Annotated in this window: 49 protein-coding genes, 1 pseudogene and 1 riboswitch (2 of these 51 cut by a window edge); of the genes and pseudogenes, 18 read left to right on the forward strand and 32 right to left on the reverse strand. The window is 60.2% G+C overall.

The genetic code is table 11. The features are described from left to right. From ACY8D3_RS09495 to nfuA, 3 genes are all read right to left on the reverse strand, one after another. A protein-coding gene (locus ACY8D3_RS09495; protein ID WP_462383670.1) for a GGDEF domain-containing protein crosses the window boundary here: on the reverse strand, nt 1-734 show its 5' portion. Its footprint begins 229 nt before the window's first position; only the first 734 of its 963 coding nucleotides appear in the window; its start codon is at nt 732-734; its stop codon lies beyond the left edge, outside the window. A 7-nt stretch (nt 735-741) separates the two neighbouring features. Next, on the reverse strand, nt 742-1,734 hold the full coding sequence (locus ACY8D3_RS09500) for a response regulator (protein ID WP_462383672.1): 993 nt from the start codon (nt 1,732-1,734) through the stop codon (nt 742-744). A 182-nt stretch (nt 1,735-1,916) separates the two neighbouring features. Next, nucleotides 1,917-2,501: a Fe-S biogenesis protein NfuA gene (nfuA, locus tag ACY8D3_RS09505; protein ID WP_462383674.1), complete on the reverse strand. Its 585-nt coding sequence runs from the start codon at nt 2,499-2,501 to the stop codon at nt 1,917-1,919. A 329-nt stretch (nt 2,502-2,830) separates the two neighbouring features. Here nfuA and metH point away from each other — a divergent pair, with 329 nt between their 5' ends. Continuing rightward, complete coding sequence (metH, locus tag ACY8D3_RS09510) at nt 2,831-6,541, forward strand: methionine synthase (protein ID WP_462383676.1); 3,711 nt, start codon at nt 2,831-2,833, stop codon at nt 6,539-6,541. Nucleotides 6,542-6,799: 258 nt separating this feature from the next. Continuing rightward, a complete protein-coding gene (locus tag ACY8D3_RS09515; RefSeq protein ID WP_462383678.1) occupies nt 6,800-7,123 on the forward strand; it encodes a DUF5629 family protein in 324 nt (107 codons plus the stop codon). A 298-nt stretch (nt 7,124-7,421) separates the two neighbouring features. On the opposite strand, the gene ACY8D3_RS09520 is transcribed toward ACY8D3_RS09515, so the two are convergent. Beyond that, on the reverse strand, nt 7,422-8,546 hold the full coding sequence (locus ACY8D3_RS09520; RefSeq protein WP_462383680.1) for an alkene reductase: 1,125 nt from the start codon (nt 8,544-8,546) through the stop codon (nt 7,422-7,424). 132 nt (nt 8,547-8,678) lie between these two features. Between ACY8D3_RS09520 and ACY8D3_RS09525 the strand changes: the two genes are divergently transcribed. Beyond that, nucleotides 8,679-9,575: a LysR substrate-binding domain-containing protein gene (locus ACY8D3_RS09525; RefSeq protein ID WP_462383682.1), complete on the forward strand. Its 897-nt coding sequence runs from the start codon at nt 8,679-8,681 to the stop codon at nt 9,573-9,575. An 83-nt stretch (nt 9,576-9,658) separates the two neighbouring features. On the opposite strand, the gene ACY8D3_RS09530 is transcribed toward ACY8D3_RS09525, so the two are convergent. After that, the gene (locus ACY8D3_RS09530) at nt 9,659-10,390 is read right to left on the reverse strand and encodes an SDR family oxidoreductase (RefSeq protein WP_462383684.1); all 732 of its coding nucleotides are present in this window, start codon (nt 10,388-10,390) and stop codon (nt 9,659-9,661) included. Nucleotides 10,391-10,647: 257 nt separating this feature from the next. On the opposite strand from ACY8D3_RS09530, the gene ACY8D3_RS09535 reads away from it, so the two are divergent. From ACY8D3_RS09535 to ACY8D3_RS09575, 9 genes are all read left to right on the forward strand, one after another. Further along, the gene (locus ACY8D3_RS09535) at nt 10,648-11,613 is read left to right on the forward strand and encodes an AraC family transcriptional regulator (RefSeq protein WP_462383686.1); all 966 of its coding nucleotides are present in this window, start codon (nt 10,648-10,650) and stop codon (nt 11,611-11,613) included. A 202-nt stretch (nt 11,614-11,815) separates the two neighbouring features. Continuing rightward, nucleotides 11,816-12,244, forward strand: coding sequence for a DUF2231 domain-containing protein (locus ACY8D3_RS09540; protein WP_462383688.1), 429 nt, complete (start codon nt 11,816-11,818; stop codon nt 12,242-12,244). Further along, on the forward strand, nt 12,241-13,539 hold the full coding sequence (locus tag ACY8D3_RS09545) for a PQQ-dependent sugar dehydrogenase (RefSeq protein ID WP_462383690.1): 1,299 nt from the start codon (nt 12,241-12,243) through the stop codon (nt 13,537-13,539). The genes ACY8D3_RS09540 and ACY8D3_RS09545 overlap by 4 nt, the downstream gene beginning before the upstream one ends. A gap of 273 nt (nt 13,540-13,812) precedes the next feature. Continuing rightward, nucleotides 13,813-14,520 carry a hypothetical protein gene (locus tag ACY8D3_RS09550; RefSeq protein WP_462383692.1) on the forward strand — a complete coding sequence of 236 codons (708 nt, stop codon included), beginning with the start codon at nt 13,813-13,815 and terminating at the stop codon, nt 14,518-14,520. 791 nt (nt 14,521-15,311) lie between these two features. After that, nucleotides 15,312-15,938 carry a trimeric intracellular cation channel family protein gene (locus tag ACY8D3_RS09555; protein WP_462384323.1) on the forward strand — a complete coding sequence of 209 codons (627 nt, stop codon included), beginning with the start codon at nt 15,312-15,314 and terminating at the stop codon, nt 15,936-15,938. A gap of 41 nt (nt 15,939-15,979) precedes the next feature. Further along, nucleotides 15,980-16,375 carry an SMU1112c/YaeR family gloxylase I-like metalloprotein gene (gene gloA2 / locus ACY8D3_RS09560; RefSeq protein WP_462383694.1) on the forward strand — a complete coding sequence of 132 codons (396 nt, stop codon included), beginning with the start codon at nt 15,980-15,982 and terminating at the stop codon, nt 16,373-16,375. A gap of 93 nt (nt 16,376-16,468) precedes the next feature. Next, entirely contained in the window at nt 16,469-17,599 is a 1,131-nt protein-coding gene (locus tag ACY8D3_RS09565) for a PQQ-dependent sugar dehydrogenase (protein WP_462383696.1), read from the forward strand. 98 nt (nt 17,600-17,697) lie between these two features. Continuing rightward, nucleotides 17,698-18,150 (forward strand): SRPBCC family protein, encoded by a 453-nt coding sequence (locus ACY8D3_RS09570; protein ID WP_462383698.1) that lies wholly within the window; start codon nt 17,698-17,700, stop codon nt 18,148-18,150. Between the two features lie 35 nt (nt 18,151-18,185). After that, the gene (locus tag ACY8D3_RS09575; RefSeq protein WP_462383700.1) at nt 18,186-18,761 is read left to right on the forward strand and encodes a GNAT family N-acetyltransferase; all 576 of its coding nucleotides are present in this window, start codon (nt 18,186-18,188) and stop codon (nt 18,759-18,761) included. A 16-nt stretch (nt 18,762-18,777) separates the two neighbouring features. Here ACY8D3_RS09575 and cobM read toward each other — a convergent pair whose 3' ends face one another. Both cobM and ACY8D3_RS09585 read right to left on the reverse strand, forming a co-directional pair. Then, on the reverse strand, nt 18,778-19,524 hold the full coding sequence (cobM, locus tag ACY8D3_RS09580) for a precorrin-4 C(11)-methyltransferase (RefSeq protein ID WP_462383702.1): 747 nt from the start codon (nt 19,522-19,524) through the stop codon (nt 18,778-18,780). Continuing rightward, a complete protein-coding gene (locus ACY8D3_RS09585; RefSeq protein ID WP_462383704.1) occupies nt 19,521-19,946 on the reverse strand; it encodes a cobalamin biosynthesis protein in 426 nt (141 codons plus the stop codon). Before ACY8D3_RS09585 ends, cobM begins: the two co-directional genes overlap by 4 nt. A 133-nt stretch (nt 19,947-20,079) precedes the next feature. Here ACY8D3_RS09585 and cobF point away from each other — a divergent pair, with 133 nt between their 5' ends. Next, entirely contained in the window at nt 20,080-20,841 is a 762-nt protein-coding gene (gene cobF / locus ACY8D3_RS09590) for a precorrin-6A synthase (deacetylating) (protein ID WP_462383706.1), read from the forward strand. Nucleotides 20,842-20,865: 24 nt separating this feature from the next. Here the strand turns inward: cobF and cobJ are convergent, their stop codons facing one another. Genes cobJ through cobG form a run of 4 tightly spaced genes read right to left on the reverse strand, consistent with a single transcriptional unit; the run spans nt 20,866 to nt 25,276 of the window. Then, nucleotides 20,866-22,530: a precorrin-3B C(17)-methyltransferase gene (gene cobJ, locus ACY8D3_RS09595; RefSeq protein ID WP_462383708.1), complete on the reverse strand. Its 1,665-nt coding sequence runs from the start codon at nt 22,528-22,530 to the stop codon at nt 20,866-20,868. Nucleotides 22,531-22,570: 40 nt separating this feature from the next. Next, nucleotides 22,571-23,314, reverse strand: a complete 744-nt coding sequence (locus tag ACY8D3_RS09600; RefSeq protein WP_462383710.1) for a precorrin-2 C(20)-methyltransferase — start codon at nt 23,312-23,314, stop codon at nt 22,571-22,573. Then, entirely contained in the window at nt 23,314-23,940 is a 627-nt protein-coding gene (locus ACY8D3_RS09605; protein ID WP_462383711.1) for a precorrin-8X methylmutase, read from the reverse strand. Before ACY8D3_RS09605 ends, ACY8D3_RS09600 begins: the two co-directional genes overlap by 1 nt. Then, on the reverse strand, nt 23,933-25,276 hold the full coding sequence (gene cobG / locus ACY8D3_RS09610) for a precorrin-3B synthase (RefSeq protein ID WP_462384325.1): 1,344 nt from the start codon (nt 25,274-25,276) through the stop codon (nt 23,933-23,935). The genes ACY8D3_RS09605 and cobG overlap by 8 nt, the downstream gene beginning before the upstream one ends. A 77-nt stretch (nt 25,277-25,353) precedes the next feature. Then, nucleotides 25,354-25,550: riboswitch (cobalamin riboswitch) on the reverse strand. 150 nt (nt 25,551-25,700) lie between these two features. Here cobG and cbiE point away from each other — a divergent pair. From cbiE to ACY8D3_RS09625, 3 genes are all read left to right on the forward strand, one after another. Then, nucleotides 25,701-26,903 (forward strand): precorrin-6y C5,15-methyltransferase (decarboxylating) subunit CbiE, encoded by a 1,203-nt coding sequence (gene cbiE, locus ACY8D3_RS09615; RefSeq protein WP_462383713.1) that lies wholly within the window; start codon nt 25,701-25,703, stop codon nt 26,901-26,903. Continuing rightward, on the forward strand, nt 26,900-27,628 hold the full coding sequence (locus ACY8D3_RS09620) for a cobalt-precorrin-6A reductase (protein WP_462383714.1): 729 nt from the start codon (nt 26,900-26,902) through the stop codon (nt 27,626-27,628). The genes cbiE and ACY8D3_RS09620 overlap by 4 nt, the downstream gene beginning before the upstream one ends. A 269-nt stretch (nt 27,629-27,897) precedes the next feature. Beyond that, nucleotides 27,898-29,136 carry an oligosaccharide flippase family protein gene (locus ACY8D3_RS09625; RefSeq protein ID WP_462383716.1) on the forward strand — a complete coding sequence of 413 codons (1,239 nt, stop codon included), beginning with the start codon at nt 27,898-27,900 and terminating at the stop codon, nt 29,134-29,136. 33 nt (nt 29,137-29,169) lie between these two features. Here the strand turns inward: ACY8D3_RS09625 and ACY8D3_RS09630 are convergent, their stop codons facing one another. The 19 genes and pseudogenes from ACY8D3_RS09630 to ACY8D3_RS09720 all read right to left on the reverse strand — a co-directional run bounded on the left by ACY8D3_RS09630 (nt 29,170) and on the right by ACY8D3_RS09720 (nt 53,954). Beyond that, a complete protein-coding gene (locus tag ACY8D3_RS09630; RefSeq protein WP_462383717.1) occupies nt 29,170-30,570 on the reverse strand; it encodes an amino acid permease in 1,401 nt (466 codons plus the stop codon). A gap of 95 nt (nt 30,571-30,665) precedes the next feature. Beyond that, nucleotides 30,666-30,968 (reverse strand): DUF1883 domain-containing protein, encoded by a 303-nt coding sequence (locus tag ACY8D3_RS09635; protein ID WP_462383719.1) that lies wholly within the window; start codon nt 30,966-30,968, stop codon nt 30,666-30,668. 997 nt (nt 30,969-31,965) lie between these two features. Next, nucleotides 31,966-33,174: a methyl-accepting chemotaxis protein gene (locus ACY8D3_RS09640; protein ID WP_462383721.1), complete on the reverse strand. Its 1,209-nt coding sequence runs from the start codon at nt 33,172-33,174 to the stop codon at nt 31,966-31,968. 10 nt (nt 33,175-33,184) lie between these two features. Then, nucleotides 33,185-33,559 (reverse strand): response regulator, encoded by a 375-nt coding sequence (locus ACY8D3_RS09645; RefSeq protein WP_462383723.1) that lies wholly within the window; start codon nt 33,557-33,559, stop codon nt 33,185-33,187. Continuing rightward, the gene (locus tag ACY8D3_RS09650) at nt 33,556-33,807 is read right to left on the reverse strand and encodes a hypothetical protein (protein WP_462383724.1); all 252 of its coding nucleotides are present in this window, start codon (nt 33,805-33,807) and stop codon (nt 33,556-33,558) included. Before ACY8D3_RS09650 ends, ACY8D3_RS09645 begins: the two co-directional genes overlap by 4 nt. Further along, nucleotides 33,804-36,200 carry a chemotaxis protein CheA gene (locus ACY8D3_RS09655; RefSeq protein WP_462383726.1) on the reverse strand — a complete coding sequence of 799 codons (2,397 nt, stop codon included), beginning with the start codon at nt 36,198-36,200 and terminating at the stop codon, nt 33,804-33,806. The genes ACY8D3_RS09650 and ACY8D3_RS09655 overlap by 4 nt, the downstream gene beginning before the upstream one ends. Next, a complete protein-coding gene (locus ACY8D3_RS09660) occupies nt 36,197-36,565 on the reverse strand; it encodes a response regulator (protein ID WP_462383728.1) in 369 nt (122 codons plus the stop codon). Before ACY8D3_RS09660 ends, ACY8D3_RS09655 begins: the two co-directional genes overlap by 4 nt. Beyond that, the gene (locus tag ACY8D3_RS09665) at nt 36,562-37,410 is read right to left on the reverse strand and encodes a CheR family methyltransferase (RefSeq protein ID WP_462383730.1); all 849 of its coding nucleotides are present in this window, start codon (nt 37,408-37,410) and stop codon (nt 36,562-36,564) included. Before ACY8D3_RS09665 ends, ACY8D3_RS09660 begins: the two co-directional genes overlap by 4 nt. Then, nucleotides 37,407-38,030, reverse strand: a complete 624-nt coding sequence (locus ACY8D3_RS09670) for a HEAT repeat domain-containing protein (RefSeq protein WP_462383731.1) — start codon at nt 38,028-38,030, stop codon at nt 37,407-37,409. The genes ACY8D3_RS09665 and ACY8D3_RS09670 overlap by 4 nt, the downstream gene beginning before the upstream one ends. Further along, nucleotides 38,021-39,121, reverse strand: a complete 1,101-nt coding sequence (cheB, locus tag ACY8D3_RS09675) for a chemotaxis-specific protein-glutamate methyltransferase CheB (protein WP_462383733.1) — start codon at nt 39,119-39,121, stop codon at nt 38,021-38,023. Before cheB ends, ACY8D3_RS09670 begins: the two co-directional genes overlap by 10 nt. A gap of 12 nt (nt 39,122-39,133) precedes the next feature. Then, nucleotides 39,134-40,639 (reverse strand): chemotaxis protein CheW, encoded by a 1,506-nt coding sequence (locus tag ACY8D3_RS09680; protein WP_462383735.1) that lies wholly within the window; start codon nt 40,637-40,639, stop codon nt 39,134-39,136. Between the two features lie 60 nt (nt 40,640-40,699). Continuing rightward, nucleotides 40,700-41,353: a methyl-accepting chemotaxis protein gene (locus tag ACY8D3_RS09685; protein ID WP_462384327.1), complete on the reverse strand. Its 654-nt coding sequence runs from the start codon at nt 41,351-41,353 to the stop codon at nt 40,700-40,702. A gap of 444 nt (nt 41,354-41,797) precedes the next feature. Beyond that, nucleotides 41,798-42,646, reverse strand: a pseudogene (locus tag ACY8D3_RS09690) (methyl-accepting chemotaxis protein); the annotation flags it as partial. Between the two features lie 297 nt (nt 42,647-42,943). Further along, nucleotides 42,944-46,921 (reverse strand): EAL domain-containing protein, encoded by a 3,978-nt coding sequence (locus ACY8D3_RS09695; RefSeq protein WP_462383737.1) that lies wholly within the window; start codon nt 46,919-46,921, stop codon nt 42,944-42,946. A 79-nt stretch (nt 46,922-47,000) separates the two neighbouring features. Then, entirely contained in the window at nt 47,001-47,666 is a 666-nt protein-coding gene (locus ACY8D3_RS09700) for a response regulator (RefSeq protein ID WP_462383739.1), read from the reverse strand. Beyond that, nucleotides 47,663-49,543 (reverse strand): ATP-binding protein, encoded by a 1,881-nt coding sequence (locus tag ACY8D3_RS09705; RefSeq protein ID WP_462383741.1) that lies wholly within the window; start codon nt 49,541-49,543, stop codon nt 47,663-47,665. The genes ACY8D3_RS09700 and ACY8D3_RS09705 overlap by 4 nt, the downstream gene beginning before the upstream one ends. 493 nt (nt 49,544-50,036) lie before the next feature. Continuing rightward, on the reverse strand, nt 50,037-51,470 hold the full coding sequence (locus tag ACY8D3_RS09710; RefSeq protein ID WP_462383743.1) for an NAD-dependent succinate-semialdehyde dehydrogenase: 1,434 nt from the start codon (nt 51,468-51,470) through the stop codon (nt 50,037-50,039). A gap of 162 nt (nt 51,471-51,632) precedes the next feature. Continuing rightward, nucleotides 51,633-53,039: an NAD(P)/FAD-dependent oxidoreductase gene (locus ACY8D3_RS09715; RefSeq protein ID WP_462383745.1), complete on the reverse strand. Its 1,407-nt coding sequence runs from the start codon at nt 53,037-53,039 to the stop codon at nt 51,633-51,635. 81 nt (nt 53,040-53,120) lie between these two features. After that, complete coding sequence (locus ACY8D3_RS09720; protein ID WP_462383747.1) at nt 53,121-53,954, reverse strand: helix-turn-helix domain-containing protein; 834 nt, start codon at nt 53,952-53,954, stop codon at nt 53,121-53,123. A 97-nt stretch (nt 53,955-54,051) separates the two neighbouring features. On the opposite strand from ACY8D3_RS09720, the gene ACY8D3_RS09725 reads away from it, so the two are divergent. Both ACY8D3_RS09725 and ACY8D3_RS09730 read left to right on the forward strand, forming a co-directional pair. Beyond that, on the forward strand, nt 54,052-55,086 hold the full coding sequence (locus ACY8D3_RS09725; RefSeq protein WP_462383748.1) for an RNA methyltransferase: 1,035 nt from the start codon (nt 54,052-54,054) through the stop codon (nt 55,084-55,086). A 45-nt stretch (nt 55,087-55,131) separates the two neighbouring features. Beyond that, nucleotides 55,132-56,457: a leucine-rich repeat-containing protein kinase family protein gene (locus tag ACY8D3_RS09730; RefSeq protein ID WP_462383750.1), complete on the forward strand. Its 1,326-nt coding sequence runs from the start codon at nt 55,132-55,134 to the stop codon at nt 56,455-56,457. Here ACY8D3_RS09730 and ACY8D3_RS09735 read toward each other — a convergent pair. Further along, entirely contained in the window at nt 56,446-57,036 is a 591-nt protein-coding gene (locus tag ACY8D3_RS09735; protein ID WP_462383752.1) for an exopolysaccharide biosynthesis protein, read from the reverse strand. The genes ACY8D3_RS09730 and ACY8D3_RS09735 overlap by 12 nt on opposite strands. A 101-nt stretch (nt 57,037-57,137) precedes the next feature. Next, nucleotides 57,138-57,671 carry the 3' portion of an ATP-dependent DNA helicase gene (locus tag ACY8D3_RS09740; RefSeq protein ID WP_462383753.1) on the reverse strand. The gene runs 1,818 nt beyond the window's last position, so 534 of the gene's 2,352 nt are visible here — the last part of the coding sequence; the start codon falls outside the window, past its right edge; its stop codon occupies nt 57,138-57,140.

Raw genomic sequence — 57,671 nt, forward strand, 5'->3', positions numbered from 1 at the left:
TCGGTATCCGGCAACAGCATCGCAAACTCTTCCCCGCCATAACGTCCCGCGATATCGGTATCCCGGATATGTCGACGGATGGTCTGAGCAACCTCCTTGATGACCCGGTCTCCCGCTTGGTGGCCGTAGGTGTCATTGATACGTTTGAAATGATCGATATCGAGCATCACCAGTGATGCGGAGGTGTCATAGCGGCGGTGACGTGCAAATTCATGCTGCAGGCATTCTTCCCAGTGGCCTCGGTTGTAGAGCCCCGAGAGGCGATCAGTACTCGACAGTGCCTGGAGCTGCTCGTTGACGGACTGCAACTGCTGGCGGTTCGTTGCGACACTGGTTACGTCATAGATGATGAGGCAGATATGCCCGATCTGACTGTTGATCGATCGGAGTGGAAGCAGCGTGGTGTTTTGGTACATGAACGCTTCCTGCCCGGTGATGGGCTGGTAGTTCTTGAAGTGAACCAGATAGGGTCGCTGTTCCCAGACCGTAAATCCAGGCGTCCCGAGCGTCGCCACGCTCTCCACCTTACGACGGAACCAGTCCTCATTGACTTCCGGGAAGACGTCGAAAAAGGAATGCTGATAGACCTCCCCAGGCATCTTGCCGGATCGGTTTTCCATGAACGTATTCCAGACTTCGATCCGATACTCCCGGTCGAAGACCACCACACCGACGTCGATACTCTGGACAATCGCGAGCAACCAGTGAAATTCATCGAGCTCTGGACTAGGCATGGCGGACTCAGTTCATCAGGTAGGCAAGTTTGCGAGACAAGAGCTCGACGGAATCTTCGGTGAAGAGCAGCAGCAGATCAAAATGGATATCGTGCCCTTCGAGGCTATAGCTGACCTCGACAGCGAGGGTTTTCTTCCAGCGTTGCTGATTCAATTGGATGAGGCTCTCTATCGGAGCGTGCTGTCCCAGCACCTGCGGATGGCCCTGCGAGAAGACCAAATCAATCTGCTCGGCAATGCCGGACAGGCACGCGCCAATCAGGACGCTCGAGAGGTCGAGCAGCATCTCCATTTCCGAGTAATCTTCCGACCGCCATTGCATCAGCTTGGCCATATCGGCGACCTCGGAATCATGGAAGATCAGAAGCGCTTCGCCAGCAATGCCACCACCGATGTAACCCTGGCAGACCGCTGTCATACGCTCGCCTCGACCGGCGTCGGCCAGCGCCATGTGCAACTCGCCCACTTCCAGGATGTTCACGTTGGGCACAGGCAGGTGCACAAACACGCCCAGCACCCGTGCGAGCAGCGCGGCCGCTCGGCCCATGGCCACGTTCACTGTCTCGCGGAACGCATCACGGAACGTCACGATAGGCTCGCCGAACTCAGGGTGGGCACCGCCCTCCCCGGATGACAGCAAGCCTAATTCCGCTAGGGTCTGGCGCAAGATGTCAGGCTCGGCCGGCTTCTTGATGAAGGCCAGTGCGCCCAACGCCTTCACACGCTTTACAGCCTCATCCTGGACGTCACCTGAAACGACGATGACCTGGCAATCCCGCGCCTCGGCCTGAAGTGCAGCAAGTACTTCGTAACCATCCATCACGGGCATTGTGAGATCGAGCAGGACGACCTCCCCATGGCCGGCGCGAATGGCTTCCAGCGCCTCACGGCCATTGGATGCCTGGGTGACCGTGACGGGCCACTCCTCCGGAAGCGACCGCATCAACTGCTTGCGGGCCATATTGGAGTCATCGCAAACCAGGAGAGGAATTGTTGTCATGAGGGCTCTTCGTTGACCAGTTAATACCACAATGCCACTACAACCTTCGGACGCCAAGTCTTTGTCTGGCGCCGCGCATTAGGACCAGCTAAGCATTTGCTGTGCCGTTATGCGACGTTGCCCGACGAACGAAGCGCGCCCATAAAAAAAGCGGCCTCAGGCCGCTTTTACCGAATCACCTACTAGTAGTAGGCATTCTCTTTGTTTGTGTGGTCAGTCACATCACGTACGCCCTTGAGTTCAGGGATACGTTCCATCAACGTCTTTTCGACGCCTTCCTTGAGCGTCAGATCAACCATCCCGCAGCCCTGGCAGCCGCCGCCAAACCGAAGGATCGCAATACCTTCATCGTCGATGTCGACGAGGCTGACCTGGCCGCCATGGCTGGCCAGACCGGGATTCACTTCGGTCTGCAGGTAATAGCTGACGCGCTCCGGAAGCGGGCTGTCTTCATTGACTTGCGGCACCTTCGCGTTCGGCGCCTTGATGGTCAGCTGCCCCCCCATGCGGTCAGTTGCATAGTCGACGACGGCGTCTTCCAGAAAGGGTTCGCTGATCGCATCGATCCAGGCCGTGAAGGAAGCAAGGCCCACCGGCGTATCTTCCGGCTTCTGCTCGCCTGGCTTGCAATAGGCAATACAGGTCTCGGCATACTGGGTGCCGGGCTGGGTGATGAACACACGGATGCCGATACCAGGCGTGTCCTGCTTGCTCAGCAGATCCGCCAGATAGCCTTCGGCAGCTTCGGTAATGGTGATTGCGCTCATGAGAACTCCTCGCAGACTTGCCGCTAGTGTACGCCACCCACGCCGACGGATAAAGACCGAGCATTCTTGTCAGACTTTCCATCGATGCCGCTACGCTTCCAATATGAAGTCGTCGTTCACCGCTCCGCGACCACAGAAGCGATGCCTAAGCTCGCTCTGCGATGTTTACGGTGCCACCAAAGCGCTTCCGCTTGACCTAGGCGGTTACGGAGGGGAGCTAACGCCGAGGCAGGACATGAGCCATATTCATGATGATTGCCGGCACCGTTCGGTAACGGTCACCTTTGGTATGATGCACAGCTTCACGTTCCTACGCCGTTGGTAGCCTCATGCCTGATCGCGCTGCACGCCTCGCCTCTCTCCGCCACGCTCTCCAGGAGCGCATCCTGATCCTGGACGGTGGCATGGGCACGATGATCCAGAGCTACAAGCTCGAAGAAGCCGACTATCGTGGGGAGCGGTTCGCCGACTGGCCAAGCGACGTCAAAGGCAACAACGATCTCCTCCTGCTGACCCAGCCTGGCATCATCGCCGAGATCGAGAAGGCGTATCTTGACGCAGGTGCCGACATTCTCGAGACGAACACCTTCAACGCAACGCAGGTGTCGCAAGCCGACTACGGCATGGAGTCGATCGTCTACGAGCTGAACGTCGCCGGGGCCCGGGTCGCCCGTGAAGTAGCTGACGCGAAAACCCGCGAAACACCGGATCGCCCTCGTTTTGTCGCAGGCGTACTTGGCCCAACGAGCCGTACCTGCTCGATTTCGCCAGACGTCAACAATCCGGGCTATCGAAACGTCACGTTTGATGAACTGGTCGAAAATTACACCGAAGCTACCCGCGGCCTCATCGAAGGCGGCGCGGACCTGATCCTGATCGAGACCATTTTCGACACGCTCAACGCCAAGGCTGCGATTTTCGCGGTGCAGGGAGTATTCGAAGAGGTCGGCATCGAGTTGCCGATCATGATTTCCGGCACGATCACTGACGCCTCCGGCCGTACGCTGTCTGGCCAGACCACCGAAGCCTTCTGGAACTCGGTCCGTCACGCCAACCCCATTTCCATCGGTCTTAACTGCGCCCTTGGTGCAAAAGAGCTTCGTTCTTATGTGGAAGAGCTTTCCACGAAAGCGGGCACGTTCGTATCGGCACACCCCAACGCCGGCTTGCCGAATGCCTTCGGTGAGTACGATGAAAGCCCCGAGGAAATGGCAGCAGTCGTCGAAGAGTTTGCGGCCAGCGGCCTACTGAACATAGTCGGTGGCTGCTGCGGTACGACCCCTGCACATATCAAGGCCATCGCTGACGCCGTCACCAGGCACGCGCCTCGGGCGGTCCCGGACATCCCGCGCGCGTGCCGCCTTTCCGGCCTCGAGCCCTTCACGATCGACCGCAACTCGCTGTTCGTGAACGTCGGCGAGCGGACCAATATCACCGGCAGTGCCAAGTTTGCCCGCCTGATCCGCGAGGAGAACTACGCAGAAGCGCTCGAAGTGGCGCAGCAGCAAGTCGAAGCCGGTGCTCAGGTCATCGACATCAACATGGATGAAGGGATGCTGGATTCGAAGGCGGCCATGGTCACCTTCCTTAACCTCATCGCCTCCGAGCCGGACATCTCCCGGGTCCCGATCATGATCGACTCCTCCAAGTGGGAGGTGATCGAGGCGGGCCTGAAGTGCATTCAGGGCAAGGGAATCGTCAACTCGATCTCCATGAAGGAAGGGGTCGAGCAGTTCATCCAACACGCCAGGCTGTGCAAGCGCTATGGCGCGGCAGTCGTGGTCATGGCGTTTGACGAAGACGGCCAGGCGGACACCGAAGCGCGCAAGAACGAGATTTGCGCCCGCTCGTACGACATTCTGGTCAATCAGGTGGGCTTCCCACCCGAAGACATCATCTTCGACCCGAACATCTTTGCTGTCGCGACCGGCATTGAGGAACACAACAACTACGCTGTCGACTTCATCAACGCGTGCGCCTTTATTCGCGACAACCTGCCCTACGCGCTGTCGTCGGGCGGCGTCTCGAACGTGTCGTTCTCCTTCCGGGGTAACAACCCCGTCCGTGAAGCGATTCACTCGGTCTTTCTGTACTACGCGATCAAGAACGGCCTCACGATGGGGATCGTCAACGCCGGCCAGCTCGAGATCTACGACGAGATCCCGAAGGAGCTGCGTGACAAGGTCGAGGACGTCGTCCTGAACCGCAGCCCGGACGCCACCGAAGCACTCCTGGCCATTGCCGACAACTACAGGGGTGGCGGCGCAGCCAAGGAAGTCGAGAACGAAGAATGGCGCAGCTACCCCGTCGAAAAGCGCCTGGAACACGCGCTGGTGAAAGGCATTACCACCTTCATCGTCGACGATACCGAAGAATGCCGTCAGCAATGCGCGCGTCCGATAGAGGTGATTGAAGGCCCACTCATGAGTGGGATGAACGTCGTCGGCGATCTGTTCGGCTCTGGCAAGATGTTCCTGCCACAGGTCGTGAAATCCGCGCGGGTGATGAAGCAGGCCGTGGGCCATCTGATCCCCTTCATCGAAGCGGAGAAAGGCGACAAGCCTGAAGCCAAGGGCAAGATCCTGATGGCTACGGTCAAGGGCGACGTTCACGACATTGGCAAGAACATCGTCGGCGTCGTGCTCGGCTGTAACGGCTACGATATCGTCGACCTTGGCGTTATGGTCCCGGCAGAGAAGATTCTGCAAACGGCCATCGCCGAGAAGTGCGACATCATCGGCCTTTCCGGGCTGATCACCCCTTCGCTGGACGAGATGGTTCACGTTGCCAAGGAAATGCAGCGCCAGGGCTTCAAACTGCCGCTGATGATTGGCGGTGCGACTACATCCAAGGCGCACACTGCCGTGAAAATCGAGCCGCAGTACAGCAACGATGCCGTCGTTTACGTCACCGATGCGTCCCGCGCCGTGGGCGTGGCAACGCAGCTGCTTTCGAAGGAACTGAAGGCCGGTTTCGTGCAGAAGACGCGTGAGGACTATGCGGTGGTCCGCGAGCGCACGGCCAATCGCAGCAGCCGCACGGAACGCCTGAGCTACGAAAAGGCGGTCGCCAACAAGCCAGCCTTTGACTGGGCCACATACCGAGCACCGGTACCCGCCTTCACCGGGCCGAAGGTTCTCGAGGACATCGACCTGTCCGTGCTGGCCGAGTATATCGACTGGACGCCTTTCTTCATTTCCTGGAATCTGGCCGGCAAATACCCGCGCATCCTCACCGACGACGTTGTGGGCGAAGCGGCCACCGCTCTATTCGACGATGCACAAGCCATGCTGAAGAAGCTGATCGACGAGAAGTTGATCAGGGCACGTGCTGTGTTCGGCTTCTGGCCGGCCAACCAGGTTGACCATGACGATCTCGAAGTCTACGGCGATAACGGCGAGCGCCTCGCGACCCTGCATCATCTGCGTCAACAGACAATCAAGCCCGACGGCAAGCCCAACCTGTCGCTGGCAGACTTCGTCGCGCCGAAAGCGAGCGGCATCACTGACTACGTCGGTGGCTTCATCACCACAGCAGGCATTGGCGCCGAAGAGTTGGCCAAGAGCTACGAAGCCAAGGGCGACGACTACAACAGCATCATGGTAAAGGCACTGGCCGACCGCCTCGCCGAGGCCTGCGCCGAGTGGCTGCACGAACAGGTCCGCAAGGAACACTGGGGGTACGCGCCTGAGGAGTCGCTCGACAACGAAGCGCTCATCAAGGAACAGTACAAGGGCATCCGCCCGGCGCCCGGTTATCCGGCCTGCCCGGACCACACCGAGAAGGAAACCCTCTTCGCCCTGCTCGACCCTGAAGCGGAATTCAACAAGGCCGGGCGCAGTGGTGTTTTCCTAACGGAGCACTACGCCATGTTCCCCACCGCCGCCGTGAGCGGCTGGTACTTCGCCCATCCGGAAGCCCAGTACTTTGCGGTCGGCAAGATCGACAAGGACCAGGTGATCCGCTACACCGAGCGCAAGGGGCAAGACCTCGAAGTTACCGAGCGCTGGCTCGCCCCTAATCTGGGCTACGACAACTAAACCCTGGCGGTGAGGTGGGTCAGCCATTTGACTCGCCCACCGTCGCTAGGCTCTGTACGAAAAGTGCCTGCGCTCGGTCATGCTTCGTTAAAAACGGGTTCGGAATGCTCATTTACAGCACGTAAACTCCGCTTCCTTACCCGTTTTTGCCTCGCCTGACCTTCGCTCGACGACTTTTCGTACAGAACCTAGGCCTGCACTTCAGCGACGCCCACACGTGTCACCCCATCAACGCAGCCCCACCCCGAGGAGTCACCCGTGCCGACCGAACCTGCCTACCTGCTTGACCAGCTCGAAACGTCCGACATGCTCGAGATCGACGGGCTTCATGCGTCGCACTTCTTACTGAATGATGCCTTGCTGGATGAAGCAGAGGCCGCCGCCGAAGCAGGCCTACCGTTCGAGAGCGAAGCCACAGTGCTGTCCATCGAAGCCCAGGATGGGCGAAACCTGAAGCGTTGGCAGTTCACCTACAACCAGGTAATGGAAGCCGAGTACCTCGAGGATGAGAATAGCTGGCTGGTAGGAGACCACCGGATCACCTGTTACGAAGCCGTTGGCGCGGAGTCTGAAGACGAATAGCCAGCCCTTTCCCGGTATGTCGCGTCACATTCGGTGATCTTGCGGCAGAGTACGCACGTACCCTGAACATTACGCTTAACCCTTCCACCCTATTTGCTGGCAGCAGCAAGTCGACCACGATCACGGGGCTCCTGTGGGTGCGGCCATGTTCAATGCTGAAGAGTAGCGGACCGGGGCGTGACAGTAGGCTACGTATGCCGCAGACGTCTTGTCCTATAGGAAAAGAACGCTACGGCAGTGTTGGGTTTAGCACGGGTGACACCCGCCTCTCGAAATGTGAAGCGGGTTGGGCAGCTTTCTATTCTCCATACACGGGATAGTCGATGTAACCCACTTCTGTACCGCCATACATCGTGCCTAGGTCGACCGGGTTCAGCGGCCAACCATTTCGTATCCGCTCTGGCAGGTCTGGGTTTGCAATGAATGGTCTGCCGAACGCAAACAGGTCACCGTAACCCTTCTCACGCATCCATCGGGCTTTCTCGGCGGTGTAGCGGCCGGCGTAGATGATCGGCCGCGAGAATGTTGCGCGTACCGCCTCGTAGAACGCCTTAGGCAGGTCGGGGGCGTTGTCCCAGTCTGCTTCGGCAATCGACAGGTACGCGATGCCTGCCTCTTCGAGCGTGCGGATGGCTTCGATATACGTTGCCTGCGGATCGCTTTCCACAAGCCCAAGGTAGACCCGGTCTTCGGTCGTGCTTTCAAAGAGCGGCGCGAAACGCACGCCCAGACGGTCCGCACCTACGACTGCCGAAACTGCAGCGACCACTTCCTTCAAAAAGCGCAGTCGGTTTTCCAGCGAACCGCCGTACGCGTCTGTGCGGGTATTGCTGTGCTCGGAAATGAACTGGTTGATCAGGTAACCGTTGGCGCAATGCAATTCGACGCCGTCGAAGCCCGCATCGAGCGCGTTGCGGGCGGCCTGAGCGTCCATCTGGACGAGGCCTTGGACTTCCTCGGTCGTGAGCGCCCGCGGAACGCTTGGGTCGGCGAGTTCACCGGTGCCTGGTCCGGTCTCGATGAACACCTTGACGGCGGTTGCCGGTAAGGCTGACGGCGCAACGGGCGCCTGGCCTTCGGGCTGCAGCGTAGTATGGGACACACGACCGACATGCCAGAGCTGGGCGAAGATTACGCCGCCCCTTTCATGAACGGAATCCGTGACAGCGCGCCACCCCAGGATTTGCTCGGGCGAATGAATACCGGGCGTCCACGCATACCCTTGTCCGCGGGGTTCGATCTGTGTCCCTTCGGTCACCATGAACCCGGCACCGGCACGCTGCGCGTAATAGGTGGCCATTGTCGCGTTTGGGACGTTGCCGGGCTGTGTGCTGCGCGAACGTGTCAGTGGAGGTAGGACAATGCGGTTCTTCAGCGTGAATGGGCCTAGTTGAAGCGGCTCGAATAGAACGTCTTGCGTCATGTTTAGCTCGTTTCCCGGTGTGCGTTGATGCGTGATGGCGCGATGGCCAACGACGCCATCCGTAAAGGGCTGACGAGCTTAGGTCTCAGTCGCTACCATTTGAAACAATGGTTTCTTGTACGGAATACAATAATGAGTGGTATTGATCGCCTGGATCTGAAGCAGCTTCGGGTGCTGGTAGGGCTGCTGCGAGAGCGGAACGTGTCGCGCCTGGCGGAGCAGATGTCGCTGACGCAGCAGGCCGTCAGCGAGCACTTGCGCAAACTCCGCGAACTCTTTGGGGACCGGCTGTTTATTCGGCAGGGAAACCAAATGATGCCAACGCCCCGCGCATTGGCGATAGGCGACCGTGCCGCTCAAGTCCTGCGTGACATCGAGTCACTGACTCAGCCCGAACAATTTTCGCCGTCGAGCTATCAGGGTATTTTCCATCTCAGCGTGACCGACTATGCCTTGCAGGCGATATTGCCAAGCCTCCTGCGGGAACTGCGCCAGGAGGCGCCTGGCTTGAAGATGGTGGTGCGTGACTTCAAGACGGACCAGATCGAGGAGCAGCTTCATACCGGCGAGGTCGATCTTGCGCTGGCCTTTCCCGATTTTGTGCCATCGTCACTCGTCACGTTGACGCTCTTCCAAGACCGACATATCGCGGTTGCGGGGGCCGAATCCCCATGGCTGCAGCGACCTTTCACGCTACGGGAGCTCGCGGCGTTGCCTCAGCTGGTGATTTCACCATCCAAAGCCAACCTGCGCGGATCGCATGATGACTGGTTTGCGCGGCAGGGCTTGGCGCGCAATATCGTCATGTCCATTCCCAGCTTCAAGGCCGGGCCGGACCTTCTCTATACAACGGACATGATCGCGCTCTACCCGGAACGCTTGCTGCCAAACGAGAAGGTTCGTCCGCTGCAGATAGCGATGGACCTTCCCCCGTTCAGCATCATTGCCGCCTGGCATCCGCGCACAGCGGACAGCGCCACTCACCAATGGGTACTGAAGAAGCTGGCGAGGCTTGGTGAAGCAGGTTGAGGCAGGCGGCGTCCGATACATCTGCCGCCTGCCTTCGAAAAGAGACAGGATGAGGCACCGCAAGCGCGTGCCTACAAGCGATCTTACTGGCTCGCCGTAGGCCGCACCACGATCTCACTCGTATCAACATCGGCAGGCTGCCCGATGACGTGGGCGATCGCCTCGGCGATGGCTTCGGGCTTCAACGCAATCGCTCGATACGCAACCATCGCTTCGGCAGCTGCCGGATCGGTAATCGTATTGGCCAGTTCGGACTCCACCACACCCGGATATACACACGTCACCCTGAGCATGTCGTTCTCCTGACGCAGGCCATCCGAGATCGCCCGCACCGCGTATTTAGTCGCGCAATACACGGCTGCGGTCGGTACGACGTACAAGCCGCCAATAGATGAAACATTGATGATCTGACCGCTGCCCTGCTGCTTCATCCAGGGCAGCACCGCGGCGATGCCATGCAGCACGCCCCGGATATTCACGTCGATCATCCGATCCCACTCATCTACCTTCAACGAGTCCATGGGTGAGAGCGGCATGATCCCGGCGTTGTTGACGATCACATCGATTCGGCCGAAGTGCTCCAGCGCCTCGTCGGCAAATTGCTGCACGTCTTCGCGGGAGGTGACGTCCACGCGCCGAAACCGCGCAATACCACCGGAAGCATTTATGTCATTGGCCAACGCTTCCAGCTGCTCGGTTCGCCGTGCGCCAAGCATGACCGTTGCGCCGGCGCTCGCCAGGACCTTCGCAGTCGCTTCGCCAATACCGCTGCTCGCCCCTGTGATCAGTACCACCTTGCCATTGATGTTCTGCATGATTCGTCTCCATTGGTTTGCGCCGAAGCGCGTTGGAAAGCAACGGGGACTAGCTTAGTTGCCGTAACGCTCATGAGCGGCCCGGTTCCTGCGCCGTGATTGCCTGATTCTCCAAATCGGCTCCCAAGCCACGCGTACCGTCAGGCTCAGCATCGGAATGCTCACTCCTGCACCGTGATTGCCTATTTCTACGAGGCATGGAATATGGTCTTCGGGCGGGAGTAGCATCGGCATTCCCCAACCATAGGGCGACTCACATGCGGCCTTCGCAGCTCAATGCGCTCTCGCGATTGATCGACACCTTTTCAGGCGGCAAAGACGGCCTTCATGCCACAGCGATCTCTGGAGTCCATTGCCTGCGATTCTCGAAGACCAATGCACGTATGCCGACCGTCTACGCGCCCAGCCTGTGCGTCGTGGCTCAGGGGCGCAAAAGCGTGTATCTGGAAGCTGAGACCTACGCCTACCGACCGGCTCAATACCTTGCCGTATCAGTGGATCTCGCCGTGATCGGCGAAGTGACCGAAGCCAGCCGGGAACGCCCGTACCTCTGCCTGCAGATCGAGCTGGATGCAATGGAACTGGCTGAGCTTTACCTGCAAACCGACTGCCAAAGCGACCGGACCGCAGCCACCCAGCGTGGCATTTTCCTTGGTGAAATGGACGAGGTGTTGAGTGATGCCGTCGTCCGCCTTGCCAAGTTGCTGGAAACGCCTCAAGACATTGCCCTGCTCGCCCCAATGATCAAGCGCGAGATCTACTATCGTCTCCTCCGGGGCCCCAACGGCAATGCCATCGTTCAGCTCGCTCAGGCGGGCAGCCAGATGCAGCGCATCGCGACGGCTATCCAGAAGCTCAAGACCGACTACGACAAACCGTTCGTTGTCGAATCGCTGGCCAGCGAAGTCGGGATGAGTCCGTCGTCCTTCCATGCTCATTTCAAGGCGGTGACTGCGATGAGCCCGCTGCAGTACCAGAAGCGTATTCGCCTGCTTGAAGCGAGGCGCATCATGCTCGCTGAAAAGCGCGATGCGTTGAGCACCGCTTACCGGGTTGGCTATGAAAGCGCATCGCAGTTCAGCCGTGAATATGCGCGGCTGTTTGGCCTGCCTCCGGGGCGGGACATACAACGACTGATGGCCGAATCAATCGGTACGGGTGTCGATCAAACACCGCTCTATTCGGTGGGCCTGACGGCGACTGCGCAACGAAGTGCCCGTTGATCCACCGCTCATTTGCCACACGAACGAGGGCGGCCCGGCTCTATCCCGGCCCGGGCAAGCGTGTAACAAGCTGTAACCGGCAGGCAACTCCGCTGAACTTCCAGCCAAGCGGGGTGATCCCCTTAAAGCACACCATGCGGGCTGATGAGCCGGTGCCTTCGCATCGCGCCATATCACGACCGCCTTGCGACGAGGATCTGCCGTGACCGCTTCAACGCATCATCCCTACCGAACCACGCCGAGCCCTGTGCACGCTACGCTCTTGGCCGGCACCGTCCCACTATTTCTGGGCGCCCTACTCAGCGATATCGCCTACTCCCGGACATACCATATCCAGTGGAGCAACTTCGCTTCCTGGCTCATTGCCGGTGCATTGGTGTTCTGCGGTCTTGCGCTCATCTTTGCGGTGGTCAACCTGATCCGAGCACACTCTAAGTCCGGGCGCCCGCTCATTTATTTCCTCCTGTTGTTCGCAACCTGGGTGGTGGGCTTCGTCAACGCCCTTGAGCATGCCAAGGATGCCTGGGCAATCATGCCCATGGGGCTCATTTTGTCTGCCCTGGTGACCGTACTGGCCTGCGTCACGACGTGGGTCGGGCTCACCAACCTGCGTAACGGGGGTGAAGCATGAAGACTGCTTCCGCCCTCACAAGCATTGCTCTTGCCCTTCTACTCGCTGGCTGTGGCAGCAGTGAAGATGGCGATATTTCGCACCAGACTGGCGCAAATCCCGAGCTCCCGAATCCCGAGCGCGGCCTGCTACCGAGCATGACGATTGCCGAGCCGACGCCCTGGAACGACGATGTACCCACCGTACCTGAGGGCTACACCGTCAGGGCGATCGCAACCGACCTGAACATCCCTCGACAAATGCTCGTCCTGCCGAATGGCGACATCCTGATTGCCGAAGGCCGCGGCGGCAACGCCCCCAAACTCAAACCCAAGGATGTCATCGCAGGCGTCATCAAGGCCCGAGGGGTTACGGACGTCGAAAGCGGAAATCGGCTGACCCTGCTACGCGATACGAAAGGCGACGGCAGCTATTCGGAACGCGTGGTGTTCGCAGAAGACCTGAACGCGCCCTATGGGCTGGCTCTCGCCAACGGCTACATCTACGTTGCGAATCAGGACGCGCTGGTCCGCTTCCCCTATCAGGAAGGCCAGACCCAGGCAGAAGGCGAGCCGGAGAAGGTCACGGATCTCCCCTCTGCCATCAACCACCACTGGACCAAGGCGCTCACAGTCAGCCCAGATGGGCGCTTCTTGTACGTCGGTATCGGCTCGAACAGCAACATCACCGAGCGGGGTATGGAAGCGGAGGTTGATCGCGCGCTGGTCTGGCAGATCGACGCTGAGACCGGAGCTCACAAGCCTTATGCAACCGGGCTCCGTAACCCTACGGCGTTGGCGATCAAGCCTGGCTCAGACGAACTCTGGGCTGTGGTGAACGAGCGGGACGAGATCGGTGGCGACCTGGTACCGGACTACCTTACCTCCGTACGCGAAGGCGGGTTCTACGGCTGGCCTTACAGCTACTGGGGCAAGCACGTCGATGAACGCGTCAAGCCACAGAAGCCGGAGCTGGTTGAGACAGCACTGGAGCCGGACTACAGCCTCGGCTCGCACGTTGCAGCGCTCGGCCTCGCCTTCGCGGATGGTTCGATGGGCGAAGCCTATGCCGAAGGCGTATTCATCGGTGAGCACGGTAGCTGGAACCGTAAGAACCCGGTGGGCTATAAGGTGATATTCGTACCCTTCAAGGATGGCCGCCCGTACGGCAAGCCAATCGACTTCGTCACCGGCTTCCGAACTGAAGACGGCAAGACACGCGGTCGTCCTGTCGGCGTTGCGGTCGACCCACGTGGCGCGATCATCGTAGCGGATGACCTTTCCAATACGGTCTGGCGCGTATCCCGCGATCAGTAACATGGCGTCCGAAAGCCCTGGCGTGCCCTGACCGGCACACCAGGGCTTTTTTATTTGCACGTTCAAGTAGACGGCCGAGACGCTGCCTTTTTCCGCCAAACGCATCCTGGCTATCGGCGAAACTCGACTACAGTCAACTAAGGAGCTGCACTCGCCCGTGCGATTCTGAGAGACAGCGCTCAACTGCGGGCGCGCATCGCTCATAGAATGCCGGGCGGCGCGGGCGGTCACCTATGCGCCGGTAGGTTTCCACGGACAGACTGGGCCGATCGAATGCATTATTGGAACCAGACTCGCTACAACGGATTAAACGAGATTGCCCGCGCACTTGACCAAAAGGGCGAGTACGGTGATCTCGCGCGCTATTGCCGCCTGCGCGAACAAGGTATGCGGAGCGAGGCGTTGGCTGCGCTGCGTTCCTTCCTACACGGCGCCCGCCAGTTGCCACGCAGCGATCAACGCACAGTGGCATGCGAAATAGCGGAGCTTCATCACCACAATCAGCCCGTTTATCAACTGCTTTGCCAGCCACTGACACACTATCTCACCGAGGTACTACAGAAGTGGTGCGCTGAGCGGCCCCAAAGCGCAGCGCCGTATCGATGGCTCGCAGCGGTCCGCAATGAACCTGGCTTGTATCAGGACGCCTTGGCAATCGACCCAAACGACAGCATCGCGCTGAATGGTCTTATCGGCGCCCACCTCCAAGCGCTGGACTATGCAACGCATCACCTGAGCGAATCATGCCTCATCGGCTCCGAGTCCGACGCCTACGCTCACCTCTCCCGTTCTGCTGAACTGGCCATGCGGTTGCCCATCAGCGAGACCAAGACCCGTCATATCGAGGATATCGCCTTCTACCGTCGCCTTCTGCGCGCGTGGGACCGATACCGTCGCGAGCGTTCCTCGCTGACCTTTCCTGACTGGACGGTGCGGCACGGCTATGATTTCAGTCTCGGTGCGGTGTTCTACTACAGCTGAGATCGCCTGCCCAAGACGCGCTGCACCCAGCTATACCGTCCGCAATCCGTGATACACATGACCAGATTTTTCGTACCCTCGGCTACACGATCATTCTGTCCGCAACCAGCCTGTCCGGTTGCACGAGCCCGCCGCCTCTTTCGTCTCCCTTTACGTATTCCGTCCGGAATGTCGCGGCCGAAATCACGCCCATGCGCAGCGACTTTCGAAGCGCTGCAGAGGTGGAGACCATCCTGCGCGAGGAGTTGACGTCTGCGCTTTCTGCACACGGCATGACGCCAAAGCCCAATGCGAAACCCAGTTTGATGATGGATGTGGACGTGCGCTACGTAGTGCCGTGCAGGACGATACGGCCACAGGCATCGCGCTTGGCCGCGCGTACCTCGTCAACATCACGGCCAGCTAGGACGTGAGATTGACCAGCAGCTTCGGCACGACCCTAGGGTTCACGACGCGGGACCATCGCCTACTGCTTCCCAAGCGCGTATTGGATCAGCAAGCGTTTCTTTCAATGGTCACCCGCCCGAAGACAGATCCGTTCGAACCTCTTTATTTGAAGATGCTGGCAAACCAAATCGTCGATAGGATCCGCGCTGACAAGGCATGCGTGCCGGACAGCGTATCGCCCCGGTCCGGTCAGTAGTTCGAAGACGGCGCCACTTGGGCCCGGCAGCTCGCCACATCAGTGCCCGCCTCGACTATCATGGCCCGGTGTAGTGTCCGCTCGGTCAGCGCGATGCTTCAGTTTGAATCCCCGTCCATCCGCATCACTGGTCGGCAAGGCCCTCAACATGATTTCCTGGTTCTATCTCTTCGACCTCTTTGGGGTCGCAGTTTTTGCTATTTCCGGCGCACTCGTCGCGGGGCGGAAGTCCATGGACCTGTTCGGCGTGATCGTCGTTGCTATTGTGACAGCGCTCGGGGGCGGCACGCTTCGCGACCTCATACTGGGCCGGCACCCGGTCAGCTGGATCGCCGACGACAGGTACATCATCGTCGCTGTGCTTGCGGCGTTGGGTACGGTCGGCTGGGTGCGGCTCACCCGACCTATCCCGGAACGCATGCTTTTGATCGCCGACGCCTTTGGCCTGGCGGTGTTCACGGTTATCGGCACCGAAGCCGCGTTGCAACAACAGACACCCATTAGCACGGCCATCATCATGGGTGTCATGACAGGGGTTGCTGGCGGTGTATTGCGGGACATCATCTGCAATGACATCCCGCTGATCTTTCATCGGGAGATTTACGCGACCGCCTGTATGGCTGGGTCCGCCTGCTATCTACTGATGAGCCACGCGCAGGTCTCACCGCTGTTCATCACACCCGTATCCATGGTGATCGTGCTAGCGATACGGCTGGCTGCTATCCGCTGGCATCTGTCGCTGCCCAGAACCAAATTGCTGGAACGCGAGCCGTGAACCGCAGTCAGTGACGTATCGATTTCAGACAGGTTCCCCAGATGCTCCGCGCCATCCACCACGCCGCCATCATTTGTTCCGATTACGTCGCGTCCAAGCGCTTCTATACCGAGGTCCTTGGCTTGGAAATCGTCGCGGAGCATTACCGGGAGGCCAGGCAATCGTACAAGCTGGATCTTGCGTTACCGGATGGCAGCCAAATTGAGCTGTTTTCCTTTCCGGCCGCCCCTTCCCGTCCATCACGGCCTGAAGCGCAAGGTCTGCGGCATCTGGCATTCAGCGTGTCCGATGTCGAGGCGTGCAAGGCCGAACTGGAAGCCAAAGGAATCGAAGTCGAGCCTGTACGCGTTGACCCGTATACGGGGCGGCGCTATACCTTTTTTGCAGACCCGGACGACTTGCCGCTGGAGCTGTACGAGGCGGAATCCGGCACCTGACCTGTAGCTGTCGTTTCAGGTAACAAATCGAGGCTCAACGTCCCGAGCCTTGCGCAGTAACGTGAAGGCCCACTTTTCGAGGAAAGGATGGTCATGACGCGTTCAACCCTGCAACTGGCTGGCGGAATCGTGCTTGGATTGGCGACCCTCACCGCATCGGCCGCGACCGAGTCGCTCAACCCGGATCAATGGCCGTTCAAGGCCACACCGCGCGCCACCCTTTCGGAACCATGGGCGATGACGTTTCTCCCGGATGGAACGGCCTTGGTCACTGAGAAGCGCGGCGCACTCAAGCACGTCAATGTGAAGACCGGACAACTTCACGACATTACAGGCGTACCGAAGGTAGCGTATGGCGGCCAGGGCGGGCTGGGTGATGTCATCCTTCATCCCGACTATGCCAACAACCAGACAATTTATCTGAGCTTCGCCGAGCAAGGCGAAGGCGATACCCGGGGTGCGGCTGTTGCGCGCGCGAAACTCACGTTGAAATCAGATGGCGGCGGCGCACTTTCCGATGTCCAGACCATATGGCGGCAGACTCCGAAAGTGACCGGCTCCGGCCATTACGGACATCGCCTCGCCTTTGGCCCAGACGGCAAGCTCTGGATCTCATCTGGCGAGCGACAAAAGTTCTCGCCTGCGCAAGACATGAGCGGCAACCTCGGCAAGATCCTCCGCCTGAATGACGACGGCAGCGTGCCCACCGACAACCCGTTCGCTGATCAGGGCGGTGTCGCCGCGCAGGTGTGGTCGCTCGGCCACCGCAACCCGCTCGGAATCGCCTTCGATTCACAGGGTCGTCTTTGGGAGCAGGAGATGGGGCCACGCGGCGGTGATGAGCTTAACCTGATCGAGCGCGGCGGCAATTACGGCTACCCGGAAGTGTCCGACGGTGACCATTACGATGGCAGGCCGATTCCCGATCACGCCACACGGCCCGAATTCATTGCGCCGAAGGTTGCATGGAACCCAGCCATCTCCCCGGCCGGTCTGATGATCTACAACGGTGATCGTTTCCCCGACTGGAAAGGCAATGCGTTTCTCGGCGGTTTGAGCCAGGAAGGTCTGGTGCGGGTCACCCTCAATGGCGAAGACGCGAAGGAAGTCGCGCGCTACGCGATGAATACACGTATACGCGAGGTCGAGGAAGGACCCGGCGGCAGCATCTGGCTTCTGGAGGATGGCTCGAAGGGTCGTCTGCTGGAGCTGGAGCCCAAATAACGGGGCACAAGACGACGGGGATGCCCGAGAGCGTCCCCATTTGCTTCACAAGGCGGGCCAGCAGACCCATGCATCCAACCACATACCTGGAGGGTTGAATGAAGACCACGCTCACGTTCGACGTCACCATAGATGCACCGCGCGCGCATGTCTGGGCCGTTATGCTCGCCCCCGACACCTATTCGCAGTGGACGGCTCCCTTCTCCGAAGGCTCATACTACGAAGGCTCATGGGAACAAGGCGACCCCATTCGCTTCCTCTCGCCCGATGGGAACGGCGCTTTTGGGGTGGTGAAAGGCCATCAACTGCACGAACTGATTTCGATCGAACATCAGGGCGTTATCCGTGACGGAAAGGAAGATCGCGAGAGCCCAGCGGTCAAGGCATGGGCCCCTGCCTATGAAGACTACCGTCTAATGGATGAAGGCGAAGGCACCGCGCTTCAGGTCAATGTGGACGTCATGCCCGATTGTGAGGACGCCATGGCGGATGCATTCCCGAAAGCGCTGCTGATTCTGAAGCAGCTCTGCGAGCAAACTCGGCAGCCTTGACGTATTCTGCCGGCCACGGGTGACGAGGGCCCGATTTGCATCTGTTCGAACCGGAAACGCCGCGCTTGCGCCTGCGCCAATGGCGCGCAGCGGATTATCCATCACTCGCTGAGCTCAACGCCGACCGCGAAGTGATGCGGTATTTTCCGCGCCGGCTGACCAAGGTCGAAAGCGACGCCATGGCCGATCGGTGCGCCACGTTGATTGGCGAGAAGGGTTGGGGTTTCTGGGCAGTCGAGACGAAAGCGGACGGCGGATTCATCGGGTTCGTAGGGCTGCACGAACCCACCGTGACGTTGCCCTTTTCACCTTGCGTCGAGATCGGGTGGCGGCTGCATCGCCGCAGCTGGGGCCAGGGGTACGCGACGGAAGCCGCACAGGCCGCCCTTCGCGTGGGGTTCGATGCGCTTGCCGTGGCCGAAATCGTCTCCTTCACCGCACTGAATAACCGCCGATCACGCGCGGTCATGGAACGTCTGGGCATGGTCGAGGATAGCCTGACGTTCAGTCACCCATCGGTACCAGACGACAGCCCGCTCAGGGTGCATTGCCTCTATCGGCTGAGCCGGGAACGGTGGGAATCCCTCCAAGCGCCCGATGCACTAGGGTAGTGATTGAGCGCTACCGCTAGCGCCGAAATGCATGGGGTGACTCCGCGCCGTAAAGGCGCGAGACGTCGAAGTTGTCATTTCCCAGCACGCGTCCCACCAGGATCAGCGCGGTCCGGCGAATGCCCTTCCCCGCCATGCGAGACGCGATATCCGCCAGCGTACCGCGGATGATTTCCTCATCTGGCCAGCTCGCACGGAATACCACGGCGACGGGGCAGTCGGAACCATAATGCGGCGTAAGCTGCTCAACAATGGCCACCAGGTGCCGGATGCCCAAGTGGATCGCCATTGTCGCGCGGTGCCGGGCGAGATCGGCCAGCGCCTCACCCTCTGGCATCGGTGACGAGCTGCCATAACGGGTGAGGATCACGGTCTGCGAGACACCCGGCAGCGTCAACTCGCAGTCAAGCAAGGCGGCAGACGCCGCCGTCGCGGTTACGCCCGGGATAATTTCGAATGGGATACCTGCGGCCCGCAGGTGCCGAATCTGCTCACCGATTGCCCCATACAGCGACGGATCGCCGGAGTGCACGCGAGCTACATCCAGGCCCTTGGCGTGGGCATCCACCAGTTCTGCGAGGATGGCATCAAGATCCAGTTCGGCGGAATTGATGACGCGCGACGCCGTGTGCCCCTCAAGCACCGCCTCTGGCACCAATGATCCTGCGTACACAATGACCGGGCACGTTCGAATCAGCCGCTGCCCTTTCACCGTAATGAGCTCCGCGTCGCCAGGGCCCGCGCCTATGAAGTACACCGTCATGCCTGTTCTCCCAGCTGTGCCAGTGCAAGCGTCGCATTGGCACTCTTCCTTTTTGTCGCCACCAGCATTGAAGGCCCAGCGCCCATGGCATCCGCCGCGGCCAATGCGCTTGCTTCAGCCACGCTGGGTACGCCGACCCACTGAACTGCGGCTGTGGTCGCGGAAATTCGGTCCGCAACCTTGCGAATCGCCGTGTCGGGCAACCAGATGACACTGCAGCCCAGCCGTTCGGCTAACCGCAGGATTGCCTCCTCGCCCTGTTTGTGCTCGATGCTTGCCACTGCACGGATGGGTGCCTGTTCGAGGCCCAAAACTGTGACTGTCTCAGTGAGCAGAGCCGCTAGTTCGTCGATGCCACATCCGTGGCGACATCCAATGCCGACTACCAGCACAGGTGGGCAACAACGCTTGGCTTGGGTCATCTCTATAGGCCGTGACGTAAGGGGCGCGAGGACACCATGAGCGCTGCCGTACGTCAACCACAAGAGCCGTTTGACCCTCAGCCACAGGCTGCGTAGCCTTGCGCCGCACCCACCTTGCCGCCGGAGGCTCGCCTTGAAACATATCCTGATCATCGGAATTGGCGCCGGCGACCCGGACCACCTGACGTTCCAGGCGGTGAAGGCGATGAACCGGGCAGACGTCTTCTTTCTCATGGACAAGGGGCCGTCGAAAAGCACCCTGATCGACCATCGTCGCCGTCTTTGCGAGCAGGTCATCACTGGCGATGCCTATCGGTTCGTCGAGGGCGATTGTCCCGAGCGTATCCGCCACGTGCCTGACTACAACGGCAGCGTCAAAGACCTGAATAACGACAAGCGTGACGTGTTCGAGTGGATGATCGGAGAACAGATGCACGACGGCGAATGCGGTGCGTTCCTCGTCTGGGGCGATCCGGCGCTTTACGACAGCACGATTCGAATCGTCGAGGCCATCGCCAAGCAAGGCCAGATCGCGATCGAATACGAGGTCATTCCTGGCATTACCAGCCTACAGGCCCTGGCCGCGCGGCATCGAATCTGCTTCAACAGCATAGGGGCCGGCTTCCAGGTCATGCCGGCTCGCCGGCTCGCAGAGCAGGGTTTCCCGGATACGCTCGACAGCGTTCTGGTGATGCTCGACGCGCAGGATACGTACATGCGCTTCGTTGAGCAGGATCTGGAGATCTACTGGGGCGCGTATGTGGGCAGCCCGGACGAAGCGTTGCTCGCTGGACCGATCGCCGACATTGCGCCTCGGATCAAGACGCTACGCGCCGAGCTTCGCGACCGGCACGGCTGGATCATGGACAGCTACCTACTACGGCGTATCAGCTGATCCTCCAGCCAGGGCCTTCCCGGATCATTCGTCGTTGCCACGCCCGGGGTACCATCGCGGGCTGTACACCCACTCTCGCCCATTGCCCTGGAATCGACGCGTCTGGCTAGACCCCACGATGACCATGGTCCGCATGTCGACCTGATCTGGGGTAAGTTCGCCGAGCCTCATTAACTTCAGCGACTCGGCCGGTCGACCAATATCGCGCCCAAGTACGACTTGCGTGTCAGGACCACGGCGCTCACGAATCACCTCAAGCGCCCGCCCAAGTTGGTGCGGCCGGGATTTCGAGATCGGGTTGTAGAAGGCCATGGCAAGGTCAGCAGCGGTCGCATGCCGAAGCCGCTCCTCAATCACGCTCCACGGCTTGAGATTGTCCGAGAGCGAGATAAGGCAAAAATCATGGCCGAGCGGCGCGCCCGCGCGAGATGCCGCTGCCATGGCAGCAGTGATCCCGGGCAGGATCTCGAGCTGAACGCCGTGCCACCGCGTATCCGTCGAGCCTTCGAGGGCTTCGAGTACTGCAGCAGCCATGGCAAACACACCGGGATCGCCGGACGAAACCATGACCACCCGACGCCCTAGCGCGGCCAGGTCGAAGGCATGTGCCGCCCGTTGCAGTTCCTCGCGGTTATCGCTGGCATGCAGTTGCTGATCCGACCGGAACGGGCCAGCCATCTTCACGTAGGTTTCGTAGCCAAGCACGTCCTGCGCTTCGTCGAGCGCCCGACGCACGGCCGGAGCCATCCATTCACGTGCCCCTGGCCCCAGGCCAACCACCTGCAGGCGGCCACGCATGCGACCGATCTGTGTCGCTGCTTGGGGGGAATCCACCATATGCAGGCTCAGTGCGCCGTCCTGTGCTATTGCTTTGGGTAGCGAGTCGGACGGATCGATAAATCGGACGGGTACACCGAACGCATCACCCAGCGCCTCTGCCCTCGCATGTGTGGCGGGCGCTGACCGTACGAGTACAGCCGCGAGAGCCGCCGGCGCCAGCGAGCAACGCTCCAATGCGTCGCGTATTTGCTCAGCGGAGATGCTCGCGTCCGGTTCGATACTCGCCAGCACCACCCGTGGGTGAATGGTTAAGGTGCCCTCGTTTGCGTTCAGGTAAGGCGAGACGACAACGCGACGGTCAGCAGAGTCCGCCAGCGGCAGCTGCGCGTCGCATAACCATGGCGCATCGCCTTCGATCGCGACAGTCGCACCGGCCAATAGGTCACTGACGAGGCGTTTGCCCTTGCTGACATCCACCGTGTAACCCTCAGGCGGATTCAACAGACACGTTCCGAATCGCAGCTCGCCGCTGGTGGTAATCGCGGGCGAAACCGCGAGCGCGTCGGCCAATGCACGGGCAAGCTCGTTTACGCCAGACAACCCGCCGAGCAGCGGCACGACGGCGGAGCCGTCTTCCGCGACAGCCAATACCGGCGGCTCAGCATTCTTCTCGAGCAGCAGAGGCGCGAGCGTGCGGATCACGATCCCCGCTGCGCACAAGGCGATGATCGGCGAGCCCGCGCGATACCGAGCACGTATCGCATCGCCAAACTGCGAGTAGTAGGCATCGGCGTCGGTCACCCGGCCGGCGAGGCCGTGAAGGGTGCTTTCTGGCAGGCACGCTTGAAGCTGCCGTGCAATTGGCAACGCGCTATTACCCAATACGAATATCGAGGCGGGAGTCGTCATGGAAATCAGCTCGGTTGGGATGCGCAGACCGGAATCGGCATCAGGCCGACCATTTCACTCCGGGTACGACGATCATCGAAAAATAGGGTGAGGACATTGGGTCCACATCGTCGAGCGGTACGATTCGCTGCGCGGCCATCGTGGCACGCTCCACGTAATGCGCCCGATCCGCGAGCCCCAGGTTCCGCAACACGCGCCGCACCTTATCGAAGTTGCGCCCCAGCTTCATGACCACGGCCGCATCCGCCTGCTGCAGACGCTCGGCAAGCTCATCTTCGGAAAGAACGCCGGACAGCACCGACAGGCTCTGATTGCGGTAGACCAGCGGAGTGCCAAGCACGGCGACCGAGCCCAGCATGGAACAGACACCTGGCACCACTTCCGCCTCATAGCGCGGCGCTAGACGGTCATGCAGATACATGTAGGAGCCGTAGAAGAACGGATCACCCTCGCAAATAACGGCTACGTCCTGGCCAGCATCCAGGTACTCGGCGATCTGTACCGCACAGGTGTCGTAGAAGTCGCTGATGACGCCTTCGTAGGTCAGCGGCGGTTCCAGCTTTTCGGTTGTGACCGGATACACCAGTGGCAGGCGCATCTGGTCAGGCGTCAGGTGCGCCTCGATGATGCCGAACGCATTACCGCCCTGCCCTTTGCTCGCCTTGGCCCGAGCGACGAAATGACCGACAACCGGGGCCGAGCGAAGCAGGCGCAGTGCCTTGAGCGTAATCAGCTCAGGGTCGCCCGGGCCGACGCCCAGGCCAAGCAAACGTCCCTTGGCCATCATTCGCGCTCCGTGGCCAACGCATTAAGCGCAGCGGCGGACATGGCGCTGCCGCCACGACGGCCACGCACGGTTACGAAGGGAACGCCGCGGCTGTCGGTAGCGAGCAGATCCTTGGATTCTGCTGCGCCAATGAAGCCTACGGGCATGCCGATGATGAGCGCCGGCTTCGGCGCGCCAGCATCGAGCATCTCCAGCAGGTAGAACAGTGCGGTCGGCGCATTGCCGATCACCACGACACTGCCGTCGAGATGGGGCAGCCAGTAATCCAGCGCGACGGCGGAGCGTGTATTGCCCTTTTCCAGCGCCAGTGCTGGTACATCAGGTTCGTTGAGCGTGCAAACAACACGGTTATTTGCGGGCAACCGGGCGCGGGTGACGCCTTCGGCAACCATCCGGGCATCGCACAGGACTGCCGCTCCCGAAGCGAGCGCACGACGCCCCGCCTCGCCGGCACCGGGTGAAAACCGGAGATCCTGTACCACATCGACCATGCCGCATGCATGTATGACGCGAACGGCCAACTTCTCGAGATCAGGCGGAATGGCGCTCAGGTCCGCTTCAGCGCGGATTGTGGCGAATGACTGACGGTAGATTTCCTGGCCGTCGCGGATGTACTCAATCATCGAAAGTCTCGTGGTGATTCATGCACAACCAGTGCGCCGCGGCCCCAATGTCCAGCCCGCTGGCGCGTAGCTGACCGAGGCCGTCCACAGACGGGTCGTGCTGGAAAAGGTCGTATTGGCCGCCGGGCTGGGCGAGCAGCGTATAGGGCTGGCTGCACGCGGACGCGCAGGTCCGCGGGCAGCCGCTGAGGTGGACCGAGGGATGCATGGAATACTGCGAAAGCCGTCTTGCCAGTTGCAGCGCATCCGCCTTGGTATCGGCATGGGCCTTGGCGCACCCAACGCTACCGCTGCAAGCGACGAGGTGTGCGAGCGGCGCATCGGCTGCGGTCACCAACCCAAGCGCTTCCAGTGCCTGCTGGACCTTCGGGGCGTCCTGCTCGTCGATATCGGGCAGCAGCACGCCCTGCCACGGCGTCAGATGCAGCCAGCCACTGCCGTAGATTCCGGCGACATCTGCTAGCGCATCCAGCTGGTCGGCATCAAGCCGTCCAAGGGGCGCCTGAGCCGTGACCATCCGCAGCGTCCCGTCGCGTTGCGGGTAAATTCCCGGTGCCTTCTGAACGGACGAGGACTGAACGTCGTTAGCGCCACACGGCGTCACCGATGCGTCGGCACGGACGGCGGCCAGGAACGCTGGAGCGGTCGGTGACGCCATGAGGTGACGCATACGCGGCTGGTCCTCCGTCGCCGTCGCGACGAAACAGCGAAGGATGTGCGCCACCGTGTCCACCGCAGCAGAAGATGCGACTTCACCTATGGCGCCCTCCCCAACCGCACCAGCAAGCCCTATCTGTAAACGCTGCCCGCCAGGCAATGCACTCAGCCAAATGTCGTGCTCATGGGCTCGGACGGCCATGCCTTCGCCGCCGTCTACCTGAATGGCAAACTTCGCGGGAAGACCTCGGAAAGCCGGATATTCCTGCAGAAGCAGCAACAGTGCTTCGGCCAGGGCCGTGACATCCAGCGACGCGTAAGGATCGCGACCCGCCGAAGGACTTACGAGTACGTTTCGTACATCATCGGCATCGGGATGGCGGGGCCCTAGGCCTGCATCTATCAACGTCGCCGCCAGTGCATCGCCTGCGTCAGCCCAAACACCGCGTATTTGAAGATTGCTGCGATTGGTGATCTCCAGCACACCGCTAGCATATCGGCGCGCGGCTCCGCTGACGGCATGCGCCTGGTCAGCGGTAATGCGCCCCAGAGCCAGCTTCACTCGGCAGATCCCGCCGTCCTTCGCAGACACGATGCGCGACAGTCCAGGGCAAGCCGAAGGGCGCCGGAGCACGGGTCGATGGGTCGAGCTGGAAGGGTTCACAGTTAGCATCCGCATGAATGACGCGGCAGCCGGACCGAGACGCCCGCTAGGGGACGTCACTGGCATCGGTACACCCCGCCCGATGTTGGCGCTCACGTACAGCGTCACCGGCAGGTCTCCTGGCTGGCAGGTCTACATCGCTTCCGGCCTTCCCGATATTCAGTGGCCTTGCTGGAGCGACTCGCTGCTTACAGTTGCGGGGGCAGCCACGGCTGAGGCATGGCCTTTCCGTGTTCCCTCTTCGGCCCTTCGTAGCGGCTCGACGCAGGCCGAAATCGCCAATCATGGGGCTGCCGTCATCGAAGCGGCCCCTATGCTGGCGTTTGCAACCTCGCGCGCTCGGCCATGTACTACGGCGGGCACCGGTGAAGGCGGTATTATGACGGCTTTGCCCACGGTCGCAACTCGCGGGGCGCCGGGCGGATTGTTTGGAGCGTGCATGGCCAGGTGGTTGACAGTAATCGGAATCGGAGAGAACGGCTATGAGGGGCTCGGCAAGCAGGCGCGACGCGCGCTTTTGACGGCCGCTCATATTATCGGCGCACCTCGCCAGCTGGAGCTTTTGCCACATTGCCTTAAAGCGTCACGCCAGCCGTGGCCCAGCCCTTTCACACTGGAGCCTGTATGGGCACGACGTGGCGAGCCAACGTGCGTGCTGGCAAGCGGCGATCCCATGCTGTTCGGCGTCGGCGCAAGCCTGGGCCGGCAGGTCGAACCGCATGAGTGGACTGTCCTTCCAGCGCCTTCGTCCTTCTCTCTGGCAGCAGCCCGTCTGGGTTGGCCGCTGCAGGATGTCGAGCTCCTTAGCGTGGTAGCCCGCCCTGCCAGCGGCGTGAACCGATATCTGCACGAAGGACGGCGGCTACTGGTGCTGTCCCAAGACGGTCAGAGTCCGGCGCAGTTGGCCGACTTGCTACGCCAGGCCGGCTTTGGCGCAAGCCGACTCTGGGTGCTTGAGCACCTTGGGGGGCCACTCGAACGCATGACCGACGGCATCGCACGGGATTGGCCCAACCATGTGCACGCCGCGCTGAATGTCGTGGCAATCGAATGCCGGTGTGAAACAGCTTTGAAGGGCTATCCGCTGACCGCTGGCCTTCCTGATGAGTCATTCGAGAACGACGGCCAGCTGACCAAGCGGGACATTCGGGCGCTCACGCTCTCGCGCCTAGCCCCGCGCCCTCAAGAACTGTTGTGGGATGTCGGTGCAGGGTGCGGTTCGATCGGCATCGAATGGATGCGAAGCCACCCGTCGTGCCGAGCCGTGGCAATCGAAGCGAATGCCACCCGCCAGGCCATGATCCTGTCGAATCGCGATACGCTCGGCGTGCCGTCCCTTTCGCTTATCGCTGGCCGCGCGCCCGAAGCGCTCGAAGGGCTCGAACCACCCGACGCGATCTTCGTCGGCGGCGGGGTTACCGTACCTGGCATGCTCGACGCCTGCTGGACAGCACTGAAGCCAGGCGGCCGCCTGGTCGCAAATGCGGTCACGCTACAGAGCGAAGCCGAACTTGTGCGCTGGCGGGAAACGCACGGTGGCGAGTTAATCCGGATGCAGCTCGCGCATGCCAAGCCACTCGGTGGTTTCGATACCTGGCGTAGCGCCCTACCCATTACGCTGCTCTGCGTTGCCAAGCCATGACGGGCCGTACCCTTTTGCTCGGTGGCGTTGCAGATGCGCTTTGGCTGGCGCGCCATCTCGGGCCGGACGACGTCTACAGCCTGGCCGGCCTTGGGCGTATACCGGAAGGCCTGCCTTGCCAGGTTCGCATAGGTGGGTTTGGCGGCGCGGACGGGCTCGCTGCGTACCTGCGCGGAGCAGAGATAGATCTTGTGATAGACGCGACACACCCCTATGCAGCCCGGATCAGCGCCAACGCAGTCCTCGCCTCTAATGTAGTCGGCATACCCTGCTGGTCACTTCGCCGGCCTGCCTGGGAGCGAGTGGATGGCGACAACTGGATCGACGTCAATGATTGGGACGGCATCATCGGTGCGCTCGAGCCTTTTGAAAGGCCGCTTTTCACAATCGGCCGCGAACCATTGGCACACCTGAACACCATCCCACCCCATCAGCACTGGACGGTCAGGTTGCTGGATCCGCAGCCGGAGGCGCACCGGGTGAGCTTCATTGCGACAAGGGGGCCCTTCCATGTCGAGGACGAAAGGGCCCTGTTCGAGAGCGCACAGTTTGATGTGGTCGTCAGCAAGAACAGCGGTGGCGAAGCGACCGCGGCGAAGCTGGCTGTCGCTCGCGAGATGAGTCTGCCCGTAATCATGGTACGGCGACCATCTATAATTTCGCCCACGCGCGCGTTCTATACGCGGGAAGCACTGCTTGAAAACCTTCCTCAACGTGTTCTTTAAGCGCAAATGCTGTCAGTGAACCCGGTTCCCTTAACCGACTTTAATTTTCAGATTAGTGATGCAGTTCACACATGGAAAATTTGAGATTTGAAGTTTGCTGGCACCAGCACATCATCCACACCACGAACCGTCCGGTTCGCTTACCGACCCTTCCTGGGTCGGTAGAAGTACCCGATTTTCAAACTGCTTGCCCTCTCGTCGCCCGGCGTCCGTAGCCCGTGCGTGAAGCTGTGCACGCCTTTCTGCCCTGCGATTTTCCGGATGCAGCTATGAAGAAGCTCAACGAATTATCCAAAATCGTTTTCGTCGTCGTACCCATGGCACTGCAACCCGTGCTGGCGTTCGTGCTGCTTGTGCTCGTTGCCCACATGGCACCTCAGGAAGCCTATGGCGCGTTGGCCCTCAGCATGGTGATGATGACGTTCCTGGTGGGCTTCGCAGACCTGGGTCTACGCGACTTTCTGCTTAGCCGCCCCGCGATCGAAGCCGGACTCTCCAAGGGTGAAAACCTCGTCTATCCATCCGTGACGGGCTTCATCACGCTGGCGTCGATCATTCTTTACTACCTGCATGTGCATGCGCCAGGCATGGCACCACACCTCTTTGTAGCGTTGCTGCCAGAAGCCCTGGCGCTTGCCGTACTGCAGCGGGCACTGTTCTTTCACTACCAGACCCAGGATCGTCTGGTGGGCTTTTCTACCGTCGATGCGTTGTTCAAATCCGCGCCCTTTCTGATCAAGATCCTGCTGTTCTGGCGCACCGGGGACCTGGTGGGCTCCGTTCTGGCCGGCTCGGTCCTGACCCTGCTGCTTTACGCAGGTTGGTTCTACAATAACTGCGTCCGCCCTGGGACCTTCTTCTCTAAGAGCGCAAGCTACAAAAGCGCGCTGACGGCCATGGCCGCACGCTGGGGCGCCTGGCTGCCTTTCACCCTATCTTTCCTGTCGTTCTTCCTGTACTTCGGGTTCGATCGGATCCTGGTGGAGGCAATCCTGGGTGCCGAGCCTCTGGCTATCTATGCCGCGGCCTGTTCTTTCATCACCATCGGGCAGATCGTCGTGCAGGGCTTCTGGTCGCTCTATATGCCGAAGATATCTCGCGGCAACATTGAAGCAACGCAAGGAAAGTTCGTGATGTTCGGCTTCGGCCTCTCGCTCGCGATGGTGATCGGCTACCAGGTCTTCGCCGGATTCTTCTTCCACCTCCTGTACCCGGAGAGCTATGCCCAGGCGGCCGACCTGCTGAGCATCATGTCGCTCTACTTCATTTTCCGACTGGTCAACGTCGTGTTCGAGATGTACTGGGTCGCGAAGAATCGCTATAGCCTGTTCGTGAAGGTGCGGATCGCCTGCGGCCTGCTCAGCATTGCACTGAACTACCTGTTCCTGGGTCATTACGGCCTGATGGCACCTGCGATCGTGCTGGTTGCCTGTGAAATGCTCATTACGCTGTTCCTGTTAGCGCATGAGTTCAAAGGCTCGCGTACTACGCTCATTGCATCGCCCTGAGGGCGATGCAATGGTCAACCCGACTGTACCGACTCAGTCGGTCAGGTTCTCGAGCTTGGCGTGACGTCGCGAATAACCGAAGTACACGGCCAGACCGATCACCAGCCAGATTCCGAACGCAACCCAGGTTTCGATCGCCAGATTGAGCATCAGGATGATGCAGATAATCATGGAAACCGGGCCCAGGATCATGGGCATTGGCACTTTGAATGCCCGCGGCAATCCCGGTTGGGTACGACGCAGGACCGGAATGGCAAGCGAGATGATGGTAAAGGCGAGCAAGGTGCCCATGTTGATCAGCTCTGCCAACGCGCTCAACGGCACCGTTGCAGCCAGCAGCGCAGACAACGTACCGAGTGTCCAGGTCGAGCCCACCGGCACCTGACGTTCGTTGATCTTTGACATCCACGCTGGCATTAGACCGTCACGCGACATGGCGAACACAACACGTGTCAGGCCATAACCCATGACCAGAATGACCGTCATCATGCCGGTCACGGCAGCCAAGCTAACCAAACCGGCCAACCAGTCGATACCCGCCCGCTGGAATACCAGCGCGATAGGGTCTTCGATACCCTTGAAATCGGCGAAAGGAACGATGCCCGTGGCAACGGTCGCAACGAGTGCGTAGAGGACGGCACAAATCAGCAACGATCCAATAAGGCCAATGGGCAAGTCGCGCTGCGGCTGGCGAACTTCTTCTGCCGCTGAAGACACGGCGTCGAAACCAAGGAAGGCGAAGAAAACCAATGCAGCTGCGCTGACGATCCCGGAAATACCGAACGGCGCATAAGGTTGCAGATTGTCGGGTTTGACGTAGAACAGCCCAACTGCGATCACCAAGAATACAACTGCAATCTTCACGGCTACCAAAACATTGTTGACGCGCTTGGATTCGCGAATGCCCATCGACAGGATTGCCGTGATGAACATCATGATCGCGAACGCCGGCAGATTGAATAGCGTCACGTCGCCATTTGCATTGGTGCCGGGTGCTGCTGTGAGCGCTACCGGAAGATGCAGACCGAAACCACCGATCAACGATTGAAAGTAGCCTGACCAGCCCACTGAAACGGCTGCGGTGGCGAGGCCGTATTCCGCGATAAGGCTCCAGCCCACAATCCAAGCAACCAGTTCACCGAGCGTCGCGTAGCTATAGGTGTAACCGGACCCGGCTACAGGAATCATCGATGCGAACTCGGCGTAGCACAACGCCGCGAGCGCGCACGCTGTCGCGGCGAGTATGAACGAGACTGCCAACGCAGGCCCCGCTTGCAGCGCAGCGACCCCGGTCAGCACGAAAATGCCCGTCCCTACCATCGCGCCCAACCCCAACATGACCAGGTCAGTCGCGCCCAAAACCTTGCGCAGTTCGGAATGCTGCGCACCCGCACCACTCATCAACTCCACTTTCTTCTTGCGGAAGAGACTCATCAATCAACCTCGAAAAACGACAACTGGACGTTCTGCCGGGTCCATGGCAGCACGCGCTACGCGAACCGATACGCGTCGCGCTTCCAACGGGTGGTTTACTTCAGGTGCGACTCGGACCGGCGCACAATACGAATGGAATGCTTGAAGGTAGGCTTGCGCGTCACGCTGACAGCGCGCCGGCTGACAGTATCGATGGTGATGTTCCAGAAACCGGTACTGGGCACCTTTATCCGCGCTGGAAAGCGGTCGAACGCACCGCCATGGTAGGTATGCCTGCCACCATTTTTGAACGAGCGGAAATTCGCATCGTTCATAAGTCGGATGTTGCAGGTCTGCGAGCATTCGATGACGACAAGGTCATCCTCGTTGAGATGCTCACGCTGGTGAATGAATTTCATGATGACTCCCGAAAAATCGCAGGGCGAACGATAGTGGCACGAGCCAGGTTAGTCGACCCATTCCTGCCTATTGGCGTGGTAAAAGACCGTGAATTGAGGCCGAGCTGCTTCGTAGCGGAGGCCGTACACCTAACAGTGCTCTTCGGTGGCCGTAGACCAGATAGGGATGATCAGCCTCGACGGGTGTCGGACTGCACCAATCTTGGACGGCCATGCAGGAGCGAGTCATTGCGTACGCATGGGATGTATCGCGTTGCTCGAAGGTCGCGAACGTAGATAGCGTATGCTTTTCTAAGGGTAGCGGGAGCGCTATCGGTTCCGAGTCAGTGGCCGTACACAAAGAGCCACTGAGCTTCCGCTCAAACCAGCCGTTTCTGCGAGCCGCAACGGCATGAGCAGACAATGGGTGGAGTCAGGCAGGGGTTGGTCACCTCAGCCAAACGCTACGGCGCCACCTTCGGATAGGCTCCCCCCGAGTAACGAGAGGCTGTGCATTGCATAACGAACAGCGTAGCAAGGCTCCCGCCCGTGGCGACCGTTGAAAACGCAGCCCATGAACCGCCAGGCACCTGGGAAGGGCTCAATGACCTTTCGGCCAAAAAGCGCTTGGACATAGGATCATCAACGCGGAACGCGTGGCTCTGTTAATCCTGCTACGAGCCCTCGCGCTCGATTGCCTTGAGGTGGAAACGGTCGCGTGCGCTCTGGCCGAATTGCTAAACCGTAGGACACGACGTCAAGCACCGTACCCGCGCGTTGCCTTTTTGAATAGCCGTGCCCTAGCTCGCTATTGCGACAAGCGGTCACGTGACAATGCCTACCAAGACCTAACGAGCTGGCACCGTCAACAACATACTTTTCGCGTTGTGCCCGCAGCGCCGGCTCGTGAAGCTAGCCCGATGTGGGACCGGCATGCCCTTCACATTGTTTTTCGGAGGTGGAGCGCAGGCATTCGCTTAACCCTTGGTGGCTTTATGCTACCCGCTGAGGTTCCGATTTAGAACAACTCGATTGCTGCGCCCTCGACGGGGAGCTTTCCGCTCCGACCGGTTTCCTCAAGATGCCCGCGTAGCTGACCATAGGTCACGTAACGGGCCAAGTGCTCCTGCATCCGCTCCTCCAAATCGGGTAGCGCGTCGGTCCCGGCAAATGCCGGTTGGAGGAGCGCTTGGCTATAAGCGTCCATGACTTCGCTCAGCGTATCGAGTGTCTCAGCGCTCTGAGTCAGTCTCTGCCGCAGGGAGTCTTGGAACTGCAGGCTGCCTAGAACGCCCAGTACGTCTTGGTTGATCCGATCGCTTAGGCTCATGGCGTTACCGACCATGCCATTCAGGCATTCCGAAGCTGTTCCTAAATGAGCGACCATGGTATTGAGCTGTTCACCTACCTGATCCAAACCGCTCTTCGATAGGAAGTCGTCCTGCCGATCCTGTGCTGCGGCCGACTCGGTTTCGAACCGCCCTGCCAGCGCCTGGACAGTATTGGCGATTGAATCCGCAGCTTCTGCCGTGCGTGAGGATAGGTTCCGGACCTCAGAGGCTACAACCGCAAAACCGCGCCCCGACTCCCCCGCCCTGGCTGCCTCTATGGCCGCGTTCAAGGCAAGCAGGTTTGTCTGCTTCGCGATGTCGCCAATAAGTGCAATGAGCGGTGCGGTTGCTTTTACCTCTTCATACAACGTGTTCATCCGCCGGATATCCGCTGACAGGCTTTCCCGACGCTCTTTCTCGAAGCTGGCAAGCGTGGCGAGCATCAGTGCATTGCGTTTGGCCTGGGCGTCGGCCTCGGTGGATAGAAGCATTGCACAGCGGGCTTCGGTCTCGATCGCATCGCAAAGCTGACGCGTTGTTCCGTGGATGCTGTTCAGTCGCTCTATGGCTGACATCACCTGCCGCTCGGTGTCATCGGTAACATCAGCCAAGTTTCGCTGGAGAACGCGGGCGAAGGCCGGCACAGCTCCTGTGGCGGTGGCTGTGCGATCTAGAAGCCCATCGGCGATCGCAGGCGTGGTTTGCGGGCCAGCAGCGACAGTGTTGTCCTTCGAGAACCGCAGCGCTGCGGCGAGCGGTAGGCTGACAGCCGCCGCCACCGCAACTGCGCCAAGCGTTGGCATTGTGCTTAGCCAGCCAGCCCAGGCAGGCGCACTGATGCCGAGCCCTGCAACTGCAATGGGGAGACCCGCGGTCGAGAACGCTATGAAGTTCATGACAGCCTCTTTAAGCGCCTGGCAGCACTTGCTTAATGACCTTCAGAAGGTCGGCGGGCCCGATTGGCTTCACCAGCCACCCCGTCGCACCGTTTTTTTTCGCCTCATCCCGTTTGGCCTGCTGGCTCTCGGTGGTAAGCGCGAGAATAGGGGTAAATCGCATTCCTGGGAGAGCCCGCGCCTTGCCGATCAGTTCCAGTCCGCCCATGTTAGGCATGTTGATGTCCGTGATGATGAGGTCCGGCTTGTAACCGCCCTGTAGCTTGCCTAATGCCTGGACACCGTCGTTCGCGGCCTCAACCTTGAAACCTGACATTTCCAGGCTGCTCCGTAGGCTCATCAGCATGGTTACCGAATCGTCGACGATCATGATCTTCTTACTCATTGCGAAACTCCTGGTGTATGCAGCGCAGCGCCAAGCCATGCGCGGATATCTTCGTTCAGTGGCCACACTGTGACCTTGGGCCGTGTAGCCATAAGCACCTGCAGATTTGCAGCGTGCAAATGGTCAAGATTCTTCAGGTTGACCTTTCCCCCGGGATGTCGAATAAGCCATTCAAGCAGCGTTTCGGCATCTTCGACGGTTACCTGGTCGGTCAAATAGGCGATATCTCGCTTGAAGGTCAGGCTCATGCGAATAGCTCCGTGGGGTTCAAGATCATCAGGATCGACCCATCACCCATCACAGCGGTACCTGAATAGCCCGAGAGCTCTCCCAGGATTCCGGCCATCGGCTTGAGAATGATGTCTACTGATCCATGGAAGTCATCGATTACGAGGCCGACAAACTCCCCTCGGCTACGCAGCACCATTAACGCGTGCTCACCGTCGTCGTTGAGTGCCTGTTCATTCTCGATCGCAAGCAGTTGGTTCAGCCCCTTGAGCGGAATGGTACGGCCGCGTAGCTGAGCGGTTGGCTGGTGCTTGATCGTGTGGATGGCAGACGCGGGCAGGCGCACAGTCTCAACGACCTGATCCATGGGAATACCGAAGCGTTGGTTAGCTGACTCGATCACCATGACCTGCGTCACCGCCATTGAAAGCGGCAGGCTCAGGCTTAGCTGAGTGCCTTTTCCGACCTGGCTCGACAGTCGAAGCTGGCCGCCAACCCGCTCAATTCCCGAGCGAACGACGTCCATCCCTACTCCACGGCCCGACAGATCCGATACTTGCTCTGCTGTCGAAAAACCAGGAAGGAAGACGAGATTCACAAGGTCCTGGTCATTCATTACATCAAGCGCTGCAGGCTCGATCAGTCCCTTCGCCGCCACTTTGGCTTTGATCCGTTGGGGATCGATACCGCGGCCATCATCCTCAATGCTGATCACGACATGGTCCGCGTTCTGGCTCGCCCGGATCCGTAGTGTGCCGGTTTCAGCCTTCCCGGCAGCGAGACGATCTGCAGGCGATTCCAATCCGTGATCCAGCGAGTTCCGGACAATGTGCACAAGCGGGTCTGCGAGGGCCTCGATCATCGCTTTGTCGGCTTCGGTTTCCTCCCCCTCCAAGACCAGATTGACCTTTTTCTCGAGTTTGCGCGCGATATCGCGCACTAACCTTGGGAAGCGCTGCAAAACGAAGGAAACCGGCATCATGCGGACCTGCATGATGGCGTCCTGCAGGTCTTCGGCAATCCTGTTCACGACGGCGTACTGCGCTTTGATTTCCCGTGCCAGCTCGCGCTGGCCGTACTGCTCTTCGGCGCGCTCGGCGAGATACGGCAACCCATTCTTGGCTACTACGATCTCACCGATAAGGTTCATCAGACGGTCAATCTTTTCCTGTTCGACCTTAAGCACCTTGGCCGCGACGTGCCCGGCCGGTTCCTCCTGGCGACGGCTCGCCACCGGATCGGCCACGCTCGCCGCGGGCGGACCCGTGTCAGGTAGAGCCGGCGCCGTGCTATCGGTCAGCTGAGCGTCCAGCCAGTCAGCTACCGACGGCGCACCAGCGGAGCTAGCGGCCCCGCCAAGAATGGCTTCTTCGATCTCCTCAGCCAGCCAACCCAAAAGGGGCTCGGTATCCGCCTGGTTTTCGCACCGGGCACAAAGGGTGTCGAGCTTGTGCGATGCATAAAGGCTTTCCTGACTCGCAAACACCTGCTTGAGGGTAGCGACAATTGCCCTGACCTGACCACTGCGCCAACCCTGGTCGCGGCACGCCATGAGGGCCAGAAGCTGAGTACGTACGATATCCAGTGCAATTGGATCCATGGCCAACGCCAGGCCGTTGGTATCATCGCTGGGCAGCGGATGGCATAGACCTTCAAGCGTTATGGCACTCCAACTCGCCTGATCCGCGACGTACCGGAAGTGCTCTTCCAGGAGCGCACTATCTGCGACAACGATCAGTTTAAAGCGCAGATTGCATGCATAGGCATCCAGCTCTGCCGCTGCGCTCCATGGCAGCAACGGTTCGATGCGTCGCCACAACACACCAGGAAGCTGTCGCACCAGGTGCAACGGGTCGGTCCCTTGAAAGAAGCAATCGGCAGCGGGACGGTAGTCAACGAGGAAGACCTTGTTGCCATCACCCAGGGCTTTCATCAGCGCGTCGCGTGCATCCTGCGGAAGGTCTTCCGTTGCTACCGATCCAGAGGCAACGGACGCGTCGACCGATCTGACGTCGCTGCCCTCGGCTGAGATGTCGAGCCATTTCCGGAGGCCTTCCACCAATGCTCGAGGTATTGCCTGGAAATCCGCTCCCGGGGCGCCCTCAGCTTCCACGGAATCGAGGTAGCTGGTCACATAGTCGGCCGCGTCGAGCAAGTGGTCCGCAAGCGGCTGGCTGAAGGGCACTGTATCGCTGCGCACGGCATCCATGACGTCTTCGGCGGCGTGCAGTACGGCGGTAAGCGCCGGAAAATCGAACAGGCCTGAGTTGCCCTTGAGCGTATGCACGAGGCGAAAAAGCTCGCCCAGGCGCGAGCGGTCACCCGGCTCGCGCTCCATGGCCAGCAGCGTAGTGCCGATGCTCTCAAGCGCCTCTCGGCTTTCCTGGAGAAATTGTTGCAGCAGAGCGTTCACGCGGCGTCTCCAGTCAGCAGGCGCACCAGATGCAAGAGCGCATCGGGCTTGATGGGTTTGGTCAGGTAATAATTGGCGCCGGCCTCATAGGCTTGCTGCCGGTCATGGTCGCCAGCTTCGGTGGTGATCATGACCGCAGGAGCCTGGGCAATAGGCTGGGCACGAAGCTGACGCAGGAAGCTGAAGCCGTCCTGCATGGGCATGTTCACATCCACCAAGTAAAGGTCGTAGGTAGCTTGCAAGGCCTTTTCCAGCGCCTCGATGCCATTGACGGCCTCATCCACGGTATAGCCGGCGGCTTCCAGAATTTGCCGATTGAACAGCCGCACGGTGGCCGCATCATCGACGATCAAAATGCGTTTCATCGGGCCTCCAGCGGCTTCTGGTAAACGATTGCGTCAGGGAACTTACGTACGTTGAACAGTGAGGAAATTCGGCTCATCGATTCCGAGTGGCCAAGACAGATCATCCCGCCTGGCTTAAGCGCGTCGAAGAACGTGTCGGCAGCCTGGCGGCGTGACAGGTCATCAAAGTAGATCAACAGGTTGCGGCAGAAGATGACGTCGAAGTCCCGGTACCCACGCAGGTCCGTCGGGTTCATCAGGTTTACCCGGGTGAACTCGACGCTCTGGCGCAAGTCGTCACATAGTTGATAGTCGCCATCGCTACGGCGGGTGAAGTACTTTTCAAGCAGCTTAGGCGGTAGGTTGTGCACCGAACGCGGGCTGTACAAGCCGCGCTGCGCTCGCTTGAGGATCGCGGTATCGATGTCCGAGGCGATCAACTCCACGTCCCACTCAGTGATGCCTTTCCAATACTCGAGCAGGTAGAGCGCAATCGAGTACGGCTCCTCTCCGGACGACGATGGCATCGACCAGATGCGGATTGGCGAACGGTCAGTCTTGCGTTTCACCAGATCATCCAGCATGTGAGTCACCAGGCACTTGAGCTGGTATTCCTCGCGGAAGAAATAGGTCTCGTTGACCGTCATGGCGTTGACCAACTGCTGCAACTCATCGCCCGACGCCTGAAAGCGCAGGTTCACGAAGTAGTTGCGGAAGGTCTCCGAGCCCGTGGCCTCGATCCGCTCGATCAGGCGCTTGTCGACGAAGTAGCGCTTGGAATCGTCGAACTGAATACCTGTCTTGCGGTAAAAGAACTCGCGGAATTTGCCAAAGTCTTCCTTGCTGATGATGGTGCTTGCGTTCACAGGCCATCCGCTCCCTGCAGGCGAGTGAGCGCCAGGCCGATCGCGAAGTCCAGGTACGCCTCGCCCGGAAACCGGCTGCGGCACAGCTCCAGCGCCGGCACGGCACGTTCGGTGCCGACTTCGCAAAGCAAATCGACAGCACAGGCGCAGACGTTCAAGTGCGGATCGTGCTCGATGAGCTCGATCAGCCACAGCTCAACGTCCGGGTGGCGAAGCGATTCGAGAATGCCGACAGTGAGAATGCGCACGTCCGCATCGCTGTCCTCGAGCGCTGCCTGAATAAGGCTCGGATGGAAACGACCAGCGGTCTTGAGCGCCTCGATGGCATCGTTTCGCAGGGCCACGTCTTCGCTGCGCAAGCAATCAAGCAGCGCGGTTACGGCTCCTTCGTCGGCTCGCTCGGCGAGGCTGGTTATCAATGCCTCAAGAACAGAACGCTCGGTTTCCTCCGCCAGCTGGCACGCCAACAGCTCACCCGCTCCGGACAAGCTCGCTAATGCACGCGCCGCATCCCGGCGTTCGGCCGTTGTGCCGTGCTGCAGGCGCACGGCCAGAGACTGGAGGTCGTCCGGTTGTGTATCGGCGGTTGGTGCGGTACCGGTGGAACGAATCAGCGCCACGAGGACACCCCTTTACGAGTAGTGGAATTTCGGCTGCACCACTGAATAAGTGTGGTGGCAATGTCGTGACACGGCTTGATCTCGCCAGCGCCGCCCCGGCGAATCAGTTCGGCAGGCATGCCGAAGACCACGGCAGTGTCTTTCGACTCGGCAACGGTGCGCCCTCCGCGGCGCTTGAGCTCGGCCATCTCCTCAGCCCCGTCGTGGCCCATGCCGGTCAGCATCACGCCAATTAATTTGTCCGGCGCGTAGTGCTGCATGGCGGTGGAGGCCAGCAAGCTCACCGATGGGTGCCAGAGGTAACTGCTGTTTTCCGGCTTGGGCATGACGTACGGCTTGCCAACTCGATTGCCGATCACGACGTCACTGTTGCCCATGCCGACAAAGACCGTGCCCGCCTCCAACGGCATGGGACGATTGGCCTCCACCACCTTCAATTTGCATACGCGGTCCATTCGCTCGGCAAAGGCACGGGTGAAATTGGCCGGCATGTGCTGGGCAATGACGATTGGCCAGGGATAGTTGGCCGGCAGCTGTCCGAGGATTTCCTCCAGCGTGCGAGGCCCACCGGTCGAAGACCCGATCACCACTAGCCCCGTGCCTGCGTCTATAAGGTCCGGACCGGACGCCTTGGCAGGAGCCGGTTCGACAGTCTTGGCGGAGGCGGTTTGCAAGCTGGGTCGGCGCACCTTTTTCATCCGCGCACCAGCGGCCGCGCGAACCTTGTCCACCAGGCACTCGCGCACCTGGTCGATGTTCAGCGAAATCGTGCCGCCCGGTTTGGCGAAGAAATCCACCGCGCCGAGCGCCAGGGCTTCAAGCGACGCCATGGCGCCCTGCTCTGTCAGGGAGGAAAACATAACCACCGGGCGTGGTTGCTCTGCCATGAGCATGGACAGGCAGGTAAGCCCGTCCATCTCTGGCATGTTGATGTCCAGCGTGATCACGTCCGGATCGAACTGACGCGCGCGCTCGATGGCCTCGACCCCATTGCGAGCCGTGTCGAGGACGAAGTCGCCTTCGGCCTCGAATAGCTGCTGCAGATGGCGTCGCATCAGCGCGGAGTCGTCAACGATGAGTAGACGAATCATGACCGTTCTCGCTTAAGCGACGCGCGCCAGCGCATCGAGCTCGCCGTCAGCGAGCAGCTGGCGCGGCTCGACGAGCTGGATCATGCGCTTCTGCTTGGGCAGATTGGCGACCCGTCCGAACAGCCGCTGCTGCTCGGATGAGAGGCTCGGGGCCGGTTCGATCAGGCTGCGCGAGATCTTGAGCACCTCGGCAACCGAATCGACGATGAACCCGGTGCGCATCTCGTTGATGACGAACACCATGATCCGCTGACGGTCATTGCTCTCGATGCTCGGCAGGCCGAAACGACGGCGCTGGTCGATCACTGGCAGCACCACGCCGCGCAGGTTCATCACCCCTTCGACGAACTCCGGTGCCTTGGGCACGTGGGTCAGGTTCTCCGGCACACGGACGATTTCCTGCACGCTGTCGATCGGCACGCCAAACTCCTCGTTGCCGAGGCGGAACACCACCAGCTGCTCTTCATCATCGGTTTCGGCCGAGTCCATCAGGTCTTCGTCCACGGAAGGCTCCTTGTCGGTTTCGTTGAGGACGCGCTGCACCGACTGGTGCTGTAGCAGGCGCTCGGCGGAGACCACCGAGACCAGCCGCTTTCCGTCGTTGAGCCGGCACAGGCCGGTGAGTTCGGCCATTGCCTGGTCACGCGCGAGCATCGGCGGCATCGGCTCGACTTGAGCCGCCGGCACGCGCAGCACTTCGTTAACAGAATCGAGAATGATGCCGACCGACATTCCGGCCAGGCTCACCACGAGAATGCGGCTGCGTTCATCGGTGGCCTGGCCGGGCAGGCAGAACATCTCGCGCAGCGACACCAGCGGCAGCAACCGCTGACGCAAGGTCATCACACCGCGCACATGGGAGGCTGACTTGGGCACCGAGACGATGTGCTCGGGGATTTGCACGATCTCCTGTACGTCATCAATGGCGATCCCGTATTCCTGCTCAGCGACGGTGAAGCTGACCAGTTGCAGCTCGTCACTGGCTTCGTCATCGCTGTCTTCGTCGCCCAGCGTCATTGCGCCAGCGTTGCTCGCCACGCGCTGCAGCAGGCTGTTCTCGCTAAAGCTGCCTTTGATCAGCGCTGCGAAGTCGATGATCATCACCAGTTCATGGCCACCGACCTGCTTGAGCAGGCCGGTGAGCAGATTGGTATTGATCGTTGCCTGGACGTTGCTGACCGGCTCGATCTGCTCTTCCTCGACCATGATCACGCTGGCGACCCGGTCTACTACGAAGCCCAGCGGCTGGCCGAGATTGAGCACGAGCGCGCGGGTGGAATCGTCGGCCTCACGCGGTTCAAGGTTGAACAGCGTGCGCAGGCAGATGATCGGCAGCACGTTACCGCGCAGGTTGGCCAAGCCATTGAGTGAAGGCGGCGTCAGCGGCACGCGGACCACTTCAGGGACGCGGATGATTTCCTGCACCGGCTGCATCTCGACCGCGAACACGTCCGAGCCGACCGTGAAGGTCACGAACTGCCGGCTGTTGGCCAGTTCATCGTCTTCGACCTCGCCCATTGAGGCGAGGGTCGGGTTTTGGTTGCTTTGGCTCATGGGTTATCCCCTCTCTTCAGGGATTCAGGCGCTTTGCAGCTCGTCTGCCAGGGAGGCGATCTCTTCGATGGCAGCCGACAGTTCCTCGGCGCCCTGGGACTGCTGTTTGGCAGCGGCGGCAGCTTCCTGGGCAGCGTTCTCGGCTTCCTGTGCGGCAGACGAAATCTGGTCGATGCCAGCTTTTACCTGGGCGATGGCGGCACCAATTTCCTCGGCGGACTTGAGGATGTCGGCCGAACCGGTTTCCACGCTCTGCACGTCGCCAGCCATGTTGTCGAGGTTGCGAGTGATGACTGTGGCCTTCTGGGCTTCAGCCAGGGCGGCGTTAATGATCTCCTCCAGATCGCGCCCGACCACGCCGATCTGATCCTGTACGGCCTTGACCAAGTCCTTGATGCGATCTGCGTTCTCGGCCGAATCGTGGGCCAGGTTGCGGATATCCGTGGCCACAACCACGAAACCCTTGCCGAACTCGCCGGCGCGCGCCGCTTCGATCGAGCCGTTGACGGCCAGCATGTTGGTCTGAATTGAAACGGTGGTGATGGCGTCGACGATCTTGTCGATGCGGCGGCTGACCAGCTCCAGCTCCTTGATCTGTACGAGGCTGGCACGGGTCGCCTCGATCGAGGTAGTGACCCCCCGGACCAGCGCGTCAATGTTGCCCTTGTTGGTATCCATCAGGCCCTTGATGGCGTTGGCCTTTTCCAGGCTCGACGTGGCGCGGCCCTGGGCGACTTCCAGGCCCTTCTCGATCTGGTTGACGGCGGCAGCCGATTCTTCAGTGGCGGCAGCCTGGGTTTGGGCGCCCTGACGGATCTGGTCGATGACCGTGCTTATCTGCGCCGAAGCGCGGTTGATCTCCTGAACGGCCGAGGACAGCTCTTCAGCAGCGGAAGCCACCTCTTCGGCGCTCTTGGCCACATCGCTTGACGACTTCAGTTCTTCCGCCAGCTCGGACAGGTTCTGTGCGGCCTGCTCGCACTCGGCCAGGGCCTGCGACTGCTCCTCGACGGTCTTGGCTGATTCTTCGGCGGCGGCGGACTGCTGCTCAGCGGCAGAAGCGATGGCATCGGCACCACGCAGGGCCTGCTGAGCGGCAGTGCTGCTCTGCACTGCACCGGCGGCGATGTCTTGCGCACCTTTGACGATCTCGATGCAATCGAGGCGGATCTGCTCAAGCTGGGACGTAATAACAGAGCCCTTCTGCACTTCGCCCTGAATGGTTTCGGCCGACTGGTTGATACCCTGGGCGATGTTTTCCACGTCGTGCTGAATCTTGCCGACCATGTCGGAGATCTGCTTGGCGCTCTTCTCGGAGGTTTCGGCCAGAGTACGAACTTCGTCGGCGACAACTGCAAAGCCCTTGCCGTGCTTGCCGGCGCGGGCGGCTTCGATGGCAGCATTGAGTGCCAGCAGGTTGGTCTGATCGGCGATGCGGCCCACGGCCTTGACGATCTCACCAATGTTGGCAGCCTGTTGCTTGAGCTCTGCGACGCGATCGACCGAGCCGGCCTGACGCTGAGCGGCGAGGCTGACGTTGCCAATCAGCGCCGCAACATCGGTGTTGATGACCGCTGCGAGCGTCTGCATCGCATCGGACTTCTCCTGAGCGACACTGGCTGCCTGCTGCTGCAGTTCGATGGAGCGACCAACGATCTCGAAGGCTTTCAGCGACTGCTGGGCAGCGCCAGAGGCCTCTTCGGCGCCGCTGGCGATCTGGTCGGCGGCGCGCTTGAGTTCTTCAGCGGCGGAGGCGGCTTCGTTGACCCCGGTGGACAACTGCGCGGTGGCGGCAGCGACACGCTCAGCCGCTTGCTGCTGTTTGGCCAGCGTGCGGGCGCGCTTGCGCTGGGCTTCAGCGTCGCGGGCAACGGTGCGTGAAACGACGGGTTCGGATGATGCGACGGGCGCGGCGGTCTTTTTCACCAGGGCCATGGATGTGTCCTCAACTACGGATGGAAATTTATGCATACGCAGCTGACGGGCGAGCGCCGGGAAGCATGCGGCCAAGCGAGGCGCAGAAGGCCCTCATGAACGGCATGCAGATTTAAGCGTCCTCAGGTCCAAGGAACCATCGGGCAACACCTTAGAAACAAATTGCAAAGCCCTAAGGAAAAACCCTAGCAAGGCCAGGTAAAGTTCTGGACAGCGTTGCCGTGGCTGGCGTCGATTGAGGTCGGGAAAGGCAGCCGGGTCGGCCAATAACACGCCCAGCGCGTCGAAAGACGCGCTAGACGAGCGTGGCTGCGGGAGCAGCCAATAGAGAACTCAGAGGGAACGAACGAAGCGGTGGGTAAAGGCGCCGGCTTCGATCGGCGCAGAGACGAGATAGCCCTGTATCTCGTCGCATCGCAGCTGTTCGAGAATGGCACGTTGTGCGTTCGATTCGACGCCTTCAGCGACTACCGTCATGCCAAGCGCGTGCCCCATCTCGATCACACCTCGTACTATCGTGCGGTCTGCAGCCTCCACGACGAGGTGGGTCAAAAAAAGCTTATCGATCTTAACGACGTCAGGTACGAATGACCGCAGGCTGCCAAGGGTGGCGTAGCCCGTTCCAAAGTCGTCCACTGCGATACGGACGCCAAGGGCCTTCAGGTCATTGACGACACGGGCTGCTGCTTCGTCGCCGTGTGTAATGGATTCCGTGAGTTCGAGCTCAACGCACTCGGGCGAGACGCCTCGCTTGGCGATAGCCTGCGCCAGCCTGTCGACGAACTCGGCCCGTAGCTGTTTGATCGAGACATTGACCGCCATGACGAAACGCTCAAGTCCCGACGCTTGCCAATCCACGAGCTGGTCCAACGCCTGGTCGATACACCAGAGGCCCACTTCGTTGATTAGGCCGGTCTCCTCCAGCAACGGGATGAACCGCAATGGGCTCACCAGGCCGTGGTCGGGGTGCTGCCACCGGATGAGCGCCTCGGCCCCACAGACATTTCCGCTGCGCAAATTGATCTTGGGCTGGTAATGAAGCGTGAACTCTGATCGCTCAAGTGCATGTTCGAGGCCCGCTTCAAGGCGGAGTGCATCAAGATCCAATTCGAACTGGGCGGGATCGAAAAAACCGAAGCTGTGCCGCCCTTCCCGTGCAAGCGAAGAGGATGCGGCCTGCGAGTTTCTTAATAGCGCTTCAGCAGACTCACCGTGTTCAGGAAAACGCGCCATCCCAATGAAACCGTTCACCTTCAGGGCATTGCCTGCGAGTTCGAACGGCTGCTGGAGGCACCCCAGCATTTTCAAAGCAACGCGCTGGTACTGTTCAACTTCATCGTTCCGGCTGAGCAGGACGGCATAGCGCTCACTATCGAGCTTAGCCAAATAGCCTTGCCCATCCAGCGCTTCGGCAAACACGGCACTAAGCTTGCGGACGAGCTCTTCTTCCGCAGCCTTCCCCAAAATATGTTGAACCCATCTGATCCGCTCGATCCCAACCGAAAACACCAGGAATGGCGAATTATCGCTAACAGCACGGATGCACTGTTGCTGAAGCCGCTTGAGGAACATTTCGTGGTTAGGCAATCCGGTGGCGCGGTCAAAGTGAGCTGTTTCGAATAGCTTCGCTTCAAACGTTCGTGCTTCGGTGATGTTTTCTGCGATCCCCACCATTCTGACGACGTTACCGGCGGTGTCGGTGAACGGAAACGCGCGATCTCGGACCCAAATCTGTTGGCCCTTTGGCCCGTAGGCGCGGAACTCGACTTCGGCCAGTTGGTGTTCTCCCAACGCCTTGTCGCGAAATTGCTCAGCCAGAGCGCGGTCCTCTGGATGGACAAGATCCAGCCACGCGTCTTGGTTTTCGTATACGCGCGCAGGCGGCATCCCAAGAACCTTTTCCAGAGCAGGGCTAAGATAGGTCAGCCGGCCGGCACCAACGTCATACTCCCAGAACACATGCGGCAAATGTTCGAGCATTTCCCGAAAGCGCGTCTCGCTCGCCTGCACTCGCGCAAGTAGTTCGCGTGAGAAATTAATGTCCATGAGCGCGCCCGCAACACGCTCTAGCGTTTCCCCGGCCCACTCGGCCTTTCCGCGCATTCGAAACCAATGGTCGCCTCGCGCCGTAAGCAACCGAAACTCGACGTCCAGCGGAACACCCTCTTCCAAGTGTTGGCTCCAGCCAGTGGCGAGGGCCTGCGCATCGTCGGGGTGGACGTGGGACATGAGCCACCCTCGGAAGTCGCCGACACCCTCTGCTGCGTAGCCGGTAAGCTGGGTGAAGCGCTCCGAGACATAAAGACTGTTACTCGAGGGACGCCACTCCCAAATCCCATCGTTGCTTCCCTCGTCTACGAGTTTCAGCCTCTGGATGTGCTCGGCCAGTGCCGCCCTCAGGTGCACCGCCTCGGTTATGTCTTCATGCACGAGGACCACCCGAGGAGGCGTGGCTGGCAATAGCGTGACGAAAGCCTGTAGGTTCCTGGTAGCGCCTTCCTGATCCGAAAGCGCATAGTCCAGACGCAGCTCGCCTCCGATCCCTTCCAGCAGTGCTTCTATTCCTTCCAAAAGGCTTTGGGCGATTTCGCTACCATCGAGCGATAGCGCGCGGCAAAAAGCGAGATAGTCAGCACCTTCCGCCAATCCAAAGGGTGCACCTTCCACAGCTGGCGTGGCGTCAGCCCAGGCGCGATTGCCGGTAATTACCCGTCCACGCTCATCCAATACCGCAATGCACTGGGGGAGCGCGTCGATGATCCCTCTTGTAAACGTGCCTGATTCAGAGAGAGCCCGCTCGCGAGCCTCTTGCTCGCTTATGTCCTGCACCGAGCCAAGAAGTAGTCGTGGACGGTTCCCGTGCGCGTTGGCGATAGCGCCAGCAAAGCGAAAGTAGCGCGTGTCGGCCGCGGCAGATGGTTTGACGCGAACCTTGACGTCAAGCGAGCTTCCGCCCTCGGTGATGTCCAGAAAGGCGCCTACCAAGGCCAAGCGGTCATCGGCATGAAGCGCCGATAGAAGCGCCTCCTGCTGGACTGTCCCGTCTGCCTGCGCAGGCAGAGAAAGGAGCTGCCTGGCCTGTTCCGAAAGCTCGAGCCGCCGTTGGTCCAGATCAAACGTCCAATCTGCAAACTGACCGACTCGCTGTGTCAGACGTAGCCGTGCCTCGGCGGCCTGCAAGTGCTGTATGGCCGTCACGTTTTCCGTGACATCACTAAAGAAGACTCGGACGCCATCGGCACAGGGATGGATGCTCACGTGGTACCAGCTATCGGAGTGCGGCGAACTCCAGTCGAAATGGCGCGCGAAGCCATTATCCATGGCGTCACGTAGCGCATCGCCAAATTCACCATTCGCAAGGTCTGGGCGCAGGTGCGGTAGCGTCTTGCCTATCACGCCATCGCCATCACCGCCCCCGAGGATCGACTCAGCAGAAGCGTTGGCCTGCACAACCCGCCAATCCCGGTCAAGCCGATAGAAGCCATGCGCGATGACGTCCAGGAACTCTTTATGGTCCGAGATCGAGGTACGTAGCGCCTCGGTGCCCGCCCTCAGGGAGGTGACATCCCAGGATAGGGACAGAATTGACTCAACCCGGCCTTGCGTATCGAAGACCGGGAGCAAAAGGACATCCCACCACTTCGGCGTCCCGGCGGCGGTGGGGCAAAATCCGGAAAATTGACTGAATTGGCCTAATAAGGCTTGCTCGAACGATCGCCGCGCCGGCGCCTCCCATTCGCCATTCCAGAAGCCCAACCAGTCCGCTCCGCGTAGGCTGTCGAAGTCGCAGACTTCCATGACCGCCATGCCGCGCGCATTCATTGCCTGTAGACGCCCTGCAAGATCGATCTCCTTTAGGCAGCTTCCCTCGGACTCTCCCCAAACCTGGCAAAGCTGGCGCAACAGTTGCCCTTGCACACGCTCGCGATGGAGATGTTCGGCGAGCCTATGGCAACGGCCGAGTAGCAAAGCGAAGCCTACAATCACTCCGCCTGCGCCTAGGATCTCAAGTGATGAGGTGCCCTCTCCCTTCATCAAGCAAATCAACACGTAGCCGCCAGAGGTAGCAACTGCACTCGCCGCCAATGCTTGCCACATCAGCACGCCGGTTACTGACAGGGCCATCGCGATGACCCATGTCGGGATCAAAGCGGCCGGATGTGACGCACTCAGACAGAGCAGGCTGCTGGACGTGATGAGTATGGCAAGCACCCATGGTAGCCATGCCGGGAGCTGCAAACGCGGTTGCCGCGCGCGTGCGTGCCGCGCAAGGTACAGTTCGACGAAGCTGTCGCCAGCAGAAGTTGGCATGATGTGCTCGCAGGTGGATTTCAGACCAGTCTGCACTCGCTTCGCCTTGATTGATATCAGGTAATACCCTAGGTCGATCCTAATCGTCAGGACTAACCAAGCCCGTACGCACCGCGTAGAGCACGAGAGACGGCACATCGTGGAGCCTTAGTCGATCCATGATCTGGGAGCGGTGGGTTTCTATAGTCTTTACACTTAGACCCAGCCCCTGCGCTATGTCGCGAGTTGAACACCCTCTTGCGATAAGACGGAGTATCTCTGTTTGGCGCGGCGTCAACGCCGGCTGCAAGGCCGGTGATGGAGATGTTTCTATGCCGCGCCCGTCAACAACTGCTGACTGAATTACAGTCTGCGCAATACCGGGACTGAGATACGACTCGTTTCTGGCGAGCGCCTTCAAAGCCAACTCAAGTTCCTGAGCAGCCGCATCTTTCAACAGATATCCGCGCGCACCCAATCTCAGTGCCTCAAGCACATAATCACCTGTGGCATGCATTGAAAGTACAAGCACTTGGACTTCCGGAAAACGCGATCGCCACTGGCGTAATACGTCCAAGCCGCTCATTTGCTTCATGCTGATATCCAGCAGCAGGATATCCGGCTTAGCGGTCTCCAGAATCGTTTCGACCTCGGTGCCATCCCCTCCCTCTGCGACGACTTCGTAACCGGGCTGATCCTGGACAAGTGCTTTTAGCCCAGCCCGCACAAGACTGTGGTCGTCCACTAACGCAACGCGCTTCATCATGCGTCCCCTACGCGTTTTGGTTCTTGAGGTAGCCACGCCGTTACCCGCGTGCCTATGCCGCCGAGACTGGAGATTCTCAATTCACCACCAAGCGATGCTACGCGCTCATGCATGCTGGTAAGCCCAAGGCTGTCTGCCCTTTGGTGCGCCGCGGTGACGTCGAATCCCCTTCCGTCATCGATCACGTCCAGTCGAATACCGTCGGTGAGTTGCTGCACGTTTACCTGTATGTTTTTTGCGCGCGCGTGGCGCACGATATTGTTCACGGCCTCTTGGAATACTCGAAACGCAACCAAGGCCGTGGGGGCTGGCACGTGGACCAAATCCCCTTCTGTTTTGAATGACCATCGGATTCCGGGATCATCCAGGAACTTCCGCAGATGCGACTGCATCGCTGCCTCAAGGCCGAGACTTTCGAGTTGAAGCGGATGCAACGCGAGGGAGAGGCGCCGTACCGTCGCGAGTAGCAGATCCAACGTTTCAATGGACCCCTGGATCATCGGTGGCCTAGCCGCCCCTTCGTCGGCCCTACGCATAACGCGCTGTAGGTGAATCTTCAATCCAGTGAGCTGTTGCCCGATATCGTCGTGCAAATCGCGCGCGAGCTGGCGCCGTTCGGTCTCCTGTATTTCGATGAGACGCTGAGAAAGCGCTTGAAGGCGCCGATTGGCGTCCTCCAGATCGCGTTGCATTCGACGGTTCTGGCTAACGTCTCGTATGAGGAGCTGAACATCCGAAGGCCCCTTGTCTTCAAGCCTGATCTCGATAATTTCGGCCTCAAGAAGACTTCCGTCCGCGCGAACCAGCGGTACCTGACGAAGCGGCGACTCCGAAATGACGCCCTTCTGTAAGGCAATCATGCGATCCAGCTCCCGCGCACGGACATCTGGGTGGACATACTGTGCGAAAACTCGAGTGCTGGGTCGCTCGGCAAATAGCATCGCGCGGGCGGCCTCGTTCGCGAAATGCACCTCTTCGCCGCGGATGACCACGACGCCTTCTGGAAAGCTATTGATCATTCGCTCATACAACGTACGCTGCCGAATCAGCCTCTCGTCTACCGACTCAAGCTCGCTTAGATCGACAAGCGCGCCGAACAAGACACGTGTGCCGTTCGAAGGATCGGTAACCAACTCGATGCGCTCGTAGACGCTGCGCACATCTCCGGATAGGGTGCGTATACGGTAGCGGTGTGCAGCATGCCCGGCCCGGGCCGCTCTGCGGTGCGCTTCTTCTATCCGGTCACGGTCCGCCTCAAGCACCGCAGCGCTATATGCAGTCCAGTCAAAGGTCTGCGATGGCGCCCAACCAATGAGCCTACAAACTTCGCTTGAGCACTCACCAATTCCGCTTTGCACGTCATACTGCCAATGGCCCAGCTTGGCGACCCGGCAGGCAAGCTCCCGCTGCTCTCTACCGCGACGTGCCTGAGGTTCGATGTCTACGTGGCCGTCCTCCACTATGAGCAATCCCAGCGCTCGGCCTCCAATACTGCAATTAGCGCCATTGACCTTCGCAGGCAGCGGTGAGCCGTCCTTATTGCGTAAATAACGAGCGCCTAAGATTGCTTCGTCATATTCCTGATCTGACTCACTTTCACGAGCCACAGGCAATCCAACAATCAACTCCTGCAGGGTGAGACGCTCGATATCCTCGGGGCCATAACCATATGTATGCCGTGCTGCAGGGTTTGCCCAGACCATCTGAAGGGTGTCCCTGTCATAGAGCCAAACAGGCCCTGGGTAGGCATCGAACAGGCTGCGGAATATGTCAGCAGGATGCAGGGACTTATCGACTGCTGACGTACTCCTGGCGACGCGCTGAGCGAAAATGAATAGCGCGACCGCCGTGATTATTACCAATAGCCCGGAACGCACTGCGTAGCTCCAAACTGGCAAGCCGAGTGCCCTTATCACGGAGTCGGTAGTAGCGACCCATAGCAGCGACAGTCCCACGTATCCAAGAACCAGCGTCCCAGTCGCAACGTCCATAGGCCACGAAGAGGAGGCTGAAAAAGAAGAAGAAGCGGATCGTTCGATTTGTTTGCGCAAGGTCACCTCTATTCAATCAGTGACATTCGACGCCGCACTTGGCGAGAACCATGCCCGTGCATGTATTGCGCCCATCCCGGGCCGAACGTTTCGCAATGTTTGGCTATTTGCGAGAGTAAAGAGTTCGTTCCCATCCAATGTCCAGAAGCCCCTCCACAGGAATAACCGCCGCGGTATTCGACACACGAGGATTGGCAACCTACGCGGGCCTACTTTCACCCTAGACCAAAACTTGCAATAACGGCGACTGAACCCAACAGCCCGCTAACAACGTGCATCAAAAAAAAGCCGGCACGTGGCCGGCTCGTAAAGTGGAAACTCAGCAGCCTTTCTGCGAAACCAGCTTGGTTTCCAGATAGTTGCCAATCGCTTCGCTGCCTCCTTCGGTGCCGTAGCCGGAATCCTTGACACCGCCAAACGGAAGCTCAGGTGCCGCCAGGCCGACATGGTTGATGGTCAGCATGCCCGTCTCGACGCGCTGGCCAAGGCGAGTGGCGTTGAGCGTGCTCGATGTGTAGGCATACGCCGCCAGGCCATACGGCAAACGGTTGGCTTCGGCGATAGCCTCGTCCAGCGTCTTGAAGGGGCGCATCACCGCAACCGGCCCGAAGGGCTCCTCGTTCATGATGTTTGCCTCTACCGGCACCTGACCGAGTACGGTCGGTTCGAAGAAGTAGCCCTTGCCCGACGTGCGCTTGCCGCCCAGAAGCAGCTCCGCGCCTTTCACCACGGCATCTTCCACCAGCGCTGCGAGTGCGGGCGCTCGGCGCGCGTTGGCCAGCGGCCCCATGGTCACGCCGGGCGATTCGCCGTTGCCCACGTTGATTTCACGTGCATGGCGGACGAACGCGTCGACGAACTGCCCGTACACCTCTTCCTGGATCAGGAAGCGTGTGGGTGAGACGCACACCTGCCCGGCGTTGCGGAACTTGCTCGCGGCCATTTCCTTCGCGGCGAGCTCGACATCCGCATCTGCGCAAACGATTACCGGGGCGTGCCCGCCCAATTCCATGGTGACACGCTTCATATGCTGGCCAGCCAATGCGGCGAGCTGCTTGCCAACCGGGGTCGATCCGGTGAAGGAGATCTTGCGAATCACCGGATGCTGGATCAGATAACTCGAAATCTCGGCCGGCACGCCGTAGACAAGGTTGACCACACCTGCCGGTACGCCCGCATCCACGAAGGCACGGATCAGTTCGGCCGGTGAGGCCGGTGTTTCTTCCGGGCCTTTTACGATGATCGAACAGCCTGCCGCCAGGGCAGCCGAAAGCTTGCGAACGACCTGGTTGATCGGAAAATTCCAGGGGGTGAACGCCGCAACGGGGCCGACCGGTACTTTCAACGTAAGCTGATAAACGTCCGGCGCGCGTGCAGGAATGACCTGGCCGTAGGTGCGGCGTCCTTCTTCGGCAAACCAGTCGATGACGTCCGCGGCAGCCATCGCTTCGGCCTTCGCTTGATCCAGCGGCTTACCTTGCTCGCGGGTCATGAGCACGGCAATGTCAGCCGCACGCTCCCGCATCAGGTTGGCTGCCTTGCGCATGATCTTGGAGCGTTCGTACGCCGACATCTCGCGCCAGGTTTCGAAGCCCTTTTGGGCAGCATCCAAGGCCAGGTCCAGGTCAGCCTGCTCCGCATGTGCCAGCTGGCCGATGACCTCCTCGGTCGCAGGATTCACGATATCGAGTGTCTTGCCCGACTGAGCGGGTACCCATTCCCCATTGATAAGCAGTTTTACGTCTTGAGCCATGAGTTGTCTCCAAGGTTGACGATAAGATACGACTCGCCAGGCCATGAGCCTGGCGCAAATGAATGGTTGCCCTCAGCAAGCGATGCCACTGGATGAAACGGCGGCATTCTCGGAGTGGATGCACTCGCCACACGCTTGCGTTCGTGGCCGAGATCGGCCGCGTTAGCGCATCAGCCCCTCCATGGCACTGGCAAGCTTGCGTACCCAGCGGCGTTGCCACGGCGCGGTCCTGACATTCGCGAGTACATGATCCTCGAGAATGAAGCTGCGAATGACCGCGTTGTAGCCCAGCCAGCGAAACGGCTCCGGCTCCCAGGTGGACAGGCTGTCGATACGTCGGTCGCCGAGCACCCACGGCTGCCGCGTCAGTACCGTTTCCTTCTCAAGGATAAGGTCAGCCAGCGTTCGGCCGCCCAGGTTCGCGGCGCCTACCCCCTCACCTCCATACCCACCAGAGAGCGCGATACGATTTTGACGATCCACCAGCATATGGGGTTTGAACCGCCGCGCCATACCGAGGTTGCCGCCCCAGGCGTGGGTGAGCTCAACCGAGCGCAACTGGGGAAACATTTCCGACAACAGGTAACGGCGAAGATCACGCTCGCCTTGGGTCAGGTTGAAATCCGTCCGTAGCCGGCCGCCGTACTGGTAGCCGCCGCGTGCTCCGAAAACGAGTCGATCATCCATCGACCGCTGCGCATAGGTCACCTGCCGGCTGGCCTCGCTGAACGCCTGGCCACGGTCGAGGCCGATGTCGCCCCAGATCGATGCAGACAATGGCTCCGTTGCGACAATCAGGCTCTGCACGGGAATCTGGTGGCGCCCCAGGTCGCCAAGCCCGGCTGCGTAGCCTTCCACGGCGGGAACGATCCAGTCAGCGCTTACCGTACCGTTGGCGCAGACTGCCCTACCCGGCTCCCAGTCGATAACGGCGCTGCGCTCGTAAATCGTGACACCCATCGCCTCAACGCAACGCGCCAAGCCGCGGACAAGGCGCGCCGGTTGAATCGTCGCGCAATGTGGCGAATACAGGGCGCCATACGGCCGGGCGACGCGAAGCTGCGCGGCGAGTTCGTCAGGCTCCAGCCAGCGGTAGTCGTCTTCACCAAGCCCCTTCGCCCGCGCCGCTGCCAACTGCGCAAGCAGCTCTTCGCGCTGCTCGGGGTATCGCGCTGCGCAATACAGCACGCCACCCTTGCGAAAGTGGCAATCGATCCCCTCTCGGGCGACCGCTTCGCCAACTTCGTCCGGTATGCCGTGTAATACGTTGTGCGCTTCATCACGTGCTGCCGCGTCGAGCCCCGCAAGGAGCCGGTCCTCGCCCAGTACGTTCCCCATCACCCAACCGCCATTGCGTCCCGATGCGCCAAAGCCCGCTGTTTCCGCTTCGAGCACGGCAATGTTCAAGGAAGGCGATTGCCGTTTGAGGTAATAAGCTGTCCAGAGGCCCGTGAACCCGGCGCCGATGATCGCGACGTCAACCACGATATCGGACATAAGCGCTTGGCGCGGTGCAAGGGGCTCGGACAGCTGGTCCATCCACAAACTGACGCTACGCCACTGATCCATCGCCACCTCTCATCGACCGATTCAATCGCCAGACCTCGCTCTTGGCGCCTGGCACGCACGGTGCAAGTCACTGAGAGCAGGTTAGCGTCCAATCCCGACACTGTCCTCCACGCGGGTCCGCAAGGAAAGATCACGCAGGTAGGCTCGCGGCGTCATGCCCGTATGGCGCCGAAAGCTGTTGTAGAAGGCCGACAAGGAATTGAAGCCTGCTTCGGCCGCCAGGTCGTCTACGGATCGCACGTCATCCATTTTCTCGAGCCGCGCCATCAAATATTCGAGCCTGGCCTGGTTCACGTAGCGATAGAAGCTCTGGCCCAAAATCTGATTGAGCAGATAGGAGATCTGATTTCGGCTGTAGCCCGTGGCCTCCGCCACCTGCGGCAAGCTCAGGTCAGGATCGAGGAACGGATGCTGGTTCTGGAAATAGCTTTGCAGATCCTGCGCCAGCGCGCCGAGCTGGCGGGCAGAAAGCCCCAGTTTGCCCATTGCGGACCTGGTCGCCGGCGCGGGCGTCGGCCGCTCACCACGCACCAGGGACGCATATTCATTGACGCGCCAGACCTTGGCATCCCGCACCGTAATTGCTTCGCTGGAGCGAAACGAGACCAATCCGTCGCCACCCTGGATCGTTGTTCGGTATTGAATGAACGCCGTATCGCCGTCTACCCGGATACGGTCCACATGCTCGAGCCGCTCCTCTGGACGTCCTGCCATGGTCGCCAGAACATACGCGCGGAGCTCGCCCAAATGCAGCGTGCGATTCTGGAAGAAATCGTTGTATTCGATGTCCGGATGATAGAGCGCCATGACAGCATCGATTTCCCGCTGTTTCCAACTTTCGTGGTAGCGCTGAATGACCGCTCGCGTGCGCGCGGTTGCACTCTCGTCATCACAGGGCTTGGTCTCGTCCATCATGGCATTCCGCAGGGTTCAGCAGGCAGCTTGCCGGAGTGGATCGCGCGCCTCAAGCCAGCTGTATCAGCCTCGCTGCCAGTGGTAGCATCCGCACCCCATGCGAATAGCCGATTTCCACCACCGCCTCGCCGACCTTGGCGCGAAACCCGTTCATATCGGGCGGATTAATCGCGACTGGCTCAAGGGGCTGCCGCTCGATACCGGCACCAAGCATCGCGCGGCTGAAGACTTCCTGCCGCTGAGCGTGCGTAACGGACTTCCTGGCGTCGAAGCCGAGCTTGCCGAACTCGCGTGTGTTCATTCCGAACATCCGGCGGCAGACGGGTCGATTCGCCTTCTGGTAAGGCTCCACGACGGGCAGATGGTCGAAAGCGTACTCCTGCCGCGAGGTGGATTATGCGTTTCGAGCCAGGTCGGTTGCGCCGTCGGCTGTACGTTCTGCATGACGGGCAAAAGCGGGCTTTTAAGGCAGGTCTCCAGTGCCGAGATCGTCGCGCAGGTCGCACTGGCTCGTCGGATCCGACCGGTGAAGAAAGTCGTCTTCATGGGTATGGGTGAACCCGCCCACAATCTCGATAACGTGCTCGAAGCCATCCACCTGCTCGGAACCGATGGTGGCATTGGCCACCGGAATCTGGTGTTCTCGACCGTAGGCGACCCTCGGGTGTTCGCCCGCCTCCCCCAGGAACGCGTCAAGCCCGCGCTCGCCCTCTCGCTGCACAGCACCCGCGACGATCTCAGACGAGAGCTTCTGCCCCGCGCACCTCGAATGACACCCGATGAGCTGGTCGAACAGGGCGAGGCCTACGCGCGCGCCATTGGTTATCCGATCCAGTATCAGTGGACACTGCTTCGCGGTATCAACGATACCCAGGAAGAACTCGACGGTATCCTGCGACTGCTGACAAGCAAGTATGCCGTGCTGAATGTCATTCCCTACAACAGCGTGGCAGAGGACGACTACCAGCGCCCGGACGGCGATCGTATCGTGCAGATCGTTCGCTACCTGCACAGCCGAGGGATTCTGACCAAGGTCCGCAACTCGGCCGGACAGGACATTGACGGCGGTTGCGGTCAGCTGCGCGCACGTGCCACGGACGTGGTAAACACGCGAAGGCTGCACCGATCCTGACTCGGTCTGGCATCATGGCGCGCCCATTTCTATCCCGGCCGCCCTATGCACACTCTTGAACAACTCAGCCGCGGTGATCTTGCCGGCATCAAACGACTGGATCTCCAGGCGGGCCTTGATCACTTTCCGGACGACATCTTCGGGCTGGCCGACAGCCTGGAGGTTCTAAACCTGTCGGATAACCGGCTGAGCACGCTTCCGCACGACCTCTCGCGGTTGCGCAAGCTCCGCGTGGTCTTCTGCTCGGGCAATCCCTTCACGGTATTGCCTGAAGCGCTGGGCGACTGCGCACATCTCGAAATGGTGGGTTTCAAGAGCTGCCAGGTACGCCATGTACCCGAGGCAGCCCTTCCCCCTGAGCTGCGCTGGTTCATCCTGACGGATAACGCGGTCGAATCCCTGCCGGACGCGCTGGTTGAGCGTCCCCGCCTGCAAAAGCTCATGCTGGCTGGCAACCGCCTCTCCCAGCTGCCCGCCGGGATGGCAAGCGCTGAAAACCTACAGTTGCTCCGTATCGCCGCAAATCGGTTCGAGCAATTGCCGCCCTGGCTTTTATCTCTACCGCGCCTCGCCTGGCTTGCCTATGCAGGCAACCCTTTTAGCGACACATCCGAGGAGCATGCCCGCGCAGCACATCCCGTCCCGACGATTCCACGCGCCCATATTTCGCTCGGTCAGGTGTTGGGCCAGGGTGCATCCGGCATCATTCACCGGGCAGAGTGGCAGTCACCAGTCGGCGCGACGCGAGCCATGGCAGCCAAGATGTTCAAAGACGCCGTCACAAGCGATGGTCTGCCTCGTAGTGAAATGGCCGCATGCCTGGCCGCGGGGCGGCACGCCAATCTGGTAGAGGTCGCCGGGCCGCTGACTCCCGCTGACGAACAACCCGACGCGCTACTGTTTGAATTAATCGACTCGCGATACCGTACACTCGCAGGCCCGCCCTCGCTGGAAAGCTGTACACGTGACACCTACCCCACCGACTTCAGGCTCTCGCCCCAACAGATTTTGAAGATTGCGGCGGGCGCGGCCTCGGTTACCGCGCACCTGCACCGCAATGGCATTCTTCATGGTGACCTCTATGGGCACAATCTGCTCGTCGATAGCAATGGGTACGCCTTACTGAGCGACTTCGGTGCAGCGTCCTTCTTTGCGCCCGGTAGCGTTACTGGTGAAAGGCTTCAACGGATCGAGGCACTGGCCTTCGGATGCTTGCTGGAAGAGCTGATCGCTCACGCGGATAAACCGGAGGCGTCAACGCTAAATGAATTGCGCACGCTACGAGACGCCTGCCTGCAATCCGACACTGACGCGCGACCCACACTTATTCAGATGGATGCGCAGCTCAACGGTACAGCGCTACCGGAGTAAAACGAACCCGAGGCCGATCACGGAAACAAGAAATCCCGCGACAGCCATCAAACCGTCGCGGGCAATCAAGGCCAGCCCAAAAAGTGCGATCGTCGCGAACGGGATCATGCCGGCGAACGGGATGATCTCAAGCGGCGGCGTTGCCAGGCATAGCACTACCGTGAAGAGCGCCATCAACTGTAAGAACGGCTTGCGAGTGGCCCACACCAGGCGCGGCCGGACCAACTTGTCGATCCAGCGAATGGGCTTACGCACCTTCGCGAGGCCTTCCAACCGACTGGCCTTGACGCTGCGGCGGTCGATGAAACCCGGCAGCCATAGATCTTCACCACCGAACAGTATTTGCACGGCGAAGAGCCCGACAATGATAGCGATGAACGTCGGCATGCCCGGCACTCCACCGATCGGGCTGATCTCGATGATGCTGGGAATGAACAGGAAAGGGCCGAATCCCCGCGAGCCTATCGCCTCGCGAATGTCCGCTACGGAGACCTCGTCCTGGTCTTCACTCAGGTCGAGAATCTCGCCGATCAGATTCTCCAGATTACCTTGATCACCCTGCTGCTCATGGCCTGACATGAATCCTCCGTTTCGGTTGGCTTGCACAGGCACCCAAGAAGGAGCCCGAGCGTCCAGATGGGACCATTCCATAGCGATGGCCATGGAACGTGACCCGGACCTTACGTTAGGGTCCAGCAGGGCGCGTTCGATCCCTCGACGGCAGCAATGCCTGCCGCATTGTGTAACGCGCGGATGCGCTCGGGCGCAGGCCACCATGCCGGCAATAGCTCCCGCACCTGCCGTTGACCGAATCGATCATCGATCAGCGTGACGACGCCAGTATCTTCCAGCGTCCGAACGACACGGCCAGCAGCCTGCACGACCTTTTGCAGGCCTGGATAGAGATAGGCATATTCGTAGCCGGCGCCAAACGCCGCTGCCATTCGTGCCTTCAGGCGCTCATTGATCTGATTGAACTGCGGTAGCCCCAGCGTCGCGATAAACGCGCCAATGAGCCTGTCTCCAGGCAAGTCCACACCTTCACCAAACGCACCGCCCAGCACCGCAAACCCTATACCGCGCCCCTGCGCCTCGAAACGCTCGAGGAACCCGTCCCGCTCGGATTCGTTCATCTGGCGTGACTGACGCCATATCGGCACGTCTGGTCTGGCTTGGGAGAAGGCCTGGGCGACCTGTTCGAGATAATCGAAGCT

It is taken from the genome of Pseudomonas sp. Marseille-QA0892, from assembly GCF_054950135.1.

What these genes read in the sequence shown, in the direction of transcription:
- ACY8D3_RS09500 (WP_462383672.1), bottom strand. Translation starts at nt 1,734, where the DNA reads ATGACAACAATTCCTCTCCTGGTTTGCGATGACTCCAATATGGCCCGC.
- nfuA (WP_462383674.1), bottom strand. Translation starts at nt 2,501, where the DNA reads ATGAGCGCAATCACCATTACCGAAGCTGCCGAAGGCTATCTGGCGGAT.
- metH (WP_462383676.1), top strand. Translation starts at nt 2,831, where the DNA reads ATGCCTGATCGCGCTGCACGCCTCGCCTCTCTCCGCCACGCTCTCCAG.
- ACY8D3_RS09520 (WP_462383680.1), bottom strand. Translation starts at nt 8,546, where the DNA reads ATGACGCAAGACGTTCTATTCGAGCCGCTTCAACTAGGCCCATTCACG.
- ACY8D3_RS09525 (WP_462383682.1), top strand. Translation starts at nt 8,679, where the DNA reads ATGAGTGGTATTGATCGCCTGGATCTGAAGCAGCTTCGGGTGCTGGTA.
- ACY8D3_RS09530 (WP_462383684.1), bottom strand. Translation starts at nt 10,390, where the DNA reads ATGCAGAACATCAATGGCAAGGTGGTACTGATCACAGGGGCGAGCAGC.
- ACY8D3_RS09535 (WP_462383686.1), top strand. Translation starts at nt 10,648, where the DNA reads ATGCGGCCTTCGCAGCTCAATGCGCTCTCGCGATTGATCGACACCTTT.
- ACY8D3_RS09545 (WP_462383690.1), top strand. Translation starts at nt 12,241, where the DNA reads ATGAAGACTGCTTCCGCCCTCACAAGCATTGCTCTTGCCCTTCTACTC.
- ACY8D3_RS09550 (WP_462383692.1), top strand. Translation starts at nt 13,813, where the DNA reads ATGCATTATTGGAACCAGACTCGCTACAACGGATTAAACGAGATTGCC.
- ACY8D3_RS09555 (WP_462384323.1), top strand. Translation starts at nt 15,312, where the DNA reads ATGATTTCCTGGTTCTATCTCTTCGACCTCTTTGGGGTCGCAGTTTTT.
- gloA2 (WP_462383694.1), top strand. Translation starts at nt 15,980, where the DNA reads ATGCTCCGCGCCATCCACCACGCCGCCATCATTTGTTCCGATTACGTC.
- ACY8D3_RS09565 (WP_462383696.1), top strand. Translation starts at nt 16,469, where the DNA reads ATGACGCGTTCAACCCTGCAACTGGCTGGCGGAATCGTGCTTGGATTG.
- ACY8D3_RS09570 (WP_462383698.1), top strand. Translation starts at nt 17,698, where the DNA reads ATGAAGACCACGCTCACGTTCGACGTCACCATAGATGCACCGCGCGCG.
- cobM (WP_462383702.1), bottom strand. Translation starts at nt 19,524, where the DNA reads ATGACGGTGTACTTCATAGGCGCGGGCCCTGGCGACGCGGAGCTCATT.
- ACY8D3_RS09585 (WP_462383704.1), bottom strand. Translation starts at nt 19,946, where the DNA reads ATGACCCAAGCCAAGCGTTGTTGCCCACCTGTGCTGGTAGTCGGCATT.
- cobJ (WP_462383708.1), bottom strand. Translation starts at nt 22,530, where the DNA reads ATGACGACTCCCGCCTCGATATTCGTATTGGGTAATAGCGCGTTGCCA.
- ACY8D3_RS09600 (WP_462383710.1), bottom strand. Translation starts at nt 23,314, where the DNA reads ATGGCCAAGGGACGTTTGCTTGGCCTGGGCGTCGGCCCGGGCGACCCT.
- ACY8D3_RS09605 (WP_462383711.1), bottom strand. Translation starts at nt 23,940, where the DNA reads ATGATTGAGTACATCCGCGACGGCCAGGAAATCTACCGTCAGTCATTC.
- cobG (WP_462384325.1), bottom strand. Translation starts at nt 25,276, where the DNA reads ATGCGGATGCTAACTGTGAACCCTTCCAGCTCGACCCATCGACCCGTG.
- cbiE (WP_462383713.1), top strand. Translation starts at nt 25,701, where the DNA reads ATGGCCAGGTGGTTGACAGTAATCGGAATCGGAGAGAACGGCTATGAG.
- ACY8D3_RS09620 (WP_462383714.1), top strand. Translation starts at nt 26,900, where the DNA reads ATGACGGGCCGTACCCTTTTGCTCGGTGGCGTTGCAGATGCGCTTTGG.
- ACY8D3_RS09625 (WP_462383716.1), top strand. Translation starts at nt 27,898, where the DNA reads ATGAAGAAGCTCAACGAATTATCCAAAATCGTTTTCGTCGTCGTACCC.
- ACY8D3_RS09630 (WP_462383717.1), bottom strand. Translation starts at nt 30,570, where the DNA reads ATGAGTCTCTTCCGCAAGAAGAAAGTGGAGTTGATGAGTGGTGCGGGT.
- ACY8D3_RS09635 (WP_462383719.1), bottom strand. Translation starts at nt 30,968, where the DNA reads ATGAAATTCATTCACCAGCGTGAGCATCTCAACGAGGATGACCTTGTC.
- ACY8D3_RS09640 (WP_462383721.1), bottom strand. Translation starts at nt 33,174, where the DNA reads ATGAACTTCATAGCGTTCTCGACCGCGGGTCTCCCCATTGCAGTTGCA.
- ACY8D3_RS09645 (WP_462383723.1), bottom strand. Translation starts at nt 33,559, where the DNA reads ATGAGTAAGAAGATCATGATCGTCGACGATTCGGTAACCATGCTGATG.
- ACY8D3_RS09650 (WP_462383724.1), bottom strand. Translation starts at nt 33,807, where the DNA reads ATGAGCCTGACCTTCAAGCGAGATATCGCCTATTTGACCGACCAGGTA.
- ACY8D3_RS09660 (WP_462383728.1), bottom strand. Translation starts at nt 36,565, where the DNA reads ATGAAACGCATTTTGATCGTCGATGATGCGGCCACCGTGCGGCTGTTC.
- cheB (WP_462383733.1), bottom strand. Translation starts at nt 39,121, where the DNA reads ATGATTCGTCTACTCATCGTTGACGACTCCGCGCTGATGCGACGCCAT.
- ACY8D3_RS09680 (WP_462383735.1), bottom strand. Translation starts at nt 40,639, where the DNA reads ATGGGCGAGGTCGAAGACGATGAACTGGCCAACAGCCGGCAGTTCGTG.
- ACY8D3_RS09685 (WP_462384327.1), bottom strand. Translation starts at nt 41,353, where the DNA reads ATGGATACCAACAAGGGCAACATTGACGCGCTGGTCCGGGGGGTCACT.
- ACY8D3_RS09695 (WP_462383737.1), bottom strand. Translation starts at nt 46,921, where the DNA reads ATGCCAACTTCTGCTGGCGACAGCTTCGTCGAACTGTACCTTGCGCGG.
- ACY8D3_RS09700 (WP_462383739.1), bottom strand. Translation starts at nt 47,666, where the DNA reads ATGATGAAGCGCGTTGCGTTAGTGGACGACCACAGTCTTGTGCGGGCT.
- ACY8D3_RS09710 (WP_462383743.1), bottom strand. Translation starts at nt 51,470, where the DNA reads ATGGCTCAAGACGTAAAACTGCTTATCAATGGGGAATGGGTACCCGCT.
- ACY8D3_RS09715 (WP_462383745.1), bottom strand. Translation starts at nt 53,039, where the DNA reads ATGGATCAGTGGCGTAGCGTCAGTTTGTGGATGGACCAGCTGTCCGAG.
- ACY8D3_RS09720 (WP_462383747.1), bottom strand. Translation starts at nt 53,954, where the DNA reads ATGATGGACGAGACCAAGCCCTGTGATGACGAGAGTGCAACCGCGCGC.
- ACY8D3_RS09725 (WP_462383748.1), top strand. Translation starts at nt 54,052, where the DNA reads ATGCGAATAGCCGATTTCCACCACCGCCTCGCCGACCTTGGCGCGAAA.
- ACY8D3_RS09730 (WP_462383750.1), top strand. Translation starts at nt 55,132, where the DNA reads ATGCACACTCTTGAACAACTCAGCCGCGGTGATCTTGCCGGCATCAAA.
- ACY8D3_RS09735 (WP_462383752.1), bottom strand. Translation starts at nt 57,036, where the DNA reads ATGTCAGGCCATGAGCAGCAGGGTGATCAAGGTAATCTGGAGAATCTG.